The sequence below is a fragment of the Streptomyces sp. NPDC005151 genome (assembly GCF_053599875.1).
The window spans coordinates 1-56,046 of the sequence record NZ_JBSFYR010000050.1 but is presented as its reverse complement, the minus strand read 5'-3'; the positions used below and the strand labels follow the sequence as shown (position 1 = coordinate 56,046).

42 protein-coding genes and 4 pseudogenes are annotated in these 56,046 nt (G+C 70.5%); 23 read left to right on the top strand and 23 right to left on the bottom strand.

Annotated features, from left to right (window positions below):
- Window positions 1-106 precede the first annotated feature (106 nt).
- From ACWD6R_RS24705 to ACWD6R_RS24685, 5 genes are all read right to left on the bottom strand, one after another.
- Window positions 107-586, bottom strand: a complete 480-nt coding sequence (locus tag ACWD6R_RS24705; protein WP_451820688.1) for an SRPBCC family protein — start codon at window positions 584-586, stop codon at window positions 107-109.
- A 98-nt stretch (window positions 587-684) separates the two neighbouring features.
- The gene (locus ACWD6R_RS24700; RefSeq protein WP_451820693.1) at window positions 685-2,157 is read right to left on the bottom strand and encodes an SDR family oxidoreductase; all 1,473 of its coding nucleotides are present in this window, start codon (window positions 2,155-2,157) and stop codon (window positions 685-687) included.
- Window positions 2,158-2,340: 183 nt separating this feature from the next.
- On the bottom strand, window positions 2,341-4,362 hold the full coding sequence (locus tag ACWD6R_RS24695) for a hypothetical protein (protein ID WP_451820687.1): 2,022 nt from the start codon (window positions 4,360-4,362) through the stop codon (window positions 2,341-2,343).
- Window positions 4,363-4,677: 315 nt separating this feature from the next.
- The gene (locus ACWD6R_RS24690) at window positions 4,678-5,124 is read right to left on the bottom strand and encodes an SRPBCC family protein (protein WP_451820686.1); all 447 of its coding nucleotides are present in this window, start codon (window positions 5,122-5,124) and stop codon (window positions 4,678-4,680) included.
- Between the two features lie 76 nt (window positions 5,125-5,200).
- A complete protein-coding gene (locus ACWD6R_RS24685) occupies window positions 5,201-6,040 on the bottom strand; it encodes a DeoR/GlpR family DNA-binding transcription regulator (protein WP_451820685.1) in 840 nt (279 codons plus the stop codon).
- Window positions 6,041-6,346: 306 nt separating this feature from the next.
- On the opposite strand from ACWD6R_RS24685, the gene ACWD6R_RS24680 reads away from it, so the two are divergent.
- Window positions 6,347-8,653: a hypothetical protein gene (locus ACWD6R_RS24680; RefSeq protein WP_451820692.1), complete on the top strand. Its 2,307-nt coding sequence runs from the start codon at window positions 6,347-6,349 to the stop codon at window positions 8,651-8,653.
- Between the two features lie 180 nt (window positions 8,654-8,833).
- Here the strand turns inward: ACWD6R_RS24680 and ACWD6R_RS24675 are convergent, their stop codons facing one another.
- The 4 genes from ACWD6R_RS24675 to ACWD6R_RS24660 form a co-directional block, all read right to left on the bottom strand.
- Window positions 8,834-11,266, bottom strand: coding sequence for a right-handed parallel beta-helix repeat-containing protein (locus tag ACWD6R_RS24675; RefSeq protein ID WP_451820684.1), 2,433 nt, complete (start codon window positions 11,264-11,266; stop codon window positions 8,834-8,836).
- Between the two features lie 150 nt (window positions 11,267-11,416).
- A complete protein-coding gene (locus tag ACWD6R_RS24670; protein ID WP_451820683.1) occupies window positions 11,417-12,025 on the bottom strand; it encodes an Rv1733c family protein in 609 nt (202 codons plus the stop codon).
- A 78-nt stretch (window positions 12,026-12,103) separates the two neighbouring features.
- Window positions 12,104-12,982 carry an MOSC domain-containing protein gene (locus tag ACWD6R_RS24665; protein ID WP_451820682.1) on the bottom strand — a complete coding sequence of 293 codons (879 nt, stop codon included), beginning with the start codon at window positions 12,980-12,982 and terminating at the stop codon, window positions 12,104-12,106.
- An 87-nt stretch (window positions 12,983-13,069) separates the two neighbouring features.
- Complete coding sequence (locus ACWD6R_RS24660; protein WP_451820681.1) at window positions 13,070-13,549, bottom strand: DUF6643 family protein; 480 nt, start codon at window positions 13,547-13,549, stop codon at window positions 13,070-13,072.
- Between the two features lie 144 nt (window positions 13,550-13,693).
- Between ACWD6R_RS24660 and ACWD6R_RS24655 the strand changes: the two genes are divergently transcribed.
- The 3 genes from ACWD6R_RS24655 to ACWD6R_RS24645 all read left to right on the top strand — a co-directional run bounded on the left by ACWD6R_RS24655 (window position 13,694) and on the right by ACWD6R_RS24645 (window position 15,563).
- Window positions 13,694-14,071, top strand: a complete 378-nt coding sequence (locus tag ACWD6R_RS24655) for an AMP-binding protein (RefSeq protein WP_451820680.1) — start codon at window positions 13,694-13,696, stop codon at window positions 14,069-14,071.
- 407 nt (window positions 14,072-14,478) lie between these two features.
- The gene (locus ACWD6R_RS24650) at window positions 14,479-14,787 is read left to right on the top strand and encodes an integrase core domain-containing protein (protein ID WP_451820679.1); all 309 of its coding nucleotides are present in this window, start codon (window positions 14,479-14,481) and stop codon (window positions 14,785-14,787) included.
- Window positions 14,788-15,311: 524 nt separating this feature from the next.
- Window positions 15,312-15,563: a hypothetical protein gene (locus ACWD6R_RS24645; RefSeq protein WP_451820678.1), complete on the top strand. Its 252-nt coding sequence runs from the start codon at window positions 15,312-15,314 to the stop codon at window positions 15,561-15,563.
- 378 nt (window positions 15,564-15,941) lie between these two features.
- Here the strand turns inward: ACWD6R_RS24645 and ACWD6R_RS24640 are convergent.
- Window positions 15,942-16,244 (bottom strand): annotated as a pseudogene (locus ACWD6R_RS24640) (transposase); the annotation flags it as partial.
- Window positions 16,245-16,462: 218 nt separating this feature from the next.
- On the opposite strand from ACWD6R_RS24640, the gene ACWD6R_RS24635 reads away from it, so the two are divergent.
- Complete coding sequence (locus ACWD6R_RS24635; RefSeq protein ID WP_451820677.1) at window positions 16,463-20,281, top strand: S8 family serine peptidase; 3,819 nt, start codon at window positions 16,463-16,465, stop codon at window positions 20,279-20,281.
- Window positions 20,282-20,403: 122 nt separating this feature from the next.
- Here the strand turns inward: ACWD6R_RS24635 and ACWD6R_RS24630 are convergent, their stop codons facing one another.
- Window positions 20,404-21,420 (bottom strand): helix-turn-helix domain-containing protein, encoded by a 1,017-nt coding sequence (locus tag ACWD6R_RS24630; RefSeq protein ID WP_451820676.1) that lies wholly within the window; start codon window positions 21,418-21,420, stop codon window positions 20,404-20,406.
- Between the two features lie 263 nt (window positions 21,421-21,683).
- Here ACWD6R_RS24630 and ACWD6R_RS24625 point away from each other — a divergent pair, with 263 nt between their 5' ends.
- Window positions 21,684-25,385, top strand: coding sequence for a S8 family serine peptidase (locus tag ACWD6R_RS24625; RefSeq protein WP_451820675.1), 3,702 nt, complete (start codon window positions 21,684-21,686; stop codon window positions 25,383-25,385).
- Between the two features lie 294 nt (window positions 25,386-25,679).
- Here the strand turns inward: ACWD6R_RS24625 and ACWD6R_RS24620 are convergent, their stop codons facing one another.
- Window positions 25,680-25,841: a transposase gene (locus tag ACWD6R_RS24620; protein WP_451820674.1), complete on the bottom strand. Its 162-nt coding sequence runs from the start codon at window positions 25,839-25,841 to the stop codon at window positions 25,680-25,682.
- A 225-nt stretch (window positions 25,842-26,066) separates the two neighbouring features.
- On the opposite strand from ACWD6R_RS24620, the gene ACWD6R_RS24615 reads away from it, so the two are divergent.
- Window positions 26,067-26,426: a hypothetical protein gene (locus tag ACWD6R_RS24615; RefSeq protein ID WP_451820673.1), complete on the top strand. Its 360-nt coding sequence runs from the start codon at window positions 26,067-26,069 to the stop codon at window positions 26,424-26,426.
- Window positions 26,427-26,680: 254 nt separating this feature from the next.
- Window positions 26,681-27,997, top strand: coding sequence for a TerD family protein (locus ACWD6R_RS24610; RefSeq protein ID WP_451820672.1), 1,317 nt, complete (start codon window positions 26,681-26,683; stop codon window positions 27,995-27,997).
- Window positions 27,998-28,049: 52 nt separating this feature from the next.
- Here ACWD6R_RS24610 and ACWD6R_RS24605 read toward each other — a convergent pair whose 3' ends face one another.
- A complete protein-coding gene (locus tag ACWD6R_RS24605; RefSeq protein WP_451820671.1) occupies window positions 28,050-29,228 on the bottom strand; it encodes a glycosyltransferase in 1,179 nt (392 codons plus the stop codon).
- A 58-nt stretch (window positions 29,229-29,286) separates the two neighbouring features.
- On the opposite strand from ACWD6R_RS24605, the gene ACWD6R_RS24600 reads away from it, so the two are divergent.
- Window positions 29,287-30,072, top strand: a complete 786-nt coding sequence (locus ACWD6R_RS24600) for a glutamate racemase (RefSeq protein WP_451820670.1) — start codon at window positions 29,287-29,289, stop codon at window positions 30,070-30,072.
- Between the two features lie 69 nt (window positions 30,073-30,141).
- Window positions 30,142-30,705: a hypothetical protein gene (locus ACWD6R_RS24595; RefSeq protein ID WP_451820669.1), complete on the top strand. Its 564-nt coding sequence runs from the start codon at window positions 30,142-30,144 to the stop codon at window positions 30,703-30,705.
- 22 nt (window positions 30,706-30,727) lie between these two features.
- Here ACWD6R_RS24595 and ACWD6R_RS24590 read toward each other — a convergent pair whose 3' ends face one another.
- Window positions 30,728-31,858, bottom strand: coding sequence for an O-antigen ligase family protein (locus tag ACWD6R_RS24590; protein ID WP_451820668.1), 1,131 nt, complete (start codon window positions 31,856-31,858; stop codon window positions 30,728-30,730).
- A gap of 207 nt (window positions 31,859-32,065) precedes the next feature.
- Here ACWD6R_RS24590 and lnt point away from each other — a divergent pair, with 207 nt between their 5' ends.
- Together lnt and ACWD6R_RS24580 are read left to right on the top strand one after the other, a co-directional pair.
- On the top strand, window positions 32,066-33,661 hold the full coding sequence (gene lnt, locus ACWD6R_RS24585) for an apolipoprotein N-acyltransferase (protein ID WP_451820667.1): 1,596 nt from the start codon (window positions 32,066-32,068) through the stop codon (window positions 33,659-33,661).
- A gap of 30 nt (window positions 33,662-33,691) precedes the next feature.
- Window positions 33,692-34,171 (top strand): NUDIX hydrolase, encoded by a 480-nt coding sequence (locus tag ACWD6R_RS24580; protein ID WP_451820666.1) that lies wholly within the window; start codon window positions 33,692-33,694, stop codon window positions 34,169-34,171.
- A 62-nt stretch (window positions 34,172-34,233) separates the two neighbouring features.
- Here the strand turns inward: ACWD6R_RS24580 and ACWD6R_RS24575 are convergent, their stop codons facing one another.
- Window positions 34,234-35,616, bottom strand: coding sequence for an MFS transporter (locus ACWD6R_RS24575; RefSeq protein WP_451820665.1), 1,383 nt, complete (start codon window positions 35,614-35,616; stop codon window positions 34,234-34,236).
- Between the two features lie 326 nt (window positions 35,617-35,942).
- Window positions 35,943-37,568: a glycosyltransferase family 87 protein gene (locus ACWD6R_RS24570; RefSeq protein WP_451820664.1), complete on the bottom strand. Its 1,626-nt coding sequence runs from the start codon at window positions 37,566-37,568 to the stop codon at window positions 35,943-35,945.
- Window positions 37,569-37,849: 281 nt separating this feature from the next.
- Between ACWD6R_RS24570 and ACWD6R_RS24565 the strand changes: the two genes are divergently transcribed.
- Both ACWD6R_RS24565 and ACWD6R_RS24560 read left to right on the top strand, forming a co-directional pair.
- Window positions 37,850-38,137 carry a hypothetical protein gene (locus ACWD6R_RS24565; protein ID WP_451820663.1) on the top strand — a complete coding sequence of 96 codons (288 nt, stop codon included), beginning with the start codon at window positions 37,850-37,852 and terminating at the stop codon, window positions 38,135-38,137.
- A gap of 189 nt (window positions 38,138-38,326) precedes the next feature.
- Window positions 38,327-39,229 carry an EamA family transporter gene (locus tag ACWD6R_RS24560; RefSeq protein ID WP_451820691.1) on the top strand — a complete coding sequence of 301 codons (903 nt, stop codon included), beginning with the start codon at window positions 38,327-38,329 and terminating at the stop codon, window positions 39,227-39,229.
- A 398-nt stretch (window positions 39,230-39,627) separates the two neighbouring features.
- Here ACWD6R_RS24560 and ACWD6R_RS24555 read toward each other — a convergent pair whose 3' ends face one another.
- From ACWD6R_RS24555 to ACWD6R_RS24535, 5 genes and pseudogenes are all read right to left on the bottom strand, one after another.
- Window positions 39,628-41,055: an amidase gene (locus ACWD6R_RS24555; protein ID WP_451820662.1), complete on the bottom strand. Its 1,428-nt coding sequence runs from the start codon at window positions 41,053-41,055 to the stop codon at window positions 39,628-39,630.
- 139 nt (window positions 41,056-41,194) lie between these two features.
- Window positions 41,195-42,832: an amidohydrolase gene (locus tag ACWD6R_RS24550; RefSeq protein WP_451820661.1), complete on the bottom strand. Its 1,638-nt coding sequence runs from the start codon at window positions 42,830-42,832 to the stop codon at window positions 41,195-41,197.
- 245 nt (window positions 42,833-43,077) lie between these two features.
- Window positions 43,078-43,446: pseudogene (locus tag ACWD6R_RS24545) on the bottom strand (amino acid transporter); the annotation flags it as partial.
- 798 nt (window positions 43,447-44,244) lie between these two features.
- Window positions 44,245-44,424, bottom strand: coding sequence for a hypothetical protein (locus ACWD6R_RS24540; protein WP_451820660.1), 180 nt, complete (start codon window positions 44,422-44,424; stop codon window positions 44,245-44,247).
- Entirely contained in the window at window positions 44,424-44,783 is a 360-nt protein-coding gene (locus tag ACWD6R_RS24535) for a hypothetical protein (RefSeq protein WP_451820659.1), read from the bottom strand. Before ACWD6R_RS24535 ends, ACWD6R_RS24540 begins: the two co-directional genes overlap by 1 nt.
- Window positions 44,784-45,009: 226 nt before the next feature.
- On the opposite strand from ACWD6R_RS24535, the pseudogene ACWD6R_RS24530 reads away from it, so the two are divergent.
- Window positions 45,010-45,906, top strand: a pseudogene (locus ACWD6R_RS24530) (ISAzo13 family transposase); the annotation flags it as partial.
- Window positions 45,907-45,975: 69 nt separating this feature from the next.
- A pseudogene (locus ACWD6R_RS24525) lies at window positions 45,976-47,004 on the top strand (IS4 family transposase); the annotation flags it as partial.
- Window positions 47,005-47,240: 236 nt separating this feature from the next.
- Here ACWD6R_RS24525 and ACWD6R_RS24520 read toward each other — a convergent pair.
- Together ACWD6R_RS24520 and ACWD6R_RS24515 are read right to left on the bottom strand one after the other, a co-directional pair.
- Window positions 47,241-47,873 (bottom strand): MFS transporter, encoded by a 633-nt coding sequence (locus tag ACWD6R_RS24520; protein WP_451820690.1) that lies wholly within the window; start codon window positions 47,871-47,873, stop codon window positions 47,241-47,243.
- A complete protein-coding gene (locus tag ACWD6R_RS24515) occupies window positions 47,860-48,384 on the bottom strand; it encodes a 4-hydroxyphenylacetate 3-hydroxylase C-terminal domain-containing protein (RefSeq protein WP_451820689.1) in 525 nt (174 codons plus the stop codon). The genes ACWD6R_RS24520 and ACWD6R_RS24515 overlap by 14 nt, the downstream gene beginning before the upstream one ends.
- 192 nt (window positions 48,385-48,576) lie before the next feature.
- Here ACWD6R_RS24515 and ACWD6R_RS24510 point away from each other — a divergent pair, with 192 nt between their 5' ends.
- From ACWD6R_RS24510 to ACWD6R_RS24480, 7 genes are all read left to right on the top strand, one after another.
- Window positions 48,577-49,821: a sensor histidine kinase gene (locus ACWD6R_RS24510; protein WP_451820658.1), complete on the top strand. Its 1,245-nt coding sequence runs from the start codon at window positions 48,577-48,579 to the stop codon at window positions 49,819-49,821.
- Window positions 49,818-50,519 (top strand): response regulator, encoded by a 702-nt coding sequence (locus ACWD6R_RS24505; protein WP_451820657.1) that lies wholly within the window; start codon window positions 49,818-49,820, stop codon window positions 50,517-50,519. The genes ACWD6R_RS24510 and ACWD6R_RS24505 overlap by 4 nt, the downstream gene beginning before the upstream one ends.
- Before the next feature lie 674 nt (window positions 50,520-51,193).
- The gene (locus ACWD6R_RS24500) at window positions 51,194-52,147 is read left to right on the top strand and encodes an ATP-binding cassette domain-containing protein (RefSeq protein WP_451820656.1); all 954 of its coding nucleotides are present in this window, start codon (window positions 51,194-51,196) and stop codon (window positions 52,145-52,147) included.
- Window positions 52,144-53,691, top strand: coding sequence for an ABC transporter permease subunit (locus tag ACWD6R_RS24495; protein WP_451820655.1), 1,548 nt, complete (start codon window positions 52,144-52,146; stop codon window positions 53,689-53,691). Before ACWD6R_RS24500 ends, ACWD6R_RS24495 begins: the two co-directional genes overlap by 4 nt.
- Window positions 53,688-54,479 (top strand): ABC transporter permease subunit, encoded by a 792-nt coding sequence (locus ACWD6R_RS24490; RefSeq protein WP_451820654.1) that lies wholly within the window; start codon window positions 53,688-53,690, stop codon window positions 54,477-54,479. Before ACWD6R_RS24495 ends, ACWD6R_RS24490 begins: the two co-directional genes overlap by 4 nt.
- A 127-nt stretch (window positions 54,480-54,606) precedes the next feature.
- The gene (locus tag ACWD6R_RS24485) at window positions 54,607-54,813 is read left to right on the top strand and encodes a transposase (protein WP_451820653.1); all 207 of its coding nucleotides are present in this window, start codon (window positions 54,607-54,609) and stop codon (window positions 54,811-54,813) included.
- A gap of 451 nt (window positions 54,814-55,264) precedes the next feature.
- Window positions 55,265-55,882, top strand: coding sequence for a hypothetical protein (locus ACWD6R_RS24480; protein WP_451820652.1), 618 nt, complete (start codon window positions 55,265-55,267; stop codon window positions 55,880-55,882).
- The last annotated feature ends 164 nt before the right edge of the window (window positions 55,883-56,046 follow it).

The window sequence follows — 56,046 nt, the reverse complement described above, 5'->3', positions numbered from 1 at the left end:
AGCTTCGTTCGAGCAGGGGAGACTCCATCCGAGGGCCTTCCGGCGCCTTGGAATCGTACGCACCAGACCGCGTCCGCTTTCCGATCGAAGGTCACCCGACAGGCTCTCAGGCGGAGGCTGCGGCCAGCCGCTTGTCGAGATTGCACACCGCGTCCCGGAACGCCCGGCCCAGTGCCGGCCGGCCCAGTCGCAGGGCGAACCGGAACGCCGCGGGCCCGTCGGCGGCGAAGGTCCACTGCACGCGCGTCCCGGTTGCTGTGGGGGTGAGCAGCCACTCCTCCAACAGGGCCTGCAGGGCAGGTGCGTTGGTCTCGTCGACCCGGTACGCGTACCGCTCGCCGGGCTCCTTCGCGACGATTGTCTCGTGGAACACCGTGCCACCCCTGAGCCGGATCTCACGGCCCGCGCCCGCCCCGGTGGGCCGGGCCGCCGTCACCGCGGTGAACCAGTCGGGCCAGCCGTCGACTTCCTCGGCGAGCGCCCGGTACACCACCGCGGGAAGCGCTGACGCCTCGGTGGCGAAGACCAGCCGTAGCGGGGCGGTCCGGACGAAGCCGAGGTCCACGGAGCGGAGCCGACGTGCCATGGGGCGCACCTCCCGTGCGATCGGCGGCGGACACACCCGGTCCGCGGCGAGCCGTACCATATCTGTCGCATCGTCAGATGTCTTCAGCTGTGCGGACGTTACATCGCAGACTGCTGCAGTACTGCCCGGGCGGCCGCCGTGATGTTACGTGCCATGCCGCCGAAGACCACCGAATGGAACGGCCACACACTCCACCAGTAGGCGTGGCCGAGCAGCCCGCGCGGATGGAACAGGGCCCGCTGCCCGTACACGGTCCGCCCCTCCTCGTCCCGGCCGACCGACAGCTCCAGCCACGCGGGACCCGGCAGCCGCATCTCCGCACGCAGCCGCAGCAGCCGACCCGGAACGATCTCCTCCACCCGCCAGAAGTCCAGCGAGTCGCCCACCCGCAGCCGTTGTGCGTCCCGTCGTCCGCGCCGCAGCCCCACGCCTCCGACGAACCGGTCGAGCCACCCCCGTACCGCCCAGGCGAGCGGGAACGAGTACCAGCCGTTCTCCCCGCCGATGCCCTCGATCACCCGCCAGAGCGCATCCGGCGCCACCGGTACGGTCAGCTCGCGCTCGTCGCGGTACAGGCTGCCGCCCGACCAGTCGGGGTCGGTCGGCAGCGGATCGCTGGGCGCGCCGGGTACCGCGGCGGACGACCACCGGGTGTCCACCCTGGCGTCCTTGATCCGTTGCAGTGCCAGCCGCAGCGCCTGGTCGAAGTCGATCGGGCCGCCCGGGGGATCCGGCACGTAACGGGTGATGTCCTGTTCGCGGCAGACGACCTCGTTGCGCAGCGACTCCGCCAGCGGACGGGCGATGGACCGCGGTACGGGCGTGACCAGGCCGATCCAGTGGCTGGACAGCCCGGGTGTGAGCACGGGGACGGGAAGGATCACCCGGTGCGGCAGCCCCGCGACCTGCGCGTACCGCTGCATCATGTCGCGGTAGGTCATCACGTCCGGGCCGCCGATGTCGAAGGTGCGGTTCACGTCCGCCGGGAGCGAGGCGGAGCCGACGAGGTACCGCACCACGTCCCGTACCGCCACCGGCTGGATCGAGGTACGCACCCAGCTCGGCGTGACCATCACCGGGAGCCGCTCCGTCAGATGGCGCAGGATCTCGAAGGACGCCGAACCCGACCCGATGACGACCGCGGCCCGCAGCACTGCCGTCGGCACCCCGGAGTCCAGCAGGATTCGCCCGACCTCGGCCCGCGACCGCAGATGCGGTGACAGTTCGCGATCCGGCACCCCGGCCGGGGTGAGGCCGCCGAGGTAGACGATCCGGCGGAGCCCGGCCGCGCGCGCCTGCTCGCCGAAGACCCGGGCCGACCGGCGGTCCGTCTGCTCGAAGCCGCGCCCCGATCCGAGGGCATGCACCAGGTAGTACGCCACGTCCATGTCCGCCAGCGCCGCCCGCACCGACGCGGCATCGGCGACATCGCCCTGCACCACCTCGACCCGGTCCGCCCACGGGTAGTCGCGCAGTTTCCGCGGGGTGCGTGCCAGACAGCGGACCCGGTGGCCGGCTTCGAGCAGCGCGGGCACCAGCCTGCCGCCGATGTATCCGGTGGCACCGGTCACCAGACAGCGCAGCTGCGTACCACCGTGAGAGCCGGAGCCGGAGCCGTGGTCGGAGTCGGCGTGGGGCGCGGAGCCGGAGAATTCGGTCACGCGGCCGAGTCTCGCACCGGACCGCCGCACCGACCTGACGGAAGACGCCGAACGGCCTCTCCCGGCCCCCACCCCTTCCCCGTTCCGCCTCTCTCAGCGCACCACGGACAGCGTCCCGCCCTCGCGCAGCCGGGCCTTCAGCTCCAACTTCGCGTCCTGCGGTGCCCGTACCGCCAGCGTCCTACCGCCCACCGACCCGCGCACGCTGCCCGTCACCTCGATCCGGTTGACGGCCCGGCTGCCCGCCGCCAGCACGTACCACCGGCCGGACGGTGCCCTCCAGTGCGTGCCCGCCAGGACGTGCTGCCCGAACCGGCCGCACAGCGCCGTATCGGGACGGTCGGCCACCACCGCACCAGGGGCGGTGAGCGATGCGGCGGGCTGCAGGAACTGGACCAGAACCCGGCCGGGCCCTTGCCAGGTGTCGGCCCGGGTGCACACCCAGTCCGCCGGTGTCCCGCTCTCCGGGAGAGGCTGCCGGGCAAAGGCCCAATTGTTGACCGCACGGACCCCGCTGCCCCGCAGCGCCCGCAGCGAGCACACCGTACGTGCCCAGCTCAGCAGGGCCGGACCACCCGTCGCCTCGCGCGGCCCGCGCGGCGGCGCGCCCTTGCCGGGCAGCGGTGTGTACGTGAGATGGACCGGAGCGAGATCGCCCAGATCGGTGAGGAGGAATGAGTGGTTCTCAGCGATGCGCTCCGAGGAGCGCAGCTGCATCACCGGCCAGGAGCCACAACTGCGGCCCGGTGAGGGGCGCGATACGGGTGCGGTGACCCCGTCGCGGCCCACCTTCAGCGACCGCGCCGGAGCGTTCGGCGCCAGCAGGTCGCGCGTGGTGGTCTCCGAAACCCACGGGGCGAGCAGGAACCGGGCCCCGTCCCCCCTGCGGCTGACCACGACGGCCGCCCCCGTCGTCACGTCCGCGTCATCGGTCCGGGCGAAGTCGAGCGCGGCCGCCCCGGCACCGGTCAGCGGTTCCGCGTAACGCACCACGCGAACGCCGCCGTCGTGGAACAGCACCACTGCCGCACCGTCCACCTCGCCCGCGTACAGCAGCCGGGGCGGCTGGGCGGGCGGTACGGAGAGCGTCCCGGGCGACGTGGAGACGTGGACGGTGCGCGGCGTGTGCCCCCAGGTACGCAGCGCCCGGCCGAGCAGATCCCGGTCCTGGGCACGGTCCCCGCGGGCCGGCCACGCGGTGAAGTCGACGCGCGAGGTGTCCGCCCATTCCGTGGCAGCCGTACGCATCAGCGCTGCCGGATCGACGGCGGCGGACCCGGCCCGCGCGGGACCGTCCTGCGGGCCGCCCGGACCGTTCTCCCCGGCCAGGACGGCCAGACCGCCCGCCATCACGCACAGCGCGGCAGCGGAGGCCACCGCCCGCAGCCGGTGCCTGCGCCGCAACAGATCGCTGGGGCGGGTCTGGAGCGTGCACGGGTCGAACCCGGCGGAGCGCAGCAGCGATTCGGTCCGCCGGCGGTCGGCGGACCCCAGCCGTCCGGCCGCACGTACCGCGTCCGCCGCATCGCTCGCCCCCGCCCGGGCGAGCAGTACTGTCGCCTCGAGGTCGGTCAGCTCCTCCAGCAGCCGCAGCGCGAACGCCGCCCGCACGGCAGCGGACACCGTGGACAGTGTCCGGTCCAGGGCCAGTTCCTCCGCGCCACCGGCGCCCGGGAAGAGCCGCAGCCCCCGGACGAAGGGGAGCGCGGGGCGCAGCGAGGCCGGTGCCGGGATCCGCGCGGGCCACCAGCGGGGCCGCCGCTCGTACGCCAGCGCGATACGTAGCACCCGCAGCCGCACCCAGGCGTATGCGGAGGAAGTGCCGTGCGCCGCGGCGGGATGCCTCGGGGACGGTACGCTCCGCCCCTGTGCCGGGACCCGGGTCCGGAGCGGTTCGAGAGGTCCCGCGGTGGCGGTGCGCCGGCCGGGCAGGGCGCGCTGGACGGCCGCATGGGCGGCGAGGACCCGTCGGTGCCGGCCGAGCGACGGCGGCAGAACGAGGTAGGCGAGCCGGACGAGACGTGGGTAGTGTTCCACGAGCGCGGCTTCGGCCTGCTGGACGCCGGGGCGTTCGCTGCTGCGGGTGGAGCGCTGCCGGGATGGGTGGATCGGCATGGGATCGGTGCCTTCCGAGCCGTTGGCGATAACCGTCGTAGCGACAAACGAGTCGATCGTGTGACGGTCACATCGGGCGCGGGTCCAAAGGCGCGACTGCCTGGCTGTCGCGTCGGCTGCACGGCCGAGGCGGCAGCCGCGCACCGCGGGAGTTACGGCCTCCCCCACGATGGAGAGTGGATCAGCGAGTGGCGTCATGCGGCTTCGACGGCAAGGCGGAGGACGGAGTCGACGCGGAGCGTCGGTGACCGACGACAACGCCGCAGGCGGAGTCGCAGGGCGCCGGGAGCCCACTCCCTGTCGTGGGGGAGGCCGTTACGTCCGCACCGTGCCGTCGAGCAGACCGTCCAGCACCCGGCCGAACAGCCGGCGGCCCGTTGCCGCGATCAGCGGATCGCCCCATTGCGGCAGCAGCCGGATACGGAGTTCCTCCACCCACACGACATGGGACCCGGACTCCGTCGGATACACATCGATCGACGCCCGGCCCAGCACCACCGAACCGCGCTTCTCCAGCCGGCAGAGCCCGGCTCGCCCGGTCACCGGCGGCATCCAGTGCACCACTTCCATCGGATCGTCGAACGCCAGCGGGCCCACACCCGTGCGGGCCACGAAGACGGTCCCGATCATTGTGGGCAGTCCGGTCGGGACGGTGATCCGGGTCAGCGGGACGTGTGCGCAGTGCCGTTCCCAGTCGGTCACCCGGCGCCAGGACTCGGCGGCGTGGAGGGAGGTGAATCGTTCGATCCGGAATACGGCCACAGCAGGATCCTAGGACGCCCCGGCCACGGCGCGAGCCGAGCGGAACCTCTGGCTCACCCTCGGGATCCCCGTTTCCTCAGCTCTCGGAGAGGTCGCCTGCCGCGGTCTCGCCCGCCACCACCAGACCCGGCAGATGTTCCTCGATCTCCTCGCGGGCGCCCGCGGACAGACCGGAATCCGTGATGAAGGTGTCCACCTGCTCCAGCGTCGCGAACGAACTCAGGCCCACCGTGCCCCACTTGGTGTGATCGGCGACCACCACCACCCGCCGCGCCGACTGCACGAAGCGCCGATTGGTCTCCGCCTCCGCCAGATTCGGTGTCGAGAGCCCGGCCTCGACCGAGATCCCGTGCACCCCGAGGAACAGCACATCGAAGTGGAGCGAACCGATCGCCTGATCGGCGACCGGGCCGACCAGAGAGTCGGACGGAGTCCGCACCCCACCGGTGAGCACCACCGTGGCCGCCCCGGCCCGCGGGCCGCCCGTCGACCGCTGCGCGGCATGGAACACTTCGGCGACCCGCACCGAGTTCGTCACCACCGTCAACTCCGGTACGTCCAGCAGGTGCTGGGCCAGCGCATACGTCGTCGTACCACCGGAGAGCGCGATCGCACTGCCGGGAACGGCCATCGCCGCGGCGGCCCGCGCGATGTCCTCCTTGGCGGTCAGCTCCAGTGTCGACTTGGCCTCGAAACCGGGCTCGTGCGTACTCGCCTCGACGACCGGTACAGCGCCGCCGTGCACCTTCTCGATAACACCCTGACGGGCCAGCGCGTCCAGGTCCCGGCGCACGGTCATGTCGGAGACGCTCAACTTGCGGGTCAGCTCATTGACCCTGACCCCGCCGCGCCGGCGCACCTCGTCGAGGATCAGTGCACGCCGCTGCTCCGCGAGGAGATTCTGATTCTCGCTCAACGCCGGGTCCGGTCCTTCCCTCGGGTTTCCGTACAGCAGCCCGTCCGTTCAACATTCTGTCGGACGGGCTCATCCTGCCACGCAACTTCGTCCGGCGCCGCACTGGGGATATTTGTGATCCGGGTACCGGCGCGGCCCGGGTTCCGGGATTCTGGTGACTACGCATCAGTTCAGTACGCGGGCCGGAACGCCGCGACAGCAAGAGAGCGAGTCATCCACGTGCCCCCTGTCACTGAGGCCCCGCACAGCACGGGGGCCGCGCTGGAACTCCTGGTCCATGGCGTCGGCGGAGCCACCCCCCAGTCGATGCTCCGGGATCCGCGCATCGCCCGGGTCACCGGTGATGCGACGGCTGCCATCTTCCGGCGCTCGGGGGACATCGACGCCGAGCAGCACCCGGAGCGGTACCGGGACCGGCCCATCGAGGAGGCGTACTGCTGGTCCAATCTCACCTCCGGCAACGGCTCGCGCGCGCTGTGGCTGCTGCTGCTCCCGTTCATGGTCGTCAACCTGGCCCACTGGATGCGGCCCACGGCCAAGGGCCGCACCCGCGCGGTCCGGCTGTACGGCGTACTCGTGCGCCTCGTCGCCCTCAGCCTGACCGTCCTGCTGACGGCTGCGGCGTGCGAGGTCGCGCTGGATCTGGTGGCCTGGCAGTGCGCGGGTGTACCGGAGTGCTCGAACCAACGGTCCTGGCTCGGCTTCCTGTCGACGGCGCAGGACGGCTGGTGGTCGCAGCCGGGGCGGCGGCTCGCGCTGGCGGCTCTGGTGCCCACCGTGCTGGTGGGGCTGCTCTGGTTCCTGTCCAACCGGACCTGGAGCGCCTACGAGTCGCAGCGCCCGGTCACCGGCGCGGAACCGGACGACGACGTCCTCGACAACGGGACCGAGGCCACCCCCACCACCGAGGGCCCTGACGCCGAAACCCCCGTCGTCCGCCCCGCCCTCGGCCGCCCCGGCTTCTGGTACGGCCGGCGGCTCGTCGCCCGGTTGCGGGCCGCGCACACCGCCGCCGGGTTCCTGACCGTGGCGGCCTCCGTCGCGGGTGCCGCGGCCCGTCACGACCGCGCCGTCACCGGTCCCGTACCCGAGTTCCTGGGGCAGCTGATCGAGGCGATGCTCGTGCTGGGCACGCTCGTCGTGCTCTGGGTGGTCTGCCGCCGCGGTCGCAGCGAGCGGAGGCTCGACAACCGGCTCGACGGCGCCGTCATCACCTGGCTGCCCGGCACCGCTCTCGCCCTGCTCGTCGTCACCGCGGTGTACGCGGCCTGGTCCCGTCCCGGCTGGGTCTCCGCCGGCACGCTCCCCGGAGACGTCACCTTCCGCGTCCTCACCGTCGGCCAGGGCATGCTCGTGGTCGCCCTCGCGGCGGTCGCGTTCGGCCTGTACCGCCGGACGCCCGAGCCCCGTACGGTCATGTACGGACTCGGCGGCCCCGCGGTCGCGATGCTGGCCTGCGCCCTCGGTGGCGTCATGTCCGGCGGGGTTGCCCAGCGCGTTGCCGACTGGCTCGACGGACCGGGCACTCCCGGCATGGGCCGGAGCTCCCTCATCGACGGGCCGCCGGTCCTGCTGAGTTGGCAGGCCTCGGTCATCCCGATACTCCTGGCTCTGCTGCTGATTCCCACCGTCGTGCTGGGCGTACGCACCTGGCTCGCCGCCCGCGCCATGGAACCCGAGGTCAACAAGGAGTACGGGGAGAAGCGGCCGGACGCCGCCCGTACCCGGCAGATCGCCAGGACCCGGGCCCTGGCTGCGCTCACCGACTCCGCGCCCTGGTTCCTCGGGCTGGTCTCCGGCGCCACCCTGCTGCTCGGCGCGGGAGCGGTCGCCGGGGCATGGGCGAGCGGGGAGGTGCCGGGGCTGGCCCTGGACGGTGCCGGCCCGTTCATCGAGTCGGTCGCGGAAGCCGCCCAGTCGACCGGCTCCTGGATGATCGGCTTCGGCTTCATCGTCTTTGTGACCTGCGGTCGGCGCGCCTACCGGGACGCCTCCACCCGGCGCACCATCGGCATCCTGTGGGACGTCGGCACGTTCTGGCCGCGCGCCGCCCACCCCTTCGCGCCCCCCTGCTACGCCGAGCGCGCCGTCCCCGACCTGGCCTCCCGGATGTCCGGCTGGACCGGCCGCACCCGCGGCAGGCTCGTCATCTCCGGGCACTCCCAGGGCAGCGTCCTCGCGGCGTCCGCCGTCTGGCAGCTGCCGGCCGGGGCCCGGAAACGGGTTGCGCTGCTCACCTACGGTTCGCCGATCGAGCGGCTGTACGGGCGCTGGTTCCCGGCCTACTTCGGTCCCGGACCGTTGCATGGACTGCACCGGTCCGTGCACTGCTGGCGCAACCTGTGGCGGGCCACCGACCCGATCGGTGGCCAGGTCCGGCTCGACGTGGGTGCCGGCCCCGAAGTGGACCGGGGGCCTCTGCGGGACCCGCTGGTCTACGGGCGTACGCCGGAGCACCCGCTGCCCGAACCGGTGCTGGGCCACTCGGACTACCAGGCCGACCCGGTCTTCGCCGAGGAACGGGCGGCGCTGCTCGTCCGGCTCGGGCCGGTGCTGCCCCGCCAGGCCGACGGGGGCTCCGGGGAGACTCAGAGCCTGTCGGGTGACCTCTGATCGGGCGGCCACGCCCTGGCACGCACGCTTCCCGCGTTGCCGAAATGCCCTAGTAGCTCCTTCCCCAAGCTCTCAGCTTCGTTCGAGCAGGGGAGACCCCATCCGAGGGCCTTCCGGCGCCTTGGAATCGCACGCACCAGACCACGTCCGCTTTCCGATCGAAGGTCACCCGACAGGCTCTCAGGGGAGTTCCGGCAGGTCCTCCGGGTAGAGCAGGGTGAGGTCGTCCGTGCTCGGCTCGGCGAGCTGGGCGACCCGGCCGGCATGCCGCTCGACCATCGACTCGAAGGTCTGGCGGGCGGTCCGGCCATTGCCGAACGCCGGGCCCTTGGGCAGCTCGGTGAAGTACTGCAGCAGCGCCTCTCCGGTGCCCCCGGCGAGGCTGTACTCGTGCTCCTCGGCCTGCTGTTCGACGATCCGCAGCAATTCTGCGGGCTCGTAATCGCTGAAGGTGATGGTCCGTGAGAAACGGGACGCCACACCGGGGTTGACGGTGAGGAACCGCTCCATCTCGTGGGTGTAGCCGGCGACGATCACGACCACCGCGTCCCGGTGGTCCTCCATCAGCTTCACGAGCGTGTCGATCGCCTCCCGGCCGAAGTCCCGGCCGGAGTCCTCGGGCGACAGCGCGTACGCCTCGTCGACGAACAGCACCCCGCCGCGCGCCCGCTCGAACGCCTCCTGGGTACGGATGGCGGTCGAGCCGATGTGCTCGCCGACCAGATCGACCCGGGACACCTCGACGAGATGCCCCCGCTCCAGCACCCCGAGCGAGGCCAGGATCTCGCCGTACAGGCGGGCCACGGTCGTCTTGCCGGTGCCGGGGGAGCCGGTGAAGACGAGATGGCGTCGCACCGACGCGGCCTTCAGCCCCGCCTCCAGGCGGCGGCGGCCCACCTCGATCATGTCGGTGAGTGCACGTACCTCGCGCTTGACGCTGTCCAGGCCGACCAGCGCGTCCAGTTCACCGAGAACGGCGCCCGAGGTACGTACCGGCTCGGCGGGTGCCTCGACGGCGGCGGGCGCGGCCGGGCGCTGCGCGGGCACCGCACCGAGCAGCCCGGGTGCCGACTGGGCGGCCGTCAGCACCGTGGGCGGCGGGGGAGTGGCGGTGCGCAGTGCGCTCTCGTCGCTGGTGCAGTCCTCGACGACGGGGCCCGTCCCCTGCCCGTCTCCGTGCGAGCCGCCCTCGGCGAACTCGTAGCCGCCGCGCGCGCACCGCTCGGTACGGCACCGGGTCAGCGTCGTACGGCAGCCGTCCATCACATGGAAGCCGTATCCGTCACTGCCGGTGACCCGGCAGCTGTGGAAGGTGCCGCGTCCACCGGCGGAGACGTAGAAACCGGCCTCGGCGGGCGAGGTGACCGTGCAGCGCTCGATGGCCGGGTCGGCGCCCTTGGTGACGATGACCCCGGTCTGTGCCGTGTCAATGGTGCAGTTGTTCATCGTGCCGCCGCTGCCGTGGTCGCGGAACCAGGCGCCGGTGGACGCCTCCCGGATCCGGCAGTCGTCGAGCTGTGCGGTCGCCCCGTCGCTCACCGACACCGCCGTGTTGCGGACCTGGGTGAGATCGCTGTCGACGACATCGGCGCGTGAGCCCCGGTCGAGGACGAAGATCGCGTCCGGCACGTCATGGACCCGGCAGGAGTCCAGTATCACGGTCGCGCCGTCGCTCACCCAGACCGCCGGGTAGTCGCCCGTACTGTCGTGGATCTCGCACTGGTTGGCGTCGACCCGGGTGCCCGGGTCCCACACCGACAGGCCGTTGCGCCCGAAGCGGCGGACCGTGGAACGGGTCAGGGTGAGGACCGAACGGGAGCGCAGATCCACCGCGTTCTCCGGGATGTCATGGATGTCGCAGTCGGCGAGCGTCAGCACCGCGTCCGTGTCGAGCGTGACCCCGTCCGCCGAAGTGCGGTGCACCGTGCAGTCGGTGAGGTGCGCGGAGGCGCGGGCGGTGACCTGTATGCCGCTGCCCTTGATCTCGTACACCTCGCAGCCGACGGCCTCCAGCGCGCTGCCCTCACCGGTGATGCTCAGTCCGGCGCCCGAGGAGTGATGGACCCGGCAGCGTTCCAGCCGCGGATGCGCACCGTCGCGCACCGAGACCCCGGACTGCCCGGCCGACACGATCTCGCACTCCTCGAACACCCCGCCCGCACCGTCGAGCACGGCAATGCCGACCCCGGCCGGATTGTCGACCGTGCAGCGGCGCACGTTCGGCCGGGCCGCACCGCGCACCTCTATCCCGGCGGCCGACCGCGTCACGATCCGCAGATCCGCCAGCTCCGGGGCGCCGTCCTCGACGAGCAGTGCGGGGGCCGCCGAGTCCTGGCCCTCCACATGCAGATCCTGGACGACGGCGGAGGCACGCACCGTCAGCGGTACGCCGTCGACCGGCGCGATCCGGACGGAGCCGACGGAGCCCTCCGGACCACGCAGGGTCACCGCGCGGTGCAGGACGAGATTCTCCCGGTAAGTGCCCGGTGCGACGGTGAGGACATCACCGTCCGCCGCGGCGTCAAGGGCTGCGGTGAGGGAGGCGTATTCGCCAGTGCGGCGCCGCCACCGCGATGTGCCGGTGTGCGTCACCTGGACCGTGCCCTGTGCCATGGCGCTGTTGTGCCCCCACCTCGTGCGTGTCCGATGCCCGTGCGGCCGGCCTTGCGGCAGGGGTCGTCACGGGTCCGTCCGCCGAAGAGGTGAGCGGACCGGTCCACCGTAGCGCGCGCGGAGGGTGGGAGTTGACGGGATCCCAGCTCATCAGCTGCCGGTGCCCGTCCTGCCCCAGTCCGGACCGGCCTCGGCCCACGCCCGGTCGAGCCGCGCATACCGCCGTTGCACCATGCGCCATACGATCAGGCGCCGCCCGCCCTCGATCAGTGCGACGCCCAGCAGCATCACCCCGAATCCAGCCAGTGCCGCATGGGTGTGGGCCGTCGGCACATCCATCGGGCGCAACGCCGGGCGGCCGTCCAGGTCGGTCCAGATCCGCACCCGGGAGCCGGGATCGGTGATCTTCGAAGAGGTCGCGACCCTTCCGCTGCGGGCTGTGCCGTCCGGGGCCTTCCAGCGCGCCACCACCGACGTCTGCGTCGTGCGCTCCGAGGACGCCTCGGGGTCGGAGACCAGACGCGGCGCCCTCGACGCCGTGCGCACCACAACCGCCGTCGTGGCATGCCGCTGCGCCTGCTGGATCCGTACCGACTCCTGCAGGACGTCGTCGATGAGCGACCCGCACAGCCACCCGAGCGCAGGCGCCGCCACCGCCATCAACAGCAGCGCCACCAGAGCCACCCACGCCTCGTGCCGGTCAGTGGCGCGGCGCAGGGGATTGTGCCGCCAACGCCATACTCCCGATAGCGCTCGCACAGTCCTGCACCCCCTTCCGCATCCGTCATATCCCGATACGGCACAGCCTGCGCGCCGAGCAGACGAGAGAGAGCTACCTCACCCCGTCCAACGCGCGGGCCGGTCCAGCGAGTTCCCCTCCCGGCCGGGCCGTCGGCCGAGAATCCGAACAGGGTCCCCGACCCGGATCACGCCGGTCCCGTCCGGAATCAGATACTGGCCGAACAGCAGGTCCTGCCCGGCACGGCGGTGGCGCGCGAGCGTACGCAGCGGCTCCTTGCCGCGCTCCGCCGTGCCCTGGTCGGTGGTGGTGATGACACAGCGGTCACAGGGTTTGACCACGCGGAACGGGACATCGCCGATGGTGATCCTGTCCCATCCGTCCTCCGCCCACGGCGGCGTGCCGTCCACGACGACATTCGGCCGGAAACGGTTCATCGGCAGAGGGCCCTCGTCTGCGTGGTCGCCCTGTGCGATGAGTGAGTTCAAGGCGTCCAGCGAGGCGCTGGAGGTCAGGAGCAGCGGGTAGCCGTCGGCGAATCCGACGGTCTCACCGGGGCGCGCGTACGCGGGATTGATCAGCCGACGGGTCCCGGGCGCGTCGAGATGGACGAGCCGGACCTCCGTGCCCAGGCAGTCGCTGAACCAGGTGTGGGCGGCGGCCGCCGCCTCCACCACCTCGATGGTGGACCGGTGCAGCGCCACGGGGACCGTGCGTCCGGGCTCGGGCACCTCGACGGTCAGCTGCGCGCTCCCCGGCGCCGACAGACCGATGCCGCCCCCGGGCAGCGGCATGGCGGAGACCAGCGCCATGCGCGGCTGCTGCCGCTGTGTGACAGCCCGGCCCGTGGTGTCGACCAGCATCCACCGGCGGTCGCCGTCGAGTCCCCATGGCTCGACGGCGGCCTCGCCGGGCTCGCATCCGGCCAGCGACTTGACCGGATGGATGTGCACGGCGCGCAGTACGGGAGGACGCATGCCTCCATCCTGCCAGTCCCCCCGGGCCCGTCCTTCGGATCGGGCCCGGGACGGACCGCGGCCGTGTGCAGCGGGTTCCGCGGCGGCTCAGTACCCCCGGCCCTGGTACGGGCGGTTGTACGGGTCCTCGTACGGAGAGGGCGCGGGTACGGGCCGCGGTGACGCCGGACGCATCGACTCGTACCCCGTGCCCGGCGCGGGGCGCTGCTGCTGGGGCTGAGGCGTCTGGTAGCCGCCCCGCATGCCGGTCGGCTGCTGCGGGATGTACGGCGCGGGAGCTTGCTCCAGATGAGCCGGCTGCATCGGCGCGTGGTTCTGCTGCGGTGCGGCCATCTGCTGCGGGTAGCCGTACGACGGGTTCGGCTGGGAAGGCGCTGCGGGAAGCGCCGGCAGCGCCGACGGGAGCGCCGGCAGGTAGCTGTTTCCGGTGTCGTAGAAGGCCGGCACTCGGATCGGGGCAATCTGCGGCGTACCCCGCTCCGCGACCAGGGAGTCGTAGATCGGAGTGTCGGGGAACGACGGTGCGGCGTAGTAGCCGCCGCCGTAGGTGGAGCGGGGGGAGGTCATGACACCTAAGTTAAGCCCACGATGTGCTGGTTGGGGAGCCCAAATCTTAGGGTCATCCGTTTTATGCTGCTTCTGTCCGCCTGACCTGCTAAAACATCGTTAAAGCTACCGTTAACAGCGGGAGCTTTTCCGTTGGAGGGCCTCATGGCTAACGAGAAGTGGCGGATGGGCTGCAAAGGCCGACACCCGCGTGGCACTCGCCAGGACGGAGGGCTTCGACCCCGAGCGCCTGGAACCTTACGACGCGCGGGCGCGGGCGGCGTTCTGCGGTACGAGGAGTTGGCGGGTACGGAGCCGCGGACGCCGGCCCGGGACGATCTCGCACTGGACGAAGTGGCTTGGCTGCTCTACACCTCAGGATCCTCCGGCGTGCCCAAGGGCGTCCTGTCCACCCAGCGCAACCGCCTCGCGCTGGTCGCGACGGGCCTCGGACATCGCCTGGGACTCGGTCGCCTTCCAGCCACTGTCGGCCAAGCCGAAGGACTTCGTCGTCGCCATGGGCGACTCCTATTCCTCCGGTGAGGGGGCGTCCGAAGGCAACCGGGACTACTACCCGGAGACGAACTACCTCGACACGCAGGACAAGAAGACCCGTGACGCCTGCCACCGTTCGACCCAGGCGTGGTCTCGGCAGGCCAGCATCCCTGGCCGGTCTGCGTCGATCGGCGCGCTGGCCGACGGCAATGGCTCAACCATGGACTACCACCTGATCGCTTGCTCGGGCGCTCGCACCTACAACGTGGTGCACAACGGCAAGATCCAGGGCAACGGGGGTGAGAAGCCTCAGATGGACCAGGGCTACCTGGACAGCAATACCACCCTTGTCACCATCTCGATCGGCGGCAACGATGCCCGATTCGCCGATGTCATCCAGAAATGCTTGATCGCCGTAAACGGAAGCTGCAAGGAGGAGGTGTTCGAAGAGGGCGATGTGGACGCCTCGGTTGGTGGGCGCGACCGTAAGTTCGTCGGCCAGCCCTTGGAGACGGCTGCGGCTGAGCGCCGTCGGCAGCTCGGCGGACAACGCGCTCGCCGAGTCTTTCAACGCCACATGCAAGCGCGGGACACCCCAAGCCCGCAGGGCCGGGGCCGACGAACGCGAGGCCCGCCTCGACCTGTTCCACTGGCTGCACCGCTACAACACCCGACCCCGCCACTCCAGCCTCGGACAGCGCAGTCCCATCGCCTACGAGACAGCACTTGACACAACATCAACTACTTTGGCCCCAGCCGCATAACCCGTGTCCAAGATTCCGGGTCAAGCCCCCTTCTCGCCTTCACGAACATCTCCTGCACCCTCATCTTCTGCCGTAAACACACGAATTGAGATGACATCTAAACCGGTCTGGTGCAACGGAAGCCCGGCCACTGTGGGATGGTCTAGCTGTATATGGAGGACCAGAGCATCGGAGTGCTTGTGGACGGCGTCCAGGTACTGGGGGGCACTAGTCGTGCCCCTAGCCGAAAACGCCGTGTTCCAGTGGCCATCACCGCGATCACGGCGGCCGCTTTGGCCGTCTCAGGATGCAGTGAGAGACAGGGAGATGCCGATTCGTTGGATACGCCGGCTTCCAAGAGGCCTTCATCTGCGTCGGAGAGTAGCCCTACAAAGGGGAGCTCAGCGGAGGGCGAATCGCCTGATGAGACACAAACTGCCTCACCGAAGTCGTCTGGCCCTCCCGCCGTAGCGACAGCACCTGCCGCAGCACCAACGTGGGAAGGAGACACCAAGACCTACACGTTTGGTGACATCAAGATCCGAATGACCCCGAACGAGCTCGGTGTCTACACCGCCATCCACATCCCCAACCACTCGCGAAGGAGCATGTTCTTCTCCATCACAGTGCGTGTGACAGGAAAGTACGGATACGAGACGACTATGAAGCGTTCCTTCGCCAGCGTGCTGCCTGAGGACGTGGCGCGGGAAGCGGGACTTCTTATCGATGAGGACGATGGGCCAGTGCCGGATGATCCAGTCGCGGAGATTGTGATGTTCGAACAGACGAACTCATAGCTTCCTGAACCCGCGGCTCACTGCGCCAGGAAGTTTCCCCATGCCGACACTTCGGGCTCTCCTTGCCCCTGCATCCCAGCTCTTACCTCGACTCCACGGCCTACTCCCCGCGCTTCCACCAGCCGGCCCGGACAGGAAGAGGGCACAAACATGGTTCCCGGCCCCCGGCCTGCCCATGACTACCGAAGCGCTTCTGCTCCGCTGGCCCAGCGCTTCTCTGCGCACTGAACTCGTCCACAGGTACTATCATTCGCTGGCAACTTCGACGGCAGAGACGCCGCCATTGCACAGCGGACCTACCCAGGCGTCACCTGCGGGCCTGTCCTGAACTTGGCTCTTACAAGATTTTCGTAGCGGGTGATCACTCCTGGTGGGGCGTCAGTTGAGCAGGATGCGCTGGCGCAAGAGGGGGTGTCCTGCGCGGCCGTATGTCTGGCGTTTGATCAGTTTGATCTTGTTGTTGACGCCCTCGGTCCTCCCGTTGTGGTGGGGCGGGGTGAGGCCGGCGTTCACGGCGGCGCGGTCGCGTTCGAGGCCGGTTGTGTAGGAGTGTAAGAAGGGCAGGTCGGCTGCCCGGACCTGCTTGATCCAGCCGGTCAGCGCGTTGGCGTTGCTGTCGGCCGGGGTCAGCAGCTGGGCGAAGTCGCGCACCAGGGCGGCCAGGTCAGTCATCTCCGTGCAGGAGGCTAGAACTCAAGCCCCATCCGGGGCCCAATCAGCCGTTACGCGCGCACCGTTCCGGCCGCGGTTCCCCAAAGGGCCAACCCAGATCCCCTTGTCGTAGAGACGACATGTCGCAATCACGGCACCCGTAACAGGTGACACACGGGCCTCGGAGGCCGGAGTCTTGATCCGAACCACGCGCTCCACGCCCGCACCTTCTCGAAGAGGCTCCCCCGATGCACCCACGGCTCCGCCCCGCCGCGCTCATAGCGGCAGGTGCCCTCATCGCCGCCCTGGTCCCTGTCCTGGCCCCCTCCTCCCACGCGGCCGCCGCCACCGCCCGCCCGGCGGCCCCCCTTTCCCGGACCTCCACCGTCACCCTCGTGACCGGAGCCCGGGTGCACCTGGAGCGCTTCCCCGACGGCCGCCAGGCCGTCTCCGTCGAGCCGGGCGGGGAAGGCGCGGGGGGCAGCTACGAGCAGGTGGAGATCGACGGCGACCTCTACGTACTCCCCGGCGAGGCACTGCCGTATCTGGCCACCGGCGCACTCGACCGCCAGCTGTTCAACATCACCGGCCTGGTGGAGCAGGGCTACGACGACGCCCGCACCAAGAGCATCCCGCTGATCGCCCGCTACCGCTCCGGCGTCCGGCTCGACTCCGCCGAGGAGCCCGTCGGTTCCGAGGCGGTACGCACGCTCGGCAGCCTGCGGGGCAGCGCACTGAAGGCCGAGAAGCGACAGGCCCACCGCTTCTGGGAGGCCGTCGGCACCGAAGCCCCTAAGACCTCGAAGACTCCGCAGACCTCGAAGACTCCGAAGACCCCGCAGCTCGGCGCCGGTATCGACCGCCTCTGGCTCGATGCGAGGGTCCACACCTCCCTCGACAAGAGTGTCCCGCAGATCGGCGCCCCCGAGGCCTGGAGCGCGGGATACGACGGGACGGGCGTCACCGTCGCCGTCCTGGACACCGGCGTCGACGACGCCCACCCCGACCTCGCCGGCCGGATCGCCGGGACGCGCAACTTCACCGACAGCCCCACCACCCAGGACGTCTTCGGCCACGGCACCCACGTCGCCTCCACCATCGCCGGCACCGGCGCCGCCTCCCAGGGCTCCCGCAAGGGCGTCGCGCCCGGCGCGAAGCTGCTGGTCGGCAAGGTCCTCGGCGACAACGGCATCGGTTCCCTCTCCTCCGTCCTCGACGGCATGGAATGGGCCGCCTCCTCGGGCGCCGACGTCGTCAACATGAGCCTGGGCAGCGACACGGCCGGCGACGGTACGGACCCGCTCAGCCTCGGCCTCGACGAGCTGACCGAGACCACCGGCACGCTCTTCGTCGCCTCGGCCGGCAACAGCGGCCCCGGCGAGTACACCGTGGGCACCCCCGGCGCCGCGGACGAGGCACTGACCGTGGGCGCGGTGGACGGCGAGGAGCACCTCGCCGAGTTCTCCAGCCGCGGCCCGCGCACCGACGAGGCGCAGAAGCCCGACATCACCGCCCCCGGCGTCGGTATCGTCGCCGCCCGCGCGGCGGGCACCTCGATGGGCGAGCCGGTCGACGACGCATACACCGCCTCCTCCGGTACGTCGATGGCGGCCCCCCACGTCGCGGGCGCCGCGGCGATCCTGGCCGCGCAGCATCCCGACTGGCAGGCACGGCAGTTGAAGGACGCCCTGATCAGCACCTCCCGCCTCTCCCCGGACTACACCGTCTATGAGCAGGGCGGCGGCCGGGTGGACCTGGCACGGGCGGTGAAGCAACCCGTACACGCCACCGGCACCGTCGGCTTCGGCGAACTCACCCCCGTCTCCGGCCCGCAGAGCGCGCAGCTCACCTACACCAACACCGGCCCCACCCCGCTCACCCTGAACCTCACCGCCGAGCTGCGCGACGCCGCCGGCCACCCGGCACCGGCCGGCGCGGTGCGCCTGCCCGACGGCGCGACGGTCACCGTCCCCGCCGGCGGCCAGGCCCACATCGACGTCACCCTCGACGCGAAGTCCCTGCCCGCCGGCCGCTACGGCGGCAGCCTCACCGCGACGAGCGGCGACGGGAAGGCCGTCGCGCACACCGTGCTGGCGGCGGCGAAGGGAGCCCCCAGGCACAAGCTCACCCTGACCGCCGTCGACCGCGCCGGCCGCCCCGCCTGGGTCACCCCGCTGGTGCTCGTCGGCCCCCACTCCCGCGACGACGTCGTCACCGCCCTGCGGCCGGGGGAGACCCTCACCGTGACGGTGCCCGAGGGGTCCTACTTCCTGCACGGCGTGATCTCCGACCGCGTCGAGAACGGCAGCGTGGAGAGTGTCGTCGTCGACCCCGAGCTGACGGTCGACCGCGACAGGCACGTGGTCCTCGACGCCCGCAAGGCCGTCCAGGTCCGGATCGAGACACCCAGACCGGCCGTCCAGGAAGCCGTCGTCAGCTTCTACACCCACCGCGCCGTCGGCGGGCGCAGCATCTCCAACGGCCACATGGACTTCAGCGCCGACGCCCGCCGCCTCTACGTCACCCCGACGAAGGAAGTCACCGACGGCGTCTTCGAGTTCAACTCCCGCTGGCAGCTGACCGCCCCGCAGCTGACCGCCCGCGCGCTGCGGGCAGGCCGCGCGATCGACCTCGAAGGCGGCCTGCTGGACAACTCGCCCACGGTGGACGGCCGCCGCAGCATGCGCCTGCTCGACGCCGGCACCGGCCGCCCCGAGGACTACGCGGCACTGCGCGCACGCGGCGTTGACCCGGCCGGCGCCGCGGTACTCGTGGACGCCACGGAGGCCCGCTACGAGGAGCAGGCCGCCGCGGCCTCGGCCGCCGGAGCGTCCACCGTCGTCCTGACCGAAGGGGAGGGCGGCGTCGCCTGGACGCACTGGAACCCCCGGGGCGAACGCCTGCCCCTCCCCGCCGTCCTGACCCGCTACGACATTGGGGAGCGGCTCCGCGAGCGACTGCGCTCCGGGACCACCGCACTGGAGCTGCACGGCATCCCCGACAGCCCCTACCTGTACGACGTGATGCAGGTTTCCCGCCAGCGGGTGCCCGAGCGGGTGGTGCACCGGGTGACGGCCGCCAACACCGCTACGATCACTTCGCGTTACCACCACACGGGCGGCGTCCCGTATGCCACGGAGCAGCGCTTCGGCTGGCGCCCCTGGATGAACTCCGCGATCAATCAGTACCGGCGCCACGTGGCCACCCCGCTGACCCGCACCGAGTACGTGAGCTCCGGCGACACCCTCTGGCTCCACCGTGTGCACCACCGCCTCACCTGGGACGACAGCAGCCCCCTGACCGCCGGCATGCTCCAGCCGACGCGGACCTACCGGCCCGGCGAGCGGCTGACGGAGAGCTGGTTCGCCCCCGTCGTACGCCCCGCCATCCCCCGCGGCGTCAAGGGCACGGCCTCCTACCGCAAGGAGGACGAACTGATCGTGCGCATACCGGAGTTCGCTGACGCCACCGCAGGCCACTACAGCAGGCCCGACGGCGGCGACTGGGACGACACCCCCGCCGACGAGGTGCGAGCCGCCCTCTACCGCGACGGGAAGCTCCTCGCCGAAGCACCCGCCGCCTGGGAGGACTTCCCGGCAGCCGGCACGGACGGCCGCTACCGCCTGGACCTGGACGTCAAGCGCACCACCCCCGAGTGGTCGCTGTCGACCGCCACCCGCACCAGCTGGTCGTTCACGGCCCCGCGCCCACCCGCGGGCGAGACCCCGCTGCTGCCCCTGCTGCAACTCGACTACGACATTCCCACCGACCTCACCGGCACCGCACCGCGACACGCCCGCACCCTCGACTTCGGGGTGAAGGCACGCCACCAGGACGGCCTCACCGGCCCGAAGGTGGCGGGCACGGAGGTCTCCGTCTCCTACGACGACGGCGCCCACTGGAGCCCGGCGACGACCACCCCCGAAGGCAACGGGAGTTACGACGTACGGGCCCACCGCCCGGCCGACTCCCGGACCGACGGCTACGTGTCCCTGCGCGTACGCGCCTGGGACGACCGGGGCAACGAGGTGACACAGGAAGTACGCCGCGCGTTCGCCACGAACTGAGCGGCACCCCCCTGCCGCCGGCCCGGTGAGTCCGTCAGGTCAACCGACAACCGACCTGACGGACTCACCGACGTTCGCTGCGGTACGGGAACAGCGGCTCGTATCTCACGACAGTCCCCCTCTCATGACAGCCACCCTCGCCGCGCCGCCTGCCACACCAACTGCGTCCGCGTCGCGGCGCCGGCGCGCTGCATCAGCACCTGGATCCGGCGCTGCACCGTGCGCTGGCTGACCCGTAGCTGCGAGGCGATCGCCTTGTCCGCGACCCCGGCGACGACCAGGGACAGCAGATACCGCTCGTCGTCGGCGACGTTCGCACCGGGCCGCGGACTGCCGCCGAAGTCGGCCAGCTCACCGGAGTCCGTGACGTGCAGCGGCGACGCCGCCGCCCACTGGCTCTCGAACAGCGCGATCAGCGCGTCGAGCAGGCTGCTGCCGCGCACCACCGCGGCCGTCGGCTCACCCAGCGAACCACCCGAACCGCCGTGCATCAGCGGGCAGATGGCGATCGAACCGTCCGCGATCACCATCCGCACCGGCAGCGTCCCGGTAGCCCGCGCCTGCTCACCCGCGCGGATGCTCCGGGCAACGTTGTCGACCATGCCGGGCTCCTCCAGCAGAGCGCGCTCGTAGATAGCCTTGTACCGCACCCCACGGGCGAGCAGCTCCCACTCCTCGTCGTTCTCCGCCGCAGGCATGGCCACATGGCCGGCCTTGCAGAGCCACCGCATCTCACTGGCCCCGTACGCCATATGACGCAGCCGCTGCCGGATCACACTCGCCCCCGTGATCACCTCGACAAGCTGCCCCGCGTCATGCCGCCGCCCCCCGGCCCGGTACTCCTCGGTGAGCTGCTCCACCCCCCGCCGCGCCGCCTCCAGCGCCTCATGCCCACGCAGCAGCAGCGGACGCAGCGCCGCATCGGGCGCCACCGGCACATAGCGCACCGCGCCCCCCGCCGGCGAAACGGCCACCCGCCCCACCAGCCCCTTGTTGTGGAGCGAGGCCAACAGCCTGTGTGCCTGCGCCACTTCGAGCCCCAGCTGCTCCGCGATCACCGCGGCATCAGCCTCACGCACCCCGACGAGGAAGCGGTACATCTGCTCCTCCCCCGCCCCGATCCCCGCGGCCTCCAGCATGTGTCCGCCTCTCACGACGCCCCCACCCACCCCAACCGATGTACCACCCACCGGACGCAGCGTGATCTAACCACACCCGCACACCGGGACGATGTCCGCACTATCACGCACGACGACCATCCGACTTCGATACGCGCAAAGTGGCGGCGAGCGGACATGTCACTTCTTCGTCAGGCGCGGCCGTAGCGTCGGTGCCCCTTCCTGCCGAGGCTTGACCCGCCGGTCGCGGAACCCTCCCTGCCGGCGGAAGGAGAGCGTTCAGCATGCGTTTCAGGCGAAGAGCCGCACTGCTCAGCTTCACCTTGGCGACCACCATGGCCACCACCGTGGCCGGCGGCGGCCTGGTGTACGGTGCCGCCCCCGCACCGAAGACCGGGGAGGACGCGGTAACCACCCCGTCCCAAGCAGAAGTCCGCACCGCGAAGGTCACCCTCGTCACCGGAGACCAGGTGACGGTGGCCACGAGGGCGGGCAAGACCCTCGCCGTCAACATCACCCCGTACCACCGCAGTGCGGCCGAGCTGCGGACGTACACCGTCGGCACCGATGTGTACGTGATCCCGCGCGACGTCGAAGCGCTGGTGCACAACGGCCAGGTGGACGGCCGGCTGTTCAACGTCACCCAGCTCATCGCCCAGGGGTACGACGATGCCCACCACGCGTCGACCCCGATGATCGTGCGCTACGCGTCCGGCGCCAAGGACACCGCACCCGGCGGAGCCCGCATCACACGGAAACTCCCCGGCGTACGCGGAGCCGCCGTCAGCGCCGACAAGCGCAAGGGCGCCACGTTCTGGGAGGCCGTCGACGACGACAGCGCCCGCGCTGGTACCCCCAAGGCCCGTCTGTCGGGCGGCGTCCAGCGCCTCTGGCTGGACGGGCAGGTCAAGGTGCTCCTCGACAAGAGCGTCCCGCAGATCGGCGCCCCGGATGCGTGGAAGGACGGATTCGACGGCACCGGCGTGAAGGTCGCGGTGCTGGACACCGGTGTCGACGCCACCCACCCCGACCTCGCCGACCGCATCGTGGAAAGCCGCAGCTTCGTCCCCGGCGAGACGGCGCGCGACGGCCACGGCCACGGCACCCACGTCGCCTCCACCATCCTGGGAAGCGGAGCCGCCTCCGGCGGGAAGTACCGGGGCGTGGCACCGGGCGCCGGACTGATCGTGGGCAAGGTGCTCGACGACGGCGGCAGCGGCTCGGAATCCTCGATCATCGAAGGGATGGACTGGGCCGCGCACTCGGGGGCGAAGGTCATCTCCATGAGCCTGGGCGGCGGGGAAGGCGCCGACGGCACCGACCCCATGTCGATGGCGGTCAACGAACTGACGGCGCAGACCGGCGTGCTGTTCACCATCGCGGCGGGCAACAGCGGCCCCGCGGCGACGTCCGTCGGCTCACCCGGAGCCGCCGACGCGGCCCTGACGGTCGGCGCCGTGGACTCCACCGACGCGGTCACCGACTTCTCCAGCCGGGGCCCACGAGGCGGTAACGGCGGGCTCAAGCCGGAGATCACCGCGCCGGGCTCGCGGATCGCCGCCGCCCGCGCCGCCGGCACGACGATGGGCACACCGGTGGACGGCTCGTACACCACCGCGAGTGGCACCTCCATGGCCACGCCGCACGTGGCCGGCGCCGCCGCGATCCTCGCGCAGCGCCACCCCGACTGGACGCCGGCCCGTTTGAAGAGCCAGCTGATCAGTACGGCCAAGACCACCGCCGCCACCTCCGTCTACGCCCAGGGCGCCGGCCGCGTGGACGTGGCACGCGCACTCCGGCAGCCCGTATCGGCCAGCGGCACGGCCGACTTCGGACTGCGTGACTGGGACGCCACCGCCCCGGTCGGGAAGAAGATCGAGTACGTCAACGACGGCGACCAGCCGGTCACCCTCGCCCTGAAGGTCGAGAACGCGGGCGAGGAACTGCCGGCCGGAGTGCTCAGCCTGGGAGCCGACTCGGTGACCGTGCCGGCGCACGGCACCGCCGAGGTCGACCTCACCCTCAACACCGTCGGCGTGACGACCGGATCCCACGGCGCGCACGTCACCGCGGTCTCCGCCGACGGGCGGACGGCGGCAGTGACGGCGGTCGGCTTCGGCCGGGACGTACAGCGCTTCGACGTCACGCTGAAGGTGCTCGACCGCGACGGCAAGCCGACGAGCGGCGTCGCCGCGGTCACCGCCTGGCAGCTGGGCGGCGTCGGACTGCCCGAGACGTACCCGGTCGCAGCGGACGGGACCGTCGTGGTGCGGGTACCGCGCGGCGAGCACGCTTTCATCTCGGAGATCTTCCACTACAACTCCGACTGGAGCCGGCTGGAGGAGTACACCTACGCCGCCCAGCCGGGCACGGTGATCGACTCCGATCGGACCTTCACCCTGGACGGCGCCAAGGCCGGCCCGGTCACCATGACCACCTCCCGGCCGACGGAGACCAACCGCGCCCGCATCGGTCTGAACTTCCAGGCCGTGGACAGCGGCTTCATCTACGACCGCGAGGTGTGGCTGGACGGCGAGACGGCCGTGTACTCCGTCCCGTCGCAGACCGCGAACGAGCGCTTCGAATCGCGCGCCGGCTGGTCGCTCGGCGCACCCGCACTTGACGCCCGCCTCGTCGGGCACGGCAACCGGACCCTGGACGCGGCCTACTTCGAGGGCTGGACGGGCTCCGCACGTATCGACGGCACCCGCGTCCTGCGCGTGGCGAAGGCCGGCGAGGACGTCCGGGGCAAGCTCGCCCTGGTGAAGCGGAGCGCCGAGCGCACGGTGGGAGAGCAGGTCGACGACGCCGCGAGCGCCGGTGCGCTCGCCATCCTCATCTACAACGACATCCCCGAGAACTGGCTCGCAGGCAACTGGGGCCGGACGGCCACCAAGATCCCGGCGATGACCCTCTCCGGCACCCAGGGCGAGGAGCTGGCGGCCCTGGACAACGCCATGATCAGGATCTCCGGTACGGCGGTGAGCCCGTACGCCTACGAGCTGCTGAAGTACCGCAAGGGCGGCATCCCCGCCGACCAGCGCTACCGGGTACGCGACGAGGAACTGGCCACCGTGGACTCCTCGTTCCACGCCTCGACGCCGGCCACTGAAGGCGGATACGCCCGGCTGACGCGCTCGCCGATGCAGCCGACGGCGTACTTCGGCTTCGACCGGGTGGTCCTGCCGCGCTCCCGGACCGAGTACGTCTCCGCGGACGTGCCCACCTGGGAAGCGGTGAAGGCAGGTCCCGTGTGGACGGCGGCCGGCTCCTGGAAGGTGACGGACATCTCGACGCTCAAAGCCGGACAGCGCGTGCACCGCGACTGGAACAAGGCCGTGGTCCGCACCGCGCTGCCGGACGCACAGCCCAACTCGGCCGTCAGGCAGGGCGATGTCGGTGTGGTGATGTCGGGCGGTCTGCTCGACACCGCGCTGGGCCAGGTCTTCTCCACCGAAGACAGCAGCGACAAGGCGCTGTCCACCGTCTACCGGGACGGCCAGCTCCTCGGTAGCGTCCGTTCGGCGCCCGTCGCCTTCCCGATGACGGCACAGCGCGCCGAATACCGCGTGGTCACCGACGTGGAGCGGGACGCCCCCGGCTGGACGACCTCCACCAAGGTGCGCACCGACTGGCGCTTCCACTCCGAGCGGAAGGAAGGACCGACCCTGCTCCCCGTCCTGTCGGTCGACTACCGACTCGACGTCGACCAGGCCAACAGCGCCCGGCCGCACTCCACCACCCGCATCGGACTGGGCGTGCGCTACCCCAAGGGCCTGAACGGTCTGAAGCTCGACGGGGCGAAGCTGTGGGCCTCGTACGACGACGGCACCAACTGGCAGCAGGTCCGCCTCGACGGCGGCCTCAACGGCACGATCGGCAACCCCGCGAACGCGGGCTTCGTGTCGCTGCGCGTGCAGGCCGCCGATGCCGATGGCAACACCATCGAGCAGACGGTGACCCGCGCCTACCAGATCCGCCGCTGACCGATGCCGGGGCGCCTGCACCGCAGGCGCCCCGGCGTGCGCGTCCACCCAGCGACGGTGACATGGGCGGGCCACACGTGGTATCCGGCCACTGCTGGGCGACCCGATGCGTCGAACCTACGCGGCGCGCCCAGCAAGGGGATCAGCATCATTCAGGTGCCGACCGAGGGCCCCGGCCTCCGAACCGCCCGCATCGGCTCCGGGCGCGCCCCTCAACCCAGGACTTGTGCCCCCGGTGCGGAGCCAGAGCCCTGCATACGCCCCACTCACCACCCCAGTCGTCGACGACGGCCGTCAGCAGCCAGAGCGCCAGGCGTTGTTGCCCCGCAGCTTCCACGCCACCGCGTCGATCACCAACCGGTGATCGCGCCACCGCCCGCCTCGGAGCGGATCCGACGGCAACAGATGCCGGATCCGCTCCCAGGCCTCATCGCGCAACCCACCCCTGGACTCCACATCAGATCAAACGACGATCTGATCAAAAGGACACTGCCTAACCCCCGGGGCCGCGCTGGGGCCGACCTGAGTGCCGCCCGGCCTGCTACGACCCCTGCTCGCTCTCCGTGGAGTCCTCGGTCCACTTCAGCCGCACCTGGAAGGTCGCCTTCGACTCGCCGGAGCTGCGCGGGCACCCCGGCCGTCCTCCAGCGGTGCCGCCGACTGCTGGAGTTGGCCACCGCGATGACGGAGCCGGAGTCGCTGCGGGGGCTCTCCGCGCGCGATGCGGTGGTGCTGACCACGGCGGTGCTGACCCTCGCCCGGTCCGAGGAGCTGCCGATCGGCGAGCTGGCGTCGGCCATCGCGGGCGACCGGTCGCTGCACACCGCCTGGACCAGGTATGTGCACGCCGTCGAGTCCATGCCGCCGCACCTCTGGCGGGAGCGGGCCGGGTACGAGCAGGAGCCCGACCCGAGGGCGCTGGAGGCCCTCGCCGCCGACCTCGGCGAGGCCGAGCAGCGCGCGGTCGCGCTCTTCCGGGACGCGCACGGCCACCTGCTCGCCGCGGCGGTCACCGAGGGTTCCCGTTGGGGAGCCCGATAAGAGGGCTGGTTTACGAGATGTGAGTGAACCGCGATCCCCAATGCGAGCGAACTTGGGAAAAAAGGGCGCCGAGACGCGTTGTAATCGTGTATAGGGCGAGTTCGCGGGGGGTTATCGGCGGATCACCGGACGGGGCCCGGCGCGACTGTGGGCCCCGTGGCAGGGTGCGGATTAGGTTGGCACGGAAAAGTCTGCGGGCAGCCGGACTCGTGATGGGGGCGAGCATGACCATGCTAAAAGGAACCAATGTTCCAGTGGCGGCCCAGGCCGTGCGGGTCGAATTGGGGTGGCGTACCGCCCCGGGGACGCCGGACGTGGATGCATCGGCGCTCCTTCTCGTGTCGGGAAAGGTGCGCAGCGACGCGGACTTCGTCTTTTACAACCAGCCGGTGCATGGCTCCGGCGCGGTACGTCATGAGGGCAAACGGAACGCCGCCGGCGGTGTCACGGACAGCCTTGAGGTGGATCTGGCGCGGGTGGAGCCCGTCATCGAGCGCATCGTCCTGGCCGCCTCCGCGGACGGTGGCAGCTTCGGGCAGGTGTCAGCCCTGTACGTACGGATCACGGACATGTCGAACGGCTCGGAGATCGCGCGCTTCGACAGCGCGGACGCGACGGTGGAGACCGCATTCATTCTCGGTGAGCTCTACCGTCGGCAGGGCGCCTGGAAATTCCGCGCCGTGGGGCAGGGATACAGCAGCGGCCTCGAAGGTCTCGCCACGGACTTCGGCATTTCCGTCGACGAACCCCAGCAACCCCAACAGCCTCAGCAATCGCACCAGCCTCTTCAATCTCAACAACCCCAAGCGGCAACACGGGTTGACCTGCCGCCCCCGCCCCGGTTCCCCCCGCATGCTCAGCCCCCGACTGCCGCTCCGATGGCACCCCCGGCGCCCCCTGCCCCGCCGCCCGTATCGCCGTCCCCCCAGCCCGTCCGGCTCTCCAAGGTGACGCTCACCAAGGATGCGCCGTCCGTCTCCCTCGCCAAACAGGGCGGCACGTCGGGAGCCATGCGAGTCAATCTCAGTTGGGAAGTGCGCAAACAGTTCAAGAGCTGGGGCAGCAAACTCGGCAGGGCGGTCGCCAACCACGCGGATCTCGATCTTGATCTCTGCGCCCTCTACGAACTGACCGACGGCAGCAAGGGAGTCGTGCAGGCACTCGGAAACGCCTTCGGCGCTCTCGGGCAGCCCCCTTATATCCACCTCGACGGGGACGACCGCAGCGGCGCCGTCTCCACCGGCGAGAACCTGACCATCGACCTCGACCACAAGGACCGGCTCCGCCGAGTCCTGATCTTCGTCACCATCTATGAAGGCGCCCGGAGTTTCGCCGATCTGCACGCGACCGTCACCCTGCAGCCGCAGCACGGTGCCGCGATCGACTTCTCGCTCGACGAATGCACCGTTCCCTCCACCGTCTGCGCACTCGCACTCATCACCAACAACGGGGGAGACCTCACCGTGCAGCGCGAAGCCCGCTATCTCGTACCCGAACGCGGGGTGAGTCCGCAGCGCACCATCGACTACGCCTATGGGTGGGGGATGAACTGGACACCCGGCCGTAAATGACCCCCGGTCCGTCCGGGTCCCGCCACCGCGGACGGACCGGTGTTCCCTCCGCTCATCGGTCCGGTGCGGCCTCGGGACGGGCGTAGGTGCGTCCCTTCCAGGCCGCGCCGCGGCCGCGGTGGTGCTGCACCGCCGAATCCACCGTCATCAGCAGATACAGCACGGCGGTGAACGGCAGCAACGGCGCGAGCCACATCGACTGCCGGTAGTAGCCGAGCATCGGCATGTACGTCCCCGCCATCACGGCCCACGCCGCGCCACCTGCCCACGCCGCCGGCCGATCGCTGCCCAGCAGCCCTGCCGCCAGTGTGACCGGCGGGGCGAGATAGACGAGCGCGAGACCCAGCACCGTACCGATGAGCAGAACCGGGCTGTGCCGCAACTGTGCGTACGCGCTGCGCGAGACCATCCGCCACAGATCCGCCAGCCGGGGATACGGCCGCACACTGTCCACCCGCTCCGCGAGCCCCAGCCAGATCCGCCCGCCGCTGCGCTTCACCGCACGTGCCAGCGACACGTCGTCGATGACCGCCTGCCGGATGGACTCCGGAACCCGCGCCCGCTCGGCGGCCTCGGTCCGCAGCAGAACACAGCCGCCCGCCGCGGCCGCGGTCCGTGCCTTCGCCCGGTTCACCCACCGGAACGGATAGAGCTGCGCGAAGAAGTACACGAACGCCGGCACGACAAGGCGCTCCCAGACGCTCGCCACCCGCAGCCGGGCCATCTGCGAGACCAGATCGAACCCGCCGGAGCAAGCGGCGGCGACGAGCTCCCGCAGACTGTCCGGCTCATGCGCGATGTCCGCGTCCGTGAGCAGCAGAAATTCCGGCGCCGGCTCCCGGGCCCGCGCGAGCGCGATCCCGTGCCGTACGGCCCAGAGCTTGCCCGTCCAGCCGGACTCCGGCTCCCCGGGAGACACCACCGTCACCGGCAGCCCGCCGTACCGCACGGACAGCGCACGGGCGAGATCACCGGTGCCGTCCTTGCTGCAGTCGTCGACCAGGAAGATCTCCGCTGCCCCCGGATAGTCCTGCGCCTGCAGCGACGGCAGGCTCACCGGCAGCATGTCGGCTTCGTCACGCGCGGGCACGACGATCGCGACCGACGGCCAGCGGTCCGGCCCCGCACGCCGAGGCAGCCGCTGGTCGGTCCGCCAGAAGAACCCCTGTCCCAGCAGTAGCCACACCCATGCGGCCAGCGAACCCACGGCGATCCAGGCAACGGCGCTCATTCGCCGCAGTCTGCCCCACTCCGACGAGACCGCAAGGGCGGTCGACTATGGTGACCGGGTGAAGATCGCGCTCATGGACTCCGGAATCGGCCTGCTCCCGGCGGCCGCCGCCGTACGTCGGCTGAGGCCCGACGCCGATCTGGTGCTCTCCTCCGACCCCGACAACATGCCCTGGGGTCCGCGGACGCCGCAGGACCTGACCGCGCACGCGCTGGCCGTGGCCCGCGCGGCCGCCGCACACCGGCCCGACGCACTGATCGTCGCCTGCAACACCGCCTCCGTACACGCCCTGCCGACGCTCCGTGCCGCGCTGGAACCCACGCTGCCCGTCATCGGCACCGTCCCCGCGATCAAGCCGGCCGCGGCCGGCGGCGGACCCGTCGCCATCTGGGCGACCCCCGCCACGACGGGCAGTCCGTACCAGCGCGGACTCATCCGCGAATTCGCCGGCTCCGTCGACGTCACCGAGGTCCCCTGCCCCGGTCTCGCCGACGCCGTGCAGAACGCGGACGAAGCCGCGATCGACCGTGCCGTCGCCGCAGCCGCCGCGCTCACTCCACCGGGCGTACGGGCCGTCGTTCTCGGCTGCACCCATTACGAACTGGTCGCCGAACGGATCCGTGCCGCCGTACAGCAGCCCGGCCTGCCGCCCGTAGCACTGCACGGCTCCGCCGGGGCCGTCGCCGCCCAGGCGCTGCGCAGGATCGGGGTCGCACCCGCCCCGTCGGCCGAGCCGGCCACCTCCCTCACCGTGCTCCTGAGCGGTCGTGACGCCGAGCTGCCGGAAGCCGCCCTGACCTACGCCGAGGGGCGGCTGCTGGCAGCCGTCAGCCCCGTCCGCTGAGCCGTCGGCGGCTCAGCGAGGGCCGTTCGGACCCATCCCGGCTGCGTGGATTCTGAGTACGCTGCTGGCATGAGGGACCACCCCCGGAAACCGAGCCGCACCGGCACCGAGGCGGCTCCCGCCGTCTGGACCGGCCGGGCCACCAACAAGGCGCAGTGGGTGCTCGCCGCAGCCGGTGCGGCGTGCCTGGCACTGGGTATCGAGCTCGCCGTGAGCTCCAACTGGACCTCCGGCATCGCCCCTCTGCTGATGTCGGTGATCGGCTGCGTGGCGGCCGGACTGCTCATGCTGTTCGGGACGCTCGCCTTTGTGAACGTGGCCGTGCGGGTCGACGGAGACGCCCTGGAAGTTCGCTGCGGCCACATGGGTCTGCCGCGCCGACGGATCCTGCTCACCCATGTGGTCGGGGCGGAGTTCGTCCCCCGGGTCACCCCCCGCCACTGGGGCGGCTGGGGCTACCGCTGGCGCCCCGAGCAGGGGACAGCCGTGGTGGTCCGCAGGGGAGAGGGCCTAGCGCTCGAGCTCGGCGACGGCAGGACGTTCACCGTGACGGTGGACGATGCGGAAGAGGGCGTACGGTTCATCCGCGAACGGCTCCACCTGCCGGCAGCCGACGCGTCTGCCGGGGCCTGAGCGGTCAGCAGTGCCGCACCCGTCAGAGGGGGGTGCGGCCGGTCTGCGGACGGCGTCCGGCCGCGGTCCCCGTCCCGTACGCGGCACGGTCCGCATCCTCGTCATTCTCCGTACGGGATGTGCCCGGCGTGCCGTCCCCGATCGGCTGCCGGGCCGAGGCCAGCCCCGCGAGCAGCCCCACGCCCGCCGTCACCGGCGTGAAGCTCAGCGCGTTCCCGACACTCGCCAGCGCCGCCAATGCGGTGAGCGCGGCGCCCGCCGTCAGGACGACCGCCGTGGTGCGGGGTGAGCGCCACAGCACGTACAGCAGCCAGCCGAACGCCGCCCCCAGCAGCGCCACCCCCACGATCCCCTGCTCGGCGGCCTGCTGCAGCGGCGCCGAGTGGGGTTTCCCGTCCGACCGCACGGTCTGCTGGGCGGTGGGGCTGAGCTCGGCGAACCGGTCGGGTCCGATGCCCAGCAGCGGATGCTCCTCGGCGAGATCCACCGCGTCCTGCCAGAGCAGCACCCGGTTCCGGGTGAGCTGCCCCTCCAGAGAGACCATCAGCCCGTCGGGCAGCGCATCCTCGGCCACCGCCCATGACGCACCGACGACCAGCGCCGTGACCAGCGCCAGCCCGGTCAGGCCGAGCAGTCTGCGGCGCATCCTGACCGCGGCCAACGAACTGAGCAGCACCCCGAACGCCGTGACGAATCCGACCACCGAGTGCATGGCCGGCGCGGCGCAGGCGGCGCCGAGCGCGAGCAGTCGCAGCGTGAGACGCACCGGTGCCCGGCGGGCCGCCGCGGCCGCACAGCAGGCGGCACCCGCGGCCAGCACCAGCAGCGCGGCCGCCGCCCCGGTGTGACCGGGCGCGACATCGGCAGCGGCGGTGGCGCCCGGCATACCACCGCGCGAGGCGAGCGCCAGGACGAGGGCGGCGACGGCGGCGACCGCCGCGGTGGCCACCGGCAGCAGCGTGCCGCAGATCCGGCCGCAGGCGAACCCTGCGGCGACAGCCAGCAGCGCCAGCAGCACACCCTCCGGCCTGGTCTCCCGTCCGGCCGCGCTGATCAAGGACCAGATCGCGCAGGCGGCGAGGATCACGGCTCCGGCGGCATCGGACGCGCTGCCGCCTTCCCGAGCCCCGTACCGGCCCGCCCGTGCAGTCATCGTGTCCGACCCCCCCGAACTGTGACCGTCCCGTCCACGACGGCCGGATCCGGCCGGTCGGCGGGGGACTGGCGCACACCGTAACGGGAATGGTGCGGGTTTGTGGAGGAAAAGCGCAGGAACGATCCGGCAGGAAACATTCCGAATGCATTCCGGTACCACCCCGGGCCTGCCCCGCGCTCGCCTCACCACCGTAGAATCCGCCGGGTGAGCGCCACCATCAGCCCAGTCGACGACCCGCAGTCCTCCGTCACTCAGCCGCGGGGGAGACGGTTCCGGCCGCGGCTCGCACGGCCGGCCGCGGCTGTATTGTCGGGTGTGCTGCTGTATCTGAGCTTCCCGCCCCGACCGCTGTGGTGGCTGGTTCTGCCCGGTTTCGCACTGCTCGGCTGGGTTCTGCACGACCGTCGGCTGCGCGCCGGATTCGGCCTCGGCCTGCTCACCGGGCTCGGCTTCATGCTGCCGCTGCTGCACTGGACGGGCGAGGAGGTCGGCCCGGTGCCGTGGCTGGCGCTCGCCGCCGCCGAAGCGCTGTTCGTGGCCGTGGGCTGCATCGGGATCGCCGCCGTGTCCCGGCTCGCCTGGTGGCCGGTCTGGGCCGCCGCGGTCTGGGCCCTGGACGAGGCGGTCCGGGCCCGGGTGCCGTTCGGCGGGTTCCCCTGGGGCAAGATCGCCTTCGGGCAGGCCGACAGCGTGTTCCTGCCGCTCGCGGCAGTGGGCGGCACGCCGCTGCTCTCGTTCGCGGTGGTGCTGTGCGGCTTCGGCCTGTTTGAAACGGTGCGTTCCTTCCGTACGTACCGCAGCACCGGCCGGATCCCCCGCGCCGCGGTTGCCGCCGCGGCCGCGACCGTCCTCGTACCCCTGGCCGGGGCGTTGGCGGCGCGCCCGCTCGTCGACGACTCGGCGGAGGACGGAACCGCGACCGTCGCCGCGATCCAGGGCAATGTGCCGCGCCTCGGACTCGACTTCAACGCCCAGCGCCGCGCCGTTCTTGACAACCACGCACGCCGCACGGAACAGCTCGCCCGCGAGGTGAAGGCGGGCAAGGTGCCGCAGCCCGACTTCGTCCTGTGGCCCGAGAACTCCTCCGACCTCGACCCCTACCGCAATGCCGACGCGCGGATCGTCATCGACGACGCGGTGAAGGCGATCAACGCCCCCACCGTGGTCGGCGCGGTCATCGAGCCCGACACCGGCAAGCTGCGCAACACCCTCATCCAGTGGGACCCGTCGGGCGGCCCCGTCGCCACGTACGACAAGCGCCATGTCCAGCCGTTCGGCGAATACATGCCGATGCGTTCCTTCGTACGCATCTTCAGCTCCGACGTCGACCGGGTGCAGCGCGACTTCGGACCGGGCAAGAAGGTCGGCGTGTTCGACCTCGCGGGCACCAAGGTGGGGCTCGTCACCTGCTACGAGGCCGCGTTCGACGACGCCGTACGGGACACGGTCGAACACGGCAGCCAGCTGATCGCGGTCCCCAGCAACAACGCCACCTTCGGGCGCAGCGAGATGACGTACCAGCAGCTGGCCATGAGCCGGGTGCGGGCCGTGGAACACAGCCGGTCAGTCGTCGTCCCCGTCACCAGCGGCGTCAGCGCGGTCATCCGCCCGGACGGGACGATCGTCCAGAAGACGAAGATGTTCACCCCGGACGCGCTGGTGGACAAGGTGCCGCTGCGCTCCTCGCTGACCCCCGCGACCCGGCTGGGCACGCTCCCCGAAGGGCTGCTCGTGCTGATCGCCGCAGCGGGACTGGGCTGGGTGACCGTCAGGTCGGTACGGGCGCGCCGAGGACGCTGAACGGTGGCGTGGGCCACGTAGGGTCGGCGCATGGCCATTCCTGACTTCATCCGTGAAATCCGTGCCACGGCGGGCACACAGCTGCTCCTGCTGCCGGGCGTCAGCGCCGTGGTCTTCGACGACGAGGGCAGGGTTCTGCTCGGCAGACGCTCCGACACCGGCAAGTGGGCGCTCATCGGCGGCATCTGCGAACCGGGAGAGCAGCCCGCGACGACGGCGGTGCGCGAGGTGTACGAGGAGACCGCCGTTCACTGTGTGGCGGAGCGGGTGGTGCTCACCCAGGCGCTGAACCCTGTGCAGTACGCCAATGGCGACCGGTGCCAGTTCATGGACATCACCTTCCGCTGCAGGGCGACCGGCGGTCAGGCGCGCGTCAATGACGACGAGTCCCTGGAGGTGGACTGGTTCCCGCTCGACGCCCTGCCGCCGTTGAACGAGTTCGGTCTCCTCCGGATCAAGCAGTCCCTGACCGACGAACCGACCTGGTTCGAGCCGACGGTCCAGCCGTGACGCGGTAGTACACGCACCGTGGCCGGACGGGCCGGTTCCCCGGCCCGTCCGGCCACCGGAACTCAGGCGATACGGGCATCGGCGGGCAGCACCGCGGGCGCGTCCGGCTCCGCCGTCGCCTCGATGTCCGTGAGATCCCGGTGGCGGGTCTCCTTGGCGCACACGACCGCCAGGACGGTGATGAGCGCCGCGGCGATGACGTACAGCGAGATCGGCGTCGAGGTGTGGTAGTCCGCGAGCAGCGCGGTGGCGATGAGCGGCGCCGGAGCACCGGCCGCGACCGATGAGAACTGCGCACCGATCGACGCACCCGAGTACCGCATACGGGTCGCGAACATCTCCGAGAAGAAGGCCGCCTGCGGTGCGTACATCGCCCCGTGGAAGATGAGCCCGACCGTGACGGCGAGCAGCAGACTGCCGAAGCTGCGGCTGTCGATCAGTGCGAAGAACGGGAACATCCACAGTCCCACACCGACCGCCCCGACCAGATAGACGGGCTTGCGGCCGATCCGGTCCGACAGCGCACCCCACATCGGGATGACCGCGAAGTGGATGGCGGAGGCGATGAGTACGGCGTTCAGCGCCGTCTGCTTGCTCAGGTCGGCGGCCGTCGTCGCGTAGACGAGGATGAACGCGGTGATCACGTAGTAGCTGATGTTCTCCGCCATCCTGGCGCCCATGGCGATGAGCACATCCCGCCAGTGGTGCCGCAGCACGGCGACGAGCGGCATCTTCTCGGCAGCCGCCGCGGCCGCCTTGCGCTCCTCGGCCTGCGCCAACGCCGCCTTGAACACCGGCGATTCATCGACAGAGAGACGAATCCACAAGCCGACGGCCACCAGCACACCGGAGAGCAGGAACGGGATACGCCAGCCCCACGCCCCGAAGGCCGAGTCCGACATCAGCGCGGTGAGCGCGGAGAGCACTCCGGTGGCGAGCAACTGCCCGGCCGGCGCCCCGGTCTGCGGCCAGGAGGCCCAGAACCCGCGCCGCTTCGCATCCCCGTGCTCCGACACCAGCAGCACGGCCCCGCCCCACTCACCACCGAGGGCGAAGCCCTGCACCAGACGCAGCACTGTGAGCAGTACGGGAGCGGCGGCGCCGACGGTGGCATGCGTGGGCAGCAGCCCGATGGCGAAGGTCGCACCTCCCATCAGCAGCAGGCTCAGCACCAGCAGTTTCTTACGGCCGAGCCGGTCGCCGTAGTGCCCGAAGACCAGGGCACCGAGCGGCCGGGCGGCGAAGCCGACCGCATAGGTGAGGAAGGAGAGGAGCGTTCCGACGAGCGGGTCGGAGTCGGGGAAGAACAGCTTGTTGAAGACCAGCGCGGCTGCTGACCCGTAGAGAAAGAAGTCGTACCACTCGATGGTGGTCCCGATGAGGCTCGCGGCGACGATGCGCTTGAGCGAGCGGGTGGTCGGCGGGGCGGATGCCGAGGCAGCCATGGATACCACTTCCGGACGGTTGGCGGGGACGATTCCGTGTCGCCACACCGTAGGAAGGGGCAGGTCAGGGGCGTATGTGGTGGGGGACCATAGTTCCGGAGGCGGCTGTGCGCGCGGGCACCATGGGGCTGCCGCGGGGCCCTTGCCAGGGCTCCGGTGAGGCGCTCAGGGGATCCGCCCGACATGCGATATTCGGCACGGTTTGGAAGTGGGGTGCTGATTCCCGTGCGGCGGAGTTGGTCCCACCACCGACGAGCGGGAGACGACCGAGTGGTCCGGCCTCGGCCCGGACCCCCAGCCCCTCGGCATGTGCGATACGTACTCGCTCAGCACGTTCCCTGCCGGAGGGGTCGATACGAGGAGCCGATCCGGTATTCACCGGCCGCCGACACCTTCAGCCGTGTCCACTCGCCCGCCCGTTCCAGACATCCGGTGTCGGCCTGCAGCCAGGGAGAGTAGGAGATGCGCAGGATCACCGACCCGCGCTCGCGGGCCCGCACGACGACGCCGGCTCCGTCGCTGCTGACGACGGACGAACCGGCACCCGACACCATGGGCACCGCGTCCTCGACCTGATAGACGCGCCAATGGGTGTCCCGCCACACGGGCTTCAGCCAGGTCGGCTCGTCGCGGACGAGTGCGGCCTCGTCCTTCGCGGCCCAGTCCGGGGCGCCTTCCGGCAGGACGACGTATCCCACCGCCCAATGGTCAAGCCAGGAACGGTAGTTCTCGGCGGAGAAGGAACCGTCGTAGAAGAGCGCTCCGCGCTCCACGTCGAGCTGGCGATTCCAGCCACGGGCCAGGTTGACGTGCGGGCCGAGGACGGTGGCCTCCCGGTGGTTGATGGCAGGTACCACTTCGACGCGCGTGCGGTCGGCGCCCAGCCGGTCGAGAGCGGCCACCACGCCCTTCGCCTCAGTAGCCCATGCAGGAACGGGAGTTGACATCTCCAGTACATGGACGGCGTGCTGTGTGACCCACTGCAGGGACAGTGCCACCGCCGCACCGAAAGCGATCCTGCGCGCCACCTGTACGCCGCGGGCCAACAGCGCGGCAAGTAGGACGGGGGGTCCGAACAACTCGGCGAGACGGATGACGTTGGAGCCCACCGGTGACGGAATGAGGACGGTCAGCACAACCCCGACCGCGTAGACCCCCGCGCCGTAGCGCAGCACTCTCCACTCTCGTGGCGCCAGCGCAACGAGCAGCAGGCTGAAGAGAACCGGCTTCCAGACATCGCTCGTCGCCATCGGCATCTCGCCGCTGAAGGGAAACAGCAGGGTGGTGAGTCCGACCACGACCGCAGGCGGGACACACAGCACCGCGGCTCTGCGCCAGTCCCGCTCCAGCAGCCGGCCTGCACCCACGACCAGGAGGAAGAGTCCGGCAACTGGACTGGCCATGGTGGCCAACGCACCGAAGACACCGGCTGGGACCAGGCGGTGCGAACCCCCTGCAAGCACCAGACACGAGACCAGGGCGAGGGCTACGCCCAGAGCGAAGGTGGAGCGCCCGGAGGCCACGTTGCACCAAAGGGTCAGCGTTGCCAGGAGGGCGGGCCACAGAGGGCTGCGCACCCCACTGCGCACGAACAGACTCGCCGCCAGCCAGGAGGCAGCCATTCCGGAGAGCACGGTGACGGTCCGCACACCGCACAAGGCCATTAACTGCGGTGCGATGACGCTGTAGTTACCGACGTGGATGCCGCCGTACCAGGACAGGTTGTATGGGGTGCCGGGATGCTGCGAGACGAAATCGGTCCAGGACACCTGAGCTGCGAGGTCTCCGCCGCCGGTGGCGAGCCAGATCGCCCAGATCGCATACAGGGGTGCGGAAAGGGCCGTGGCCAGGAGCGGCACACGATGCCGTTCCCAGCCGACACCGACACGCGTGGACTCGCCGGGGCGCGAACGGTGCGTGGGCAATCCGGTCGTCTCGACGGAGGGTTGCACGGGGGATCCGTTCAGTAGTCGACCAGGAGCAGCAGCGAAGACGCTGGCTCTTATATGTATGTTGACCTGGACGATGGGTCAACGTCAGCTCACTCCCTGCCGTGCCAGTACGGGTCGAGCGTTGTCCAGGTAGCGCCGATTCGCGGTCTTCGGGCATGACCCAGATACGCCAGAAACCCGCCACGGGATGATCTTGGATCGTTGAGCGCCCCAACCCCGTCGCCCGTTCGGCTCGGCGTCGTTGGTGGTGATGTTGGGTTCCGTCTGGGGCGGGGTGGGTTGTGACCTCGATCGAGAGGACCGCGTATCCGCGGTTCAAGCGGCTGATCACCGCGCATGAGCTGCATCTGTTCTTCGCGCCGAGCCGTGACGAGGTTGAGTGGGCTGCCACCCGTACCGACTGCGACGAGCACCTGCTGGCCCAGCTGCTGGCGCTGATCCGGGAGCAACAGCAGGCCATCGTCGAGGCGTTGATCGGGAACTACCGCACCGTGCTCCAGCACATCGACGCCGACGTCCCCGTCCAGGCCGCGCGGGAGAAGGCGGAAGCGCTGACGCCGAGATCCTGACGGCGGTCGGGGAACTCGAGCAGGACGCGGAGGCTGACGCCGTCCGAGACGTCCGTGCGCTACGGCAAGCCAGGCGGCATCGCGCAATGGCCCGGTGCTGCACAGCGCGCCCACCGGGCTGACCCGGGTGGCGATGGAAAATCACGAGACGCGCGGCGCCCGATCGTCGATACTCCACACGTGGCCACCATGAACGGCGACAGGACCAAACGCGCCCCGTCCCCCCGCTTCTCCCTGACCGTGCTGGCCGGACGTACCTTCGGCGCGATCCGGCCAACGGCGCTGGTGCTGCTCGGCATCGTCAGCGTTCAGGTGGGCTCGGCATTGGCCAAGAACCTGTTCAGCGCAGTGGGCAGCTTCGGGACAGTCGCGTTGCGACTGTTCTTCGCGGCGGCGGTGCTGATGCTGTTGTGGCGGCCGTCACTGCGCATGAATCGTCGCACGTGGACAGTGGTGCTCAGCTACGGCGTGATTCTCGGCTTGATGAACCTGTGCTTCTACCAGGCGCTGGCCCGGCTCCCGCTGGGGATCGCGGTAACCATCGAGTTCCTCGGGCCGCTGGCGGTGGCCCTGGCCGGGTCGAGGCGATGGCTGGACGCTTTCTGGGCCGTGCTCGCGGCAGGCGGTGTGGTCCTGCTGATGGAGGGACGCGGCGACCTCAACCTTGTCGGTTTTCTGTTCGCCCTCGCCGCAGGAACGTGCTGGGGCCTGTACATCCTGGTCGGCTCGGCGCTGGGCCGCCACACCACGGAAGGCAATGGTCTGGCTCTGGGAATGGCCGTCGCGGCACTGGTGGCTGTGCCATTCGGCGTGGCCGACAGCGGAACGGCGCTGATTCAGCCGTGGGTCCTGGTTGCGGGGCTCGGCGTGGCACTGCTGTCGTCGGTGATCCCGTACTCGCTGGATCTGGAAGCACTACGCAAGATCCCACCACGCGTGTTCGGCATCCTGATGAGCCTCGAACCAGCGATGGCGGCCCTCATCGGCCTCATCGTGCTCCAGGAGTCGCTGCACTGGTCGCAGTGGATCGCGGTGCTGTGCGTGGTGGCCGCATCGGCGGGCGCCACACGCGGCGCCCGCCCAGACGTCTAACCGCCGATAACGGGAGGAGCGGTCATCTCGTCGGTACCGAACATGCTGTCGAGATCCGGTCGATCACCACGCCGCACGCGTCGCACACCTCGGTCGGCCAGCTCGGCTCCTCCACATCTCCGGCGCACGCCGCACCCACGCGCGAAGAGTCTCACAAACGGTCCTTTGCCCGAGCAAGATCACTTGAGGGCCGGAAAGGCCCTCCGGGTCCTCGATCGGTTCGCACAACTCGTTCTCACTCAAAAGCGGTCGGACCCCGTTCTGAGAGTTGCATTGTGTGAAAATTCGGGCTCATGACGGACCCTCAAGAGCCTTAGACCGACGCGGACGACATCGAGCGCCACCCGTGCCCGCGGTGCGCGCGGCAACTTCTGGGCGCACGCGCACCCGTGCCGGGGTCACAGGGCCGGAATGCGGTTCCAGGGACGGACAGCCTCGATCGCCGACGCGGCGCGGAAGACTGTGGTGTCGTCGTACGTACGCCCGACGATCTGCACTCCCGTCGGAACGCCGGTCGATGCGAATCCGGACGGCACGCTCAGCACGGGGCAGCGGCTGGCGATATTGAACACCGTGGTGAGCGACGCCTCCAGATAATCGTCCAGCTCGACGCCGTTGATGACGACCTTCGTCGACGTGTAGTCGTCGTCCGCCGCGTAGGCCGGGATGGCGAGGGTGGGGCAGAGCAGCACGTCGTACCGTTCGAGGAGCGCGCCGATCTCCGCCTGCACCGCGCCCTCTGTGGTCAGGCCCTGAAGGAAGCTGCCCGGCTCGCGGGCGGCGCGGCCGGCCCGCTCGGCGAAGGCCAGCGCGTACCGCGTCAGCTTGTCGCCGTGCTCGGCGGCGACCGACGCGATGTACGGGCCGAAGATCGTGCCGAAGTGGATCATCGCGGCCTTCATGACGTCCGCACGCGTGATCGCGACCTCGACCTCCTCGACGATCGCTCCGGCGGCGCGCAGTGCCTCGGCGACCGCGCGCGTGTTGGCCTCGACCTCGGGGTCGACCTGCCAGTCCCCGAGGGTGACCGACAGGGCGACGCGAAGGCCCTCGGCGCCCTCGAAGCGGTCCGGCAGGACCAGCTTGGGCTTCACGGAGACGCTGTCGAGCGGGTGCGGCCCGGCGATGACGTTCTCCAGCAGGGCGCAGTCGGCGACGGTGCGGGCCATCGGGCCGTCGTGGCAGTACGTGTCGAGGTTGAACGGAGCCATCGCCGGCACGCGCCCGTACGGCGGCTTGAAGCCGACCGTACCCGTGGACGAGGCGGGTATGCGGATCGAGCCGCCGATGTCGGAGCCGGTCGCGAGGGTGGTCTCGCCCGCCGCGAGCGCGGCGCCGGCGCCGCCCGAGGAGCCGCCGGGCGAGAACTGAAGGTTCCACGGGTTGCGGGTGACGCCCCACAGCCGCGACTGGGTGACCGCCGCACAGCTGAACTCGGGCGTCGTGGTCCGCGCGTGCACGATGCCGCCTGCCGCGAGGACGCGCTCGACGACCGGGTGGGTCTCGTCGGCGATCTCGTTCTCGTATGCCAGGGAGCCGTCCGTGGCGCGGCGGCCGGCGATGGGCTGCTCCTCCTTCGTCGCGACGGCCAGCCCCTCCAGCGGGCGGGGCGGCTCACCCTTGCCCGCGTAGCGTGCCTCGGCCTCGCGGGCGGCGGCGAGTGCCTCGTCGAAGGTGCGCTCGGCCAGGGCGTTGACTTTCGGCTCGACGGCCTCGGCGCGCGCGATGACCGCGGTCATCAGCTCGACGGGGGACAGCGAGCGGTCGCGGAACCGGCGCAGTGCTTCGGTGGCCGGCAGATAGGCGAGGTCCGTGAGGTCGGTCATGAGGGACTCCTTCGTTCGTGGTGATCCGGAAGGTCGGGCGAGCACGGCGGGCCCGCCTGTCAGGGCCTGTGACGGCCGGGCGCTGCCGCTGCCCGCCCCGAACGGGCAGCGGCAGCGGCAACGCCCGGGCCTTGTGCTCTTACTCCGCGGAGTGGACCAGCGCTCCTCCGACGTACGTCCGTACGACCTTCGCCTCGGCGATCTCCTCCGGCGGGGCCGTGAAGATGTCGCGGTCCAGCACGACCAGGTCGGCGAGGAGTCCGGCCTGCAGGCTGCCGGCCTCGTCCACGCCGTTGACGTGGGCCGAACCGGCCGTGTAGGCGGCGAGGGCGGTGGTGAGGTCGAGGCGCTGCTCCGGCAGGAAGACCCGGCCGTCGGTGGCGTCGGGCTCCGTGCGGTTGACGGCGACATGGATTCCGGCGATCGGGTCGGGGCTGCTGACGGGCCAGTCGCTGCCCGCCGCGAGGGTGGCGCCGGCCCGCAGCAGGGCGCCGAACGGGTACTGCCAGGCGGCGCGTTCCGGCCCCAGGAAGGGGATGGTCAGCTCGTCCATCTGCGGTTCGTGCGCGGCCCACAGTGGCTGGATGTTGGCGATCGCGCCGACCTCGGCGAACCGCGTCAGGTCGTCGGGGTGGACGACCTGGAGGTGGGCGAGGTGGTGCCGGGTGGCCCGGCGGCCGTTGGCGGTACGGGCGGCCTCGACGGCGTCCAGCGCCTCGCGCACCGCACGGTCACCGAGGGCGTGGAAGTGCACATGGAAGCCGAGGGCGTCCAGTTCCGTGACATGGGAGCGCAGCGCCACCGGGTCGACGAAGCTCAGGCCGGTGTTGGCGGTTGCGCAGCCGCAGGAGTCCAGATAGGGGCTGGTCATCGCGGCGGTGAAGTTCTCCGCGATGCCGTCCTGCATGATCTTGACCCGGTCGGCCCGGAACCTGCCGTGGGTCAGCTCCTTGCGGCGGGCGGCCAGCTCGGGGATCTGCTCGGCGCCGCGGTCGCGTTCCCACCACAGCGCGCCGGTGACCCTGGCCGTCAGCGTGCCCTCGCGGGCCGCGGTCTGATATGCGTCGGCGGGATCGGGCTGGCCGTTGAAGACCCCGAGCAGGGCGTCCTGCCAGCCGGTGATTCCCAGCGAGTGCAGCAGGCTCTGCGCCCGCAGCAGGCCGGCGAGCCGGTCGGCGGCGGTGCTCGGGGGAAGCAGGCGCGCGACCAGTTTGGTCGCCCCCTCCTGGAGCACGCCGCTCGGCGTGCCGTCCGCCTCCCGCTCGATCCGGCCGTCGGCCGGGTCGGCGGACTCCTTGGTGAGCCCGGCCAGTTCGAGCGCGCGGGTGTTGGCCCAGGCCCCGTGGTGGTCACGGTTGACCAGATACACCGGGCGGTCGGGGACCACCGAGTCCAGCAGCTGCCGGGTGGGCAGCCCCCCTTCGAAACTCTCCATGGACCAGCCGCTGCCGGTGATCCAGGTCCGCTCGGGGTGGGCGTCGGCGAAGTTGCGGACACGCGCCAGGTAGTCGTCGACTCCCACAGTGCCGGTGAGGTCGCACTCGGCGAGTTCCACGCCGCCGTAGACGGCGTGGATGTGCGCGTCCTGGAAGCCGGGGATGAGCAACTTGCCGCGGAGGTCGACGACTTCGGTGCCGGGGCCGATCAGCTCCCGCACCTCGTCGTGACCGACGGCCGTGATCCGGTCCCCGGTGACGGCGAGGCTGGTCGCCCGGGTGCGGACGGGATCGCCGGTGTGGACGGGGCCGTGAGTGAAGACCAGGTCGGCCTTGCGCATGGGGAGATGCTCCAGTGGGTCGGCGGGCCGGGGGCCCGCTGGGTACAAGGGACAGGAGGTCAGTCGGAGTATGGGCTGGTGCCGAATCGGCGGGAGAAGTACGGGGCCTTGCGGACCCAGCGGGCCCAGGCCGCCACCGCCAGCCCGGAGGCGAGCATCAGGGCCGGGATGAGCAGGGTGAACCACCCGTTGTCCGCGGAGAGCTCGAAGTGGTCGGCGGAGTCGTAGAACACCCAGGCCGGATAGCCGCCCACGGCAAGCAGGGTGACTGCACCCAGCAGCGGGCCGACGACCGCCCGCAGGGCCTGCAGCGTGGAGTCCGGGTCGAGGCCGAGGCCGACGACGTTGACCCAGCCCGAGAGGAAGCCCAGCCAGGGGCTGAGGGTGCGGCCGACCCAGTGGTAGCTGCTGCCGGCGTTGGGCTCGACGCGGCTGAGCCGCCCGTACCCGCCTGCGATGCCCAGGATGGGGAGGAAGGCCAGCAGCATGAGTGCGGGCAGATGCAGACCGACCATGCCGGCTATCAGGCCGAGCCCGATGCCGATGCTGGAGGTGGCCGCGGTGCTCGAGGCGGCGATCGCCACACCGCCCCAGACGCCGAGCGACTTCTGCATCGTGGCCGGAGGGGACTGGATGGGGGCCTGGGATCTTCTGCTCGAGTCCCTGGTCATTGCTGCCAACGGATCATCGCCTTGCTCGAGGGAGGACGCGGCCCGCCGGGGCCGGTGGCAGGCCATGAAACCCGCGAGCCGTTTATAGGTCAATGCTGTTGTCGTAAGGTCCTGGGATATGGCCGATGGAGCCTGATTACCCGTCCCGTGCTGACTTGGTGCTGACTACGCAGCGTTGAACCCTGACATTCGTCATGGATCGGGCCTCGGCGCCCTTCCCGAAGGTCAGCGGCCCTCTTGCAGGACGACGAAGAACATAACGGGGGGCGAGGTGCGCCGTTCCAGCGGGTCAGTGGGACGTCCCAGTTCCTCCCGGAACTCATTGGGACAGCATCATTGCGCCCCGCGCCGGAAACGTTCCGAGTGCGGATGGTCACGCTCCGGTATGGCGGTCCGGCGTAACCCGTAGTTCGACCCGTAGGAGGTTCCCATGATCCGACGCACCGTACAGCGCGGCCTGCTGGCTGCCGTGGCAACGCTCATCCTGTTTCCCTCGGCGGCCGTGGCGGCCGACGGCATCCCCCAGACGCCTGGACAGTCCGCGCCGTCCCCGCGGGTCTCGGCGCCCGCCCGGTACTCCGTGCCGCCGCAGCCCTCGACCTCCAGCCACCGGCACACGGTGAACCCAAACAGGCCCTCGAGCCGCACCGCTCGCGTCAAGGGCCGCCTGGTGACTCACCGCCTGCCCCTCAATGTTCGCTCAGGCCCGGGCACCAGCTACCGGGTCATCGACAGGGTGCGTCACGGCAGCACGGTAACTCTCGCCTGCAAGAAGCGCGGCCAGCGTTCCGTCAGCTGCCACTCCTTCGGAATTCTGGGAGCCCACTCCAGAGTGTCCGGACGGAAGGCGAGATCGGTGCGCTCGCAGTAGATCCGGACGATTTCCTCGGTGTGGTCGAGGAGATCGTCCGAGTCGACCATCAGAGGATCCGAACCCTGCCCTTCGCAACCGCCAGATATAGCTCGTGGAGCCGGGAGAAACCGACGTCGTCGCGTTTCAGATCGGGGTTGAGCGCATAGTGCGAGGCGATCACCTCCTGGGGGTCCCGGATGATGAACGTGTGCGCCACCTCGCGCAGGAACGCCTGGTCGGACAGGACCCCGGGATACCTGAAGTCGGTGGTGTCCTTGAAGAAGACCGGCTTGTCCTGGGCGAGTTCACGGATCGCCGCGATGAGGTCGGCCTCGGTGCGCACTGTCCGGGAGCCGACTTCGGCCTCCCCGAAGTCGGCCAGACGGCAGAACGGCTCGTGCAGGGAGACGATGTCGTCGCGCTCCATCAGCATCTTGAGGAAAGCCGTGGAGCGCGACCGGGGGGCACTCCACAAAGCGATAATCAGTGGCCCCGGTCGGTCAACCGAATCCTCATTGCGCACGCTTGAAGCTCCTCCCCGGACAGGGGGCTGTCGAAAAATAACTCCTCGGTTTTAAGGCGCTGTTGGCCCGTAGGATGCGGGTGTGGCGGAGGGGATCGAGGCGGGGCTGGCGGAGGCGTTAGGGCTGCTGATGCCGCATCTGGATGAGCGGCAGCGGCGGCTGGTGCTGGGGGCCGCGGCCCGGGTGCGGGGACGTGGTGGGGTTCGCGCGGTGGCCGAGGCCGCCGGAGTGGCGGCGTCCACGGTGTCGCGCGGGCTGCGTGAGCTGGAGCAGGGTGAAGAGCCCGATGGCCGTGTCCGGGCGGTGGGCGGAGGCCGCAAGCGACTGCGGGATGCCGATCCGGCGCTGGTGCTGGCCCTGCTTGCGCTGGTCGAGCCGGGGCAGCGGGGAGATCCGGAGTCGCCGTTGCGGTGGACGGTGAAGTCCACCCGTGCTCTGGCCGCGGAGTTGTCCCGGCAGGGGCGCCGGATCGGGCACGACACGGTGGCCACCCTGTTGAAGGCCGAGAGATTCTCGCTGCAGGGCACCTCGCGTACCACCGAGGGGGCCAGGCACCCCGACCGGGACGCCCAGTTCCACTACATCAACGACCGGGTCAAGGAGTTCACGGAGGCCGGACAGCCGGTCATCAGCGTGGACGCCAAGAAGAAGGAGACCCTGGGCAACTACGCGGTCGTCGGGCGGGAGTGGCACCCGGCCGGACAGCCTGTCCAGGTCCGCGCCCACGACTTCCCCGAGAAAGGCGCGTTGAAGGCGGTGCCGTACGGGATCTACGACATCGGCGCGGACGCCGGCTGGGTCTCGGTCGGCTGCGACGGCGACACCGCCGCCTTCGCCGTGGCCACCCTGCGCCGCTGGTGGGACGGCGAGGGACAGCACCGCTACCCGAACGCTTCCCGCCTGATGATTACTGCCGACGCGGGTGGCTCCAACGGATACCGCGTACGCGCCTGGAAGAACGGGCTGGCCACTTTCGCTCACGACACCGGTCTGGAAGTGACAGTCTGTCACTTCCCGCCAGGAACACAATGCCATTGCTTGTGCACTACAGGCAGTTCGTCGTGACGCTGTGGTGGTGTGGTCGTTGGACTCGGTATGCATCCCTGGGTGGGTTTATCCGATCAAGTGCGGTTGGGGGCGGTGACCCGGTGGGTGACCCCGGAACTCATCACGGAGACGCTGGTCCAGTGCGGCGTCAGGGACAAGAAGCCCGGTGCGCTGCCTGCCGGGTTCATGGTCTATTTCACGCTTGCGCTGGCGTTGTTCCAGCAGGACTCCTATGACGACGTAGCCGAGCATCTGGTGGGCGGCATGCCGGAGTTGGGCCGGAGCATTCCGAACAAGTCCTCGTTCACCAGGGCCCGGCGGCGTCTGGGGCCGCAGGTCCTCGAGGCGGTCTTCCGACAGCTGGCTGGACCGCTGGCACCCGCTGATCTGGAGGTCTCCTTCTACCAGGGGATGCGCCTGGCGGCGGTGGACGGATTCGTACTTGACGCCCCGGAGACGGAGGCGAACCGGCGCCAGCTCGGCGGCATAAAGGACGCCCGCGGGCAGGACGCGGGGTTTCCCCAGGTGAGAGTAGTCACGCTGGCCGAGACCGGAACCCATGCCCAGATCGACGCGGCGGTGGACGGATTCTGCCGCGGGGAGCCGGAGTTGGCGATCAGACTCGCCCCGTCGGCAGCCGGAATGCTGGTCATCATGGACCGGGGCTTCCCCGGCGTGGCCCTGTGGCGCGACTATACCGACGCCGGTGCCCACCTGCTGATCCGGGCGCGCTCGTGCGTGGCCGCCCGGCCGATCGAAGACCTCCCCGACGGGACCTACCTGGCCCGGATGAACCTGGCCGGGCAGAAGCGGGCGGCACCAGGACATGTCGTCCTGCGCGTGGTCGAGTACCGCGTCGACGGCGGCGAGGAGATCCGACTGCTGACCGATCTGCTCGACCCCGAGCAGTACCCGGCAGCCGAACTCGCGGCCCTGTACCGGGAAAGGTGGGAAGCGGAATCCTCATACCGCCAGATCAAGACGTTCCAGCGGGGACCGCAGCAGGTCCTGCGCTCCGCCGACCCGGATCTGGCGCGTCAGGAAGCGTGGGCACACCTGGTCGTTCACCACTGCCTGACCCGGATCATCATGGAACTGGCCGACGGGGAAGGGCTCGATCCTGACCGCATCTCGTTCCTGAAGGTCCTCAAGCACGTGCGCCGCAGCGTGATCGCACGGACCGCCACCACGGCCGCGAAGACGAGGGCGTTCATGAGCATGCTGGCGTCCAAGGTGCGTCGCAAGCTCGACAGTGAACCCCGGCGTCCGCGCGTGGCCGACCGGCTCCTGAAGCGACCGGACTCGAAGTACTCCTACCGCACCAAGGGCCAGGTGCTCAACACGGCGCCCGGCAGGTCGAAGCCGCCCTCGTCCCCGGCGCGGTCCCCGGCCGGCAGCAGCCGGCGGGCCGGAAGGATCAGCCCGAGACCCACGACGACGTTCAGGGCGAAGGTGGACTCCCAGCCGAGCCAGCTGGTGAGGACACCGCCGAGCACCGTACCGGCGGCGCCCCCGGCCCCTGCCACCGCGGCGAAGATACCGAGCGCCTTGTGGCGTTCCGGTCCGTCGTCGAACAGCGCCAGCAGCAGGGCGAGCGCGGCGGCGGCCGCCATCGCGGCGCCGACGCCCTGCACGACGCGCGCCGTGATAAGGACCGGGGCGCTTCCGGCCAGCGCGCCAAGCAGCGAGGCGGCGGCCAGCGTGCCCAGAGCCGAGACGAACAGCCTGCGCCGCCCGAGCAGATCCGCTGCCCGGCCGCTGAGCAGCAGCAGCCCTCCGAAGGAGACCAGATAGGCGTTGGCCACCCAGGAGAGTTCGGCGGGCGAGATGGCGAGGTCACTGCCGATCGAGGGCGCCGCGACGTTGATGATCGAGGTGTCGAGGATCAGTACGAACTGCGTGCAGGCGAGCAGCGCGAGCGCCCGCCAGCGGTCAGGCGCTGCCATGCGCCTTCCCCCGCCCCGCGAAAGGCTGTTCGTCGAGCTGGTAGCCGTCCAGGCAGGACTGGGTGAACGCCGCGAGCAGATCCGGGTTGCCGTCCCGCACGATGCCGGGGAGGTAGACGTGCGGAGCGCCGTGGTAGAAGCGCTCGTACTGCTCGTGCCGGGAGGCGAATTCGGAGCCGAGGGCGTCCCAGGCGAGCTTCATCAGCTTGATCCGTTGCTCGGCGGGGTGCCCGGGCGAACGGACGTACTTAGCGACCAGGGGCCCGAGTTCGACGTGGGTCAGGTCGTATCCGGAGGCGGGCAGCTGGGTCAGTCCGCCTCCCGCCAGCATCTTGATCTCGGCGAGGACCTTCGGATAGAGGCCACCCGCCATGGCGCGGTGGGCGGAGGCGATCTCCTGGTTGATCCGGACGACGCCGTCCGAGCCCGCGACCTGCTCGTGCGCGGCCTCGGCCGCCAGCACCATCGACCTGGCGACGTTGAGCCAGCCCATGAGCCGTCCCAGCTGCATGCGCACGGGCGGCAGATCGTAGGTGTTGTTGGCCCTGGCGATCAGGATGGCGAGCTGGTGAGAAATTCCAGCTTGGTCCAGAACCGGGTGGCCGCCTGGTGGACGAAGTTGCTCCACCCCTCGCGCGGGGGAGCGGGTGATCACTGTTCCGGGGGACGCCCGCGCGGAGGGCCGACTGCCATAATGACCGGCGTGAACCGTGCGACTGCCTGGCGTGACAGCTGGACCGGGGTGTTACGGCGGGCCGCGGAACTTCCGCGCAACGCCGTGTTCCTCTCGTCGCTGTGCGGTCTCGCGGTCGCCGAATCGCTCACCGAAGTGGTCGCCCACCGGGGTTCCATCCCGCGGATGTTCGCGGACACCGCCCAGACCGCGGCCCAGGGCAGTGACCTCGGCGGCATCCAACTCGCCATGATCATCGGTCTGTTGTGCCTGTGCACCGCACTGCCGCTGGCCGTGCTGCGGCCCCTCCTCGCCGGGCTCACGGTGACCGTCGCGAGCTTCGGATCGCTCGCGATCTTCCACACGCTGACGCTGGCGGGATTCGCCGCTCAGCTCATCGCCCACTACCGGCTCGGCCGCTGCGGACACGCCCTGGCGGCGACGCTCAGCACCGTTCCCTTCCTCGCCCTGGCCCTCGCCGGGTCCACGGACACCGACTACCGGGTGCGCACGGTGCTCCTCGCCGTACTCGCCCCGATGGCCGCCTTCGCGGGTCTCTCCAGGCGCGCGGGCGAAGGCGACCGGGAACAGCACGCCATTCGCGAAGTCATGGTCGGCACCCAGTGGGAGAACGCGGCACGCGCGGAGCGCGCCCGTATCGTCCGCGAACTGCACGACGTCGTGGGCCACCACATCTCCATGATCGCGGTGCAGGCCGAGACAGCCCGCGTGGCGACTCCCGGTATGCCCGCCGAAGGCGGCAAACGGCTGCTCGGCATCGGCGACACCGCCCGCGCTGCCCTCACCGAGATGCGCCGGCTGCTCGGTGTGCTGCGCGACGACACCGAGTCCGCCACCGGACGCGAGCGCAGGCCGCAGCCCGACCTGACCCAGCTCAACGAACTGCTCGACGAGGCCCGCAAAGCCTCCACCGGCTCGATACGTCTCATCCTCAGCGGTGCCCCGTACCCCCTGGGACCGGGGACCGAGCTCGCCGCCTACCGCGTCATCCAGGAGTCCCTCACCAACGCTCGCAAGCATGCCGGAGGTGCCCCGGTCGACGTGGAACTCCACTACGCCTCCGACGCCCTGCACCTCAGCGTCCGCGACAACGGCCCGGGGCCGCCCCTCGTGACGCCGAACGCGGCACTCGGCCTCCTCGGCATGCGGGAACGTGTCTCCGCGGTCGGCGGACTGATCCGCACAGGTCCGGCGGACCGCGGTGGATTCCTCGTCGCAGCCAGTTTCCCCGCCAAGACAGAACGGTCCACATGAGCTCCCCGCCCGCACCGATCCGCGTCGTTATCGCGGACGACCACCTGGTGGTCCGCACCGGGTTCTCCGCGCTCCTCGACTCCCAGCCGGAGTTCACCGTCGTCCAGACCGCCACCACTGGCGTCGAGGCGGTCCGCGTCAGCCGCGAGGTGGCCCCGGACGTCGTCCTCATGGACATCCGCATGCCCGAGATGGACGGCATAGAGGCCACGCGACAGCTTGTCGGCGACGCACCCGACGGGGCACGGGCCCCACGCGTCCTCATCCTGACGACGTTCGACCTCGACGAGTACGTCTACGACGCGCTGCGCGCCGGAGCCAGCGGCTTCCTGCTCAAGGACGCCACCGCGGAACGGCTCTTCGACGCCGTACGCGTCGTCGCGGCCGGAGACGCCCTGCTCGACCCCGGCATCACCCGTCGGCTGATCAGCGAGTTCACCCAGCTGCCCGCCAAGGCCCCGCTCCAGCCGCCGCCCGGTCTGAAAACGCTCACGGCACGCGAGACCGAGGTGCTGCTGCTCGTCGCCGAAGGCATGTCCAACGGCGAGATCGCAGCCCGCCTCGTCGTCACCGAGGAGACGGTGAAGTCACACGTCAGCCGTACGCTGACCAAACTGGGCCTGAGAGACCGCACCCAGGCCGTGATCGCGGCGTATGAAACGGGACTTGTCGTCCCGGGAATCCGCAGAACCGGCTGAGGGCTTCTTTGCCGCCGCCGCGGGTGTTCAACTGCGACACGGCGTCAGTTGAATACTCCGCCGGGAACCCGCCCCGGCACAGCCAACTGGAAACTATTGCCACTCCCGGGCGCTCTCGCTCGCGGCACTCGGTGTACTGCTCGGGCGGTATGCGGGGACGGACGACGTGACGGTGGTCGCGGACCTCGCCGATGCGGCGGCCCAGGGCACGGAGGGCCCTGGCGCGGCGGTCGTGCGCGCGGATCTGTCCGGCGACCCGACGTTCACCGAGCTGCTGGGGAGGCTGGACCGGAACAACGCGGGCGAGGGTGCGGCCCGGGAAACCGGCCGGGAGGAGGCCACGGTGTGTGCGAGCATCGCCGTCCTGGAGCCTGAGGGGCAGGGTGCTCCGCCGATCGGTACGCTGATGGCCAACACCCGCGTCTATGTTCTGGACGAGCAGTTGCGATCGCGGCGATGGTCGGACCCGCCGGGGGCGCGGAGTACGCGGAGTACGAGGAGTACGAGCTCTTGGGGGCGAGATGCCCCACCCCCTGGGCATCATCCTCAGGTAGGAGACCGCCCCTCCCTCACACGAGGGAGGGGCGGTCTGCTTCGTCCCTCACGCGAGCACGGTGGAACTTCGCTCCTTGCCGTGACGACCCGACCCCCTCCTTCTCCCTAGCCTTCTTTCCATGGAGAAGACGAATGGCGGGTCGCACGCCATGATCGAGGTCAGGGACGTTCGCAAACGCTTCGGCAGCACCCAGGCGCTGGACGGCATGTCGTTCGTCGTCAGACCGGGGCAGATCACCGGCTTCGTCGGCCCGAACGGCGCCGGGAAGTCCACCACGATGCGCGTCATCCTCGGCCTGGACAAGCCGGACCAGGGCAGCGCGCTGGTCGGCGGGCGGTCCTACCAGTCGCTGCGCACTCCGCTCAAGCACGTTGGCGCACTGCTCGACGCCGCCGCCGTGCAGCCGAGCCGGACCGCTCGCCACCACCTGCTGTGGCTGGCCCACTCGCAGGGGCTCGGCACCGCCGCGGTCGACGAGGTGATCCGAAGGGTCGGCCTCCAGGACGTGGCCCAGCGCAAGGCAGGCGGCTTCTCCCTGGGCATGCGGCAGCGGCTGGGCATCGCCGCCGCGCTGCTCGGCGACCCGCCGATCCTCATGCTGGACGAGCCGTTCAACGGCCTGGACCCCGAAGGGTTCATGTGGATGCGGGGCTTCCTGGCGTCGCTCGCCGAGCAGGGGCGCGCCGTGCTGGTGTCCAGCCACCTGATGAGCGAACTTCAGGACTCCGCCGACCATGTGATCGTCGTCGGGCGCGGCAAGGTCGTCGCCGACATGAGCGTGCGCGAACTGCTCGCGTCCGTGTCCGAGGGCCGTGTGACGCTGCGTACGTCGGCTCGTACGCAGGCGATGGAGGTGCTCGCGCGGGCCGGTGCCACGGTGAGTTCCACGGGCGTCGACACGATCAGCGTCACCGACCTGCCCGCCGAGAGCGTCGTGTCGGTGCTCGGTGCGCACGCGGTGCCGTTCTCCGAGGTCTCCTCGCACCGCGCCTCGCTGGAAGAGGCGTACATGGAACTGACCCGCGACGCCGTGCAGTACCGCGGGGTCGTCAGCGAGGAGGCCGGACGATGACCACGACGCTCTCGCCGCCCCCGGTCACCCACCGCCCGGAACGCGGCGGCTTCGGGCGCGTGCTGCACGCCGAGTGGACGAAGTTCAGGACGGTCCGCGGCTGGGTGCTGAGCAGCGTCGGTGCGATGGTCGTCATCTGCCTGGTCGGACTGCTCGCCACCGCACAGAATAACGGCGGCGCGCAGGCCGCGGAGCTGGCGGTCGGCCCCGGCGGCCAGGCGGTCAACGACAGCTTCTACTTCATGCACCAGCCGCTGAAGGGCGACGGCGCCATCACGGTGTCGGTGTCCTCGCTGACCGGACGGGTCGCGACGACGCCCACAAAGACCAAGCCCGGCCTCGCACCCTGGGCGAAGGCCGGCATCATCGTCAAGGACTCCCTCGAACCGGGGTCGCCGTACGCGTCGATGATGGTCACCGGCGACCACGGCGTGCGGATGCAGCACAACTTCACGCACGACACGGCCGGGCTGCCCGGCAAGGTGTCGCAGGACGCGCCGCGCTGGCTCCGGCTTCAGCGTACGGGTGACACCGTCACCGGCTACCAGTCCGCGGACGGCAGCAAGTGGACCGAGGTGGGCACCGCGCGACTCACGGGTCTCTCGGAGTCTCCGCAGGTCGGGCTGTTCGTCACCTCGCCGTCGGCGACGGAGGACACCGGCAGCGGAACGGGATTCAACCCCGCTGTCGCCACCGGCACCTTCAGTGCTCCCACGCTGTCCGGCCGGTGGAGCGGCGGCAGCTGGCAGGACCGGCAGGTCAGTGACGGTGCCGGCACGTCCGGCAGCTACACCCAGTCGACCAAGGGCGAGGTGAGCGCGACCGGTACGGGCTACAGCATCACCGGGGCCGGCGACATCGCGCCGGTGGTCGGCGGGCCGGCCGCGAGCGGCGTACGCATCGTGTCGAACTTCCTCGTCGGCGCGTTCGCCGGCCTGATCATGATGGTCGTCGTGGCCGCGGGCTACATGACCGTCGAGTACCGGCGTGGACTGATCGGCGTGACCTTCGCGGCCAGCCCCAGCAGGGGCCGGGTGCTGGTGACGAAAGCCCTGGTGGTGGGCTGCGCGGCCTTCCTCGTCGGAACGATCGCGGCCGCCGTCATGGTGCCCTTCGGGGGAGCGCGGTCCATCGCGAACGGCTTCCCGGTGCTGACGGTGCCGACGGCGACCGAGGTGCGGGTCATCATCGGAACGGGCCTGCTGCTCGCGGCGGCCAGTGTGTTCGCCCTCTCGGTCGGAGCCATCCTGCGACGCAGCGCGGTGACCATCACCGTGGTGGTCGTCGGCATGGTGCTGCCCTACCTGCTCGCCACCGCGTCCGTCCTGCCCCCCGCGGCCTCGGCCTGGTTGCTGAAGGTCACCCCGGCCGCCGGGTTCGCCGTCCAGCAGACCGTCGAGCGCTACGACCAGGTCGTCACGGTCTACTCGCCGATGCACGGCTACTTCCCGCTGGCGCCGTGGGCGGGCTTCGCCGTCCTGTGCGCCTACGCCGCGGCCGCGTTCGTCGCCGCCTGGGTCCTGATCCGCCGGAGGGACGCATGAGCACCACGGGCTTGAGGAACGCGGGACGCGCGGAGTGGACGAAGCTGCGCACGGATTCCGGCAACACCTGGCTGCTGCTCGGCGTCGTGGCCCTGACCCTGGCGGTCGGCGCGGCGGTGGCGATGACGTCCCGGTGCGACGCCGTGGGCTGCGGAGAGGACGCCACGAAGCTGAGCCTCACCGGCGTCATGGTCGGCCAGGTCGTCGTCTCGATCGTCGCGGTGCTGATGGTCGGCAACGAGTACAGCACCGGCATGATGCAGACCACGATCGCGGCGGTGCCGCGCCGCCTGACGGTCCTCCTCTCGAAGGCGACCGTCCTGAGCGCCGTGATCCTGGTGGCGGGCGCCGTCGGTGTCCTCGGGTCCCTGCTGATCGGCTGGCTGGTCCAGCCGGGCCGGGGCTTCACCGAGGCGCACAGTTACCCGGGGATGTCGCTGGACAACGGTCCGATGCTGCGCGCGGCCGTGGGCTCCGTGCTCTATCTCGCCCTGGTCGGGCTGCTCAGCCTCGGCATCGCACTGATCGTGCGGAGCTCGGCGACGGCCATCGGGATCGTGCTCGGACTGCTCTTCTTCTTCCCGATCCTCACCCAGGTGATCACCGACCCCGACTGGCAGCGATTCCTCCAGCAGATCGCCCCCATGACGGCCGGTCTTTCGGTGCAGACCACCATCGGCGTGGATCAGCTCCCGATCGGTCCCTGGGAGGGCCTCGGCGTACTGGCCCTCTGGGCGCTCGGTGCGCTGACCGCCGGAGGAATGCTGCTGCGTTCGCGAGACGCATAAGCGATCGAGACTACCCGCTAAATCCCCCGGGCGGGTAATGCGGCCCCGTGTTCAACTGCGCGAGAGCAGGGCTTCGGCGTAGTCGGATGCGATGTCAGCGATCAGCACCAAGGGGCGCATGCACTTCATGGTGTTCACCGAGAGCTTCGACGCGGGCGTGATGTGCCGCTTCCTGACCAGCCTGACCGGCCACTTCGACCGCAAGATCCACCTCGTGATGGACCGGCACTCAGTACATCGCTTGAAGGCGGTCCGGGCCTGGCTGGATGAGCACGCCGACCGCGTTGAGCTGCATTTCCTGCCCTCGTACCCGCCCGAGCTGAACCCCGACTAGCTCGTCAACGCCCACCTCGAGCGCAGCGTGCCCCGTAATAGCCGGGCCCCGGACCAGGCCCAACTCGCAGCGGAGACACGCAGGTTCTTCCGTCGCCGCCAACGCCGGCCCCACGTCGTCCGCGGCTACTTCCACGGCATACACGTCCGCTACACCCTCGAAGAGACCCTTTGAGTTTCTGATCAATAGCTGCCGGGGTGTCGGCCGCGTCGGCGAGACCGGCGATTTGATCATTGACGGCTTGATCATCAAGGCGGAGGGCGTAACCGGTGGACCCTCGCCGACCGACCGGACGCGGGGTGCTTGCCGCGCTTCCGGCGCAGGTGGGACGGGCTCCTTCTCGGCAAGATAAGGAAGCGGTTAACGCGTGCGGTCACCGCCCGGAAACCGGCCTCCGGCCAGGCTGACCACCATCAAGTCGTCGTCCACAATGACTACCTGGAGGCTGACGGTGCTGGATTCCGCTATCGCACCCCCCGCAAGTGAGGAGAGCCCCCCGCCGCAGCGCCGCCGGCGCGGTGGCAGGCGGCGGACGCTGCTGGCCGGGACCGCCGTGCTGGCGATCGGCGGCGCAGGCGTGGCGGTGTACGCGCTGCGGGACGGTAAAGCGGCGACGCAGGAGACCGACACGACGTTGCCGACCGTGGCCGTGACCCGCGGCGACCTGGCCGGCACCACCGAGGCGGACGGCACCCTCGGCTACGCCGGGAGCATGAGGAAGCAGGGCGTCGACGTCCCCGACCTGAGGGACGGCTCCGACAAGGTGGCCGCTCCCGCGGGCACCGTTCCGGACCCGAAGGCCGAGGCGGCGAACGCGGTCTGCCGGAAGTACGCGCCGAACCAGGGCGACGACAAGGTCTCCGCGGAGGAGGAAGACGCCGCCGTGAAGACCGCGGAATGCCTGCGCAAACAAGGAATCAACGCGACCGACCCCAAGCCGGGAACCGCCGACATCAGTATCGAGAAAGGTCCTGGAGTCACCAACGAAAAGATCGTCGCTGCCTACAACTCGACTTTCGACGTTTTCGTTGATCGTCGTGGGGTGCTCGTGTGGGTGATGGGGGCCTGATCTGGCAGCGCGGGGCTGGGCAGCAGAGAAGCATCGGCGGTGCTTGCGTCACCTGCTGTGAGGAGACCCGCCGATGCTTCCGGACTCGACCGTACCCGCTTCGCTGCTGGCGGTGCTGACGTTCGTTCAGGGATGTTTCACCACGCCGACCTTCACCACCTTCG

What these genes read in the sequence shown, in the direction of transcription:
- ACWD6R_RS24705 (WP_451820688.1), bottom strand. Translation starts at nt 586, where the DNA reads ATGGCACGTCGGCTCCGCTCCGTGGACCTCGGCTTCGTCCGGACCGCC.
- ACWD6R_RS24695 (WP_451820687.1), bottom strand. Translation starts at nt 4,362, where the DNA reads ATGCCGATCCACCCATCCCGGCAGCGCTCCACCCGCAGCAGCGAACGC.
- ACWD6R_RS24680 (WP_451820692.1), top strand. Translation starts at nt 6,347, where the DNA reads ATGCTCCGGGATCCGCGCATCGCCCGGGTCACCGGTGATGCGACGGCT.
- ACWD6R_RS24675 (WP_451820684.1), bottom strand. Translation starts at nt 11,266, where the DNA reads ATGGCACAGGGCACGGTCCAGGTGACGCACACCGGCACATCGCGGTGG.
- ACWD6R_RS24665 (WP_451820682.1), bottom strand. Translation starts at nt 12,982, where the DNA reads ATGCGTCCTCCCGTACTGCGCGCCGTGCACATCCATCCGGTCAAGTCG.
- ACWD6R_RS24660 (WP_451820681.1), bottom strand. Translation starts at nt 13,549, where the DNA reads ATGACCTCCCCCCGCTCCACCTACGGCGGCGGCTACTACGCCGCACCG.
- ACWD6R_RS24655 (WP_451820680.1), top strand. Translation starts at nt 13,694, where the DNA reads ATGGCTAACGAGAAGTGGCGGATGGGCTGCAAAGGCCGACACCCGCGT.
- ACWD6R_RS24650 (WP_451820679.1), top strand. Translation starts at nt 14,479, where the DNA reads ATGTGGACGCCTCGGTTGGTGGGCGCGACCGTAAGTTCGTCGGCCAGC.
- ACWD6R_RS24645 (WP_451820678.1), top strand. Translation starts at nt 15,312, where the DNA reads ATGACCCCGAACGAGCTCGGTGTCTACACCGCCATCCACATCCCCAAC.
- ACWD6R_RS24635 (WP_451820677.1), top strand. Translation starts at nt 16,463, where the DNA reads ATGCACCCACGGCTCCGCCCCGCCGCGCTCATAGCGGCAGGTGCCCTC.
- ACWD6R_RS24630 (WP_451820676.1), bottom strand. Translation starts at nt 21,420, where the DNA reads ATGCTGGAGGCCGCGGGGATCGGGGCGGGGGAGGAGCAGATGTACCGC.
- ACWD6R_RS24625 (WP_451820675.1), top strand. Translation starts at nt 21,684, where the DNA reads ATGCGTTTCAGGCGAAGAGCCGCACTGCTCAGCTTCACCTTGGCGACC.
- ACWD6R_RS24615 (WP_451820673.1), top strand. Translation starts at nt 26,067, where the DNA reads ATGACGGAGCCGGAGTCGCTGCGGGGGCTCTCCGCGCGCGATGCGGTG.
- ACWD6R_RS24605 (WP_451820671.1), bottom strand. Translation starts at nt 29,228, where the DNA reads ATGAGCGCCGTTGCCTGGATCGCCGTGGGTTCGCTGGCCGCATGGGTG.
- ACWD6R_RS24595 (WP_451820669.1), top strand. Translation starts at nt 30,142, where the DNA reads ATGAGGGACCACCCCCGGAAACCGAGCCGCACCGGCACCGAGGCGGCT.
- ACWD6R_RS24590 (WP_451820668.1), bottom strand. Translation starts at nt 31,858, where the DNA reads ATGACTGCACGGGCGGGCCGGTACGGGGCTCGGGAAGGCGGCAGCGCG.
- ACWD6R_RS24580 (WP_451820666.1), top strand. Translation starts at nt 33,692, where the DNA reads ATGGCCATTCCTGACTTCATCCGTGAAATCCGTGCCACGGCGGGCACA.
- ACWD6R_RS24575 (WP_451820665.1), bottom strand. Translation starts at nt 35,616, where the DNA reads ATGGCTGCCTCGGCATCCGCCCCGCCGACCACCCGCTCGCTCAAGCGC.
- ACWD6R_RS24560 (WP_451820691.1), top strand. Translation starts at nt 38,327, where the DNA reads ATGAACGGCGACAGGACCAAACGCGCCCCGTCCCCCCGCTTCTCCCTG.
- ACWD6R_RS24555 (WP_451820662.1), bottom strand. Translation starts at nt 41,055, where the DNA reads ATGACCGACCTCACGGACCTCGCCTATCTGCCGGCCACCGAAGCACTG.
- ACWD6R_RS24550 (WP_451820661.1), bottom strand. Translation starts at nt 42,832, where the DNA reads ATGCGCAAGGCCGACCTGGTCTTCACTCACGGCCCCGTCCACACCGGC.
- ACWD6R_RS24540 (WP_451820660.1), bottom strand. Translation starts at nt 44,424, where the DNA reads ATGGTCGACTCGGACGATCTCCTCGACCACACCGAGGAAATCGTCCGG.
- ACWD6R_RS24535 (WP_451820659.1), bottom strand. Translation starts at nt 44,783, where the DNA reads ATGGAGCGCGACGACATCGTCTCCCTGCACGAGCCGTTCTGCCGTCTG.
- ACWD6R_RS24520 (WP_451820690.1), bottom strand. Translation starts at nt 47,873, where the DNA reads ATGGCAGCGCCTGACCGCTGGCGGGCGCTCGCGCTGCTCGCCTGCACG.
- ACWD6R_RS24515 (WP_451820689.1), bottom strand. Translation starts at nt 48,384, where the DNA reads ATGCAGCTGGGACGGCTCATGGGCTGGCTCAACGTCGCCAGGTCGATG.
- ACWD6R_RS24505 (WP_451820657.1), top strand. Translation starts at nt 49,818, where the DNA reads ATGAGCTCCCCGCCCGCACCGATCCGCGTCGTTATCGCGGACGACCAC.
- ACWD6R_RS24500 (WP_451820656.1), top strand. Translation starts at nt 51,194, where the DNA reads ATGGAGAAGACGAATGGCGGGTCGCACGCCATGATCGAGGTCAGGGAC.
- ACWD6R_RS24495 (WP_451820655.1), top strand. Translation starts at nt 52,144, where the DNA reads ATGACCACGACGCTCTCGCCGCCCCCGGTCACCCACCGCCCGGAACGC.
- ACWD6R_RS24490 (WP_451820654.1), top strand. Translation starts at nt 53,688, where the DNA reads ATGAGCACCACGGGCTTGAGGAACGCGGGACGCGCGGAGTGGACGAAG.
- ACWD6R_RS24485 (WP_451820653.1), top strand. Translation starts at nt 54,607, where the DNA reads ATGGTGTTCACCGAGAGCTTCGACGCGGGCGTGATGTGCCGCTTCCTG.